This window comes from Micromonospora sp. IBHARD003 (assembly GCF_056106285.1).
In genome coordinates, this window is record NZ_JBWBBX010000001.1 from 6,307,879 (window position 1) to 6,365,549 (window position 57,671).

The window sequence follows — 57,671 nt, forward strand, 5'->3', positions numbered from 1 at the left end:
GCTGCTGAAGAAGTACGGGCCGGTCGCCGCCGCCTTCCTGTTCGGGTTCTCCCAGGGCTGGCTCCTGGGCAGGCGCCGATGACCGGGGGACTCTACGGTGCCGGCACCGACCGGACGTACACGAAGGCCGGCTTCGGCGCCCCGGTCCGGCGCGGGAGCCGCCCGGCGATCGTCGTGGTGGACCTGACGCGGGGCTTCACCGAGGACTCGTATCCCTCGGGAGCCGACCTGACCGAAGTCGTGGCCGCGACCACGTGCCTGATCGAGGCGGGACGCCCGGCCGACGTGCCGGTGATCTTCACCGCCATCGCCTACACCGAAGCCGAGGCATCCGGCGATTCGATCACCTGGCTGCGCAAGGCCCCGGGGCTCCGCGAACTCGTCGAGGGCAGCGACGCGGTGGCCGTCGACCCCCGGCTGCCCATGCGGCCCGGACACGACGTGCTGGTGGTGAAGAAGGGCGCTTCCGCGTTCTTCGGAACCCACCTCGCCGCCACCCTGACCGGACTCGGCTGCGACACCGTCGTGGTGTGCGGCGCCACCACCAGCGGCTGCGTACGGGCGACCGCCGTCGACGCCGTCCAGTCCGGCTTCTCGGTCCTGGTACCCCGGGCCTGTGTGGGTGACCGCGCCGAAGGACCGGCAGAGGCGGCGCTCTTCGACATCCAGGCCAAGTACGGCGACGTCATCAGCCTCGCCGACGCCGTCCGCTACCTCGGCAACCCGCCGGCGCCGACCGCCCCGCGTGCCGCCCAGCACGCCGCTCCGCGCACGCTCTCGAGGAGGAATTCCGTGCCCCCGCGATCGGTCCTGCAGACCGGGCTCGCCGACCTCGCCGATGTGCCCGCCACCAGCCGGTGGGTCCGCTCCGGCGGCCTACGGCTCCACGCCCTCGACTACGGCGGCGACCTGCCCCCGCTCGTCGTCCTCCCAGGCATCACCAGTCCCGCGATCACCATGGACTTCGTCGCCCGCGAACTGACCGATCTGGTCAGGCCCGTGGTGCTGGACGTCCGCGGCCGGGGACTGTCGGACGACGGCGAGGCCTATGGGCTGGAGGAGTACGTGGAGGACACCGAAGCCCTCGTCACGGGCCTGGGACTCGACCGGCCGTTGCTGCTCGGCCATTCCATGGGCGCGCGGATCGCGGCCGCCGTGGCGGTGCGGGCCAAGGTACCCCTCCAGGGGGCAGTGCTGGCCGATCCACCGCTGAGCGGTCCGGGCCGCGGACCGTACCCCACGGGTCGTGACGCCTTCCTGCGACAGCTGTCCGAGGCCCGGCGCGGCACGGACGCCGACGAGGTGGCCGTCTCCTGGCCCACCTGGCCGCGGCGTGAGCAGGAACTGCGGGCGCGCTGGCTGTCCAGCTGCGCGGCGGAGGCCATCGTTGCCACGCACCACGGCTTCGAGCACGAGGAATTCTTCGACTGGTGGCCGCAAGTCCCCGGGCCCGTACACCTGCTGTACGGCGCCGACAGCCCCGTCGTCACCGACGAGGGGGCGCGGGAGGTCGCCGAGAGCAACCCGGCGGCACCGCTGCACCGGATCCCCGGAGCCGGGCACATGATCTTCTGGGACGCCCCGGCGACCGCTCTCACCGCCCTGCGTACGGCCCTGAGCGCCATCCTTTCCCAGCCTCGCCCGCAGTAGCCCGTCCACGCCCCACGGCCGGCCACGTCCGGCGTCGGCCACCGTACATTCAACCGGAGAACCCACCCCATGACGGACCATCACATCGGCCTGATCGTGCCCAGCTCCAACCTGACGATGGAAACCGAACTGCCGCGGATGCTGAACGCCCGCGAGGCCGTCGAGCCCGACGACCGTTTCGTGTTCCACAGCAGCAGGATGCGGATGAAGCACGTCACCCCCGAGGAACTGCGCGGAATGAACGCGCAGACCGAGCGCGCCGCCCTCGAACTCGCCGACGCCCGGCCGGACGTCGTCGCCACCGCCTGCCTGGTCGCCATCATGGCCCAGGGGCCGGGCCATCACTGCGTGGCGGAGGCCGAGATCACCTCCGCGCTGCGTGCCGAAGGCGCCACGGCGCCGGTGGTCTCCAGCGCCGGTGCCCTGCTCAGCGGCATCAGTGCTCTCGGCGCCGGCCGAGTCGCCATCATCACGCCCTATATGAAGGACCTGACCGCCCGGGTCGTCGACTACATCGAGGACGCCGGCACCGAGGTGGTCGACGCGTTCAGCCTCGAAGTGCCCGACAACCTGGCGGTCGCCCGTCTCGACCCCGCCGATCTGCGTGAGCACTGGCGGCGCCTCGACCTGCGCCGGGCCGACGCCCTGGTGCTGTCGGCGTGCGTCCAGATGCCGTCCCTCGCATCGATCCAGCCGGTGGAGGACGCGGCGGGGCTGCCCGTGCTGTCGGCGGCCACCTCAACGGCGTTCCGCATCCTGACGGAGCTCGGTCTGCCGCCCGTCGTGCCCGACGCCGGAAGCCTGCTCAGCGGACGGGCGGCCGGCCCCGCGATCGGCTCAGGGCACGAGCAGTCCAGGATCCACCGGTACCGAGAGGAGTGACTCATGCGTGACGTTCTGGATCCGCTGCTGTCCTGGTGGGCCGAAGGCAGGGCGTCGGCGCTGGCCACCGTTGTGGCGACACATCACTCCGCTCCCCGTCCGCCGGGGGCAGCGATGCTGATCGGCCCCGGCGGCGAGCCGGTCGGCAGCGTTTCGGGCGGCTGCGTCGAAAGCGCGGTCTACGACCTGGGCCAGGAGGTGCTCTCGGGGGCGCGTCCGGAGCTCCAGCGCTATGGGGTGTCCGACGCGGATGCCTTCACGGTCGGGCTGACCTGCGGCGGCACGCTCGACGTCTTCGTGGAGAGGATCGACCTGAAGACGTTCCCGCAGCTGGGGGAGGTGGCAGAGACCGTGCGGGCCGGAACACCGGTCGCCGTCGCAACCGTGATCACCGGCCCTCCGGAACGCCTCGGCCGCCGTCTGGTCGTGTGGCCGGAACGGGTGGCGGGCGGGACCGGCTCGAACCGGCTGGACAGCCTTCTGAGCCAGGACGCCCGTGGTCTGCTCGACGCCGGCCGGACCGCTGTACTGCGCTACGGCGCGGACGGGCCGTGCCGTAACGAGGGTGGCGAAGCCCCGGAGGTGTCGGCCGACGGGTCGGACGTGTTCGTCGAGACCTTCGCACCGCCACCCCGGATGATCATCTTCGGTGCGATCGACTTCGCGGCCGCTCTGGCTCGCACGGGCTCGTTCCTCGGCTATCGGGTCACGGTGTGCGATGCGCGCCCGGTATTCGCCACCGCCGCGCGGTTGCCCGGCGCGGACGAGATCGTCGTGGAGTGGCCGCACCGCTACCTGAAGGCCGAGGCGGGTGCCGGGAGGATCGACGGACGCACCGTCATCTGCGTCCTCACTCACGACCACAAGTTCGACGTACCCCTCCTGCGGGTCGCGTTGCGCCTGCCCGATGTCGGCTACATCGGCGCGATGGGCTCCCGGCGCACCCACCAGGACCGGTGCAACAGACTGGTCGAGGCGGGGGTGACCGAGCCCGAGCTGAAACGGCTGTCCAGCCCGATCGGCCTGGACCTGGGCGCCCGGACCCCGGAGGAGACCGCCGTGTCCATCGCGGCCGAGATCATCGCTCTGAAGGGTGTGGGCAGCGGGCTCCGGCTGGCCGACCGGACGGGGCCGATCCACCCCGGGTCCGGTTTCTGACCGGGCAGCCATGCCCGGCGCAGGCCGTGCGTGTTTAAGTAGGCCCATGACCGACAGGACCCCGCCAGCCGAGACCATGCCGGAGATACCCGCTGCTCTGATCGCCGCTCCCGGCTATCAAGTACGCCGTCTCTACCAGGCGTATCTCGCTGTGTGGGCGCGCGAGGTGGATCCGGTGCTGACCGGTCCCCAGTTCGCGGTACTGCAGGCGGTCGAAGCCAATCCGGGTCGCGACCAGCGCTCCATGGCCGCAGTCGTGTCCCTGGACACGTCCACCATGGCGGACGTGGCCCGCAGGCTGGAGAACCGCGGCCTGCTCGCCCGCCGTCCCGATGCCGCAGACGGCCGCCGCAAACTGCTTCACCTCACGGACGCGGGCAGTGAGGCTCTGCGGGAGGCCAATGACCGCGCCCGGATGCTCGACAAGGTCCTCCTGGAGTCCTTGGACGAGGCCGAGCGTGCACCGTTCAAGGCCATGCTGCAGGGGCTCGCCGATCGCTGGGAGAGGCTGGCGAAGGGCTCGTAGCCGCTCATATGCCGGCCGTCGGGTGCGAGCCGCTGTGTTCAGGGCCGCTCGCTCCAGCCTCCCGGCAACAGGTCGTCCCAGGGGTGGGCACATGCTTCCCACCGGGTTTCCGACAGCGCCGATTTCGTCGCCATTCCCCGAACGCGACGTCGATAAACCAGGCGCTCCTCATGAGTCGCACGAGCGCATTCTGACTTATTTCATGGGACACCTACTGGGCTGGGGACAACAAGGCCCAGGGATCCCCAGTGCTTGATTTCGGTCATGTCATGCAGCTGCCGCACAGCCATGGTTCCGATGACCTCGAACTATGGGCGAACGCTAAAGGATCACTGGCCAGAAGCGAGTCCGGTGGGCTGAAACATCCATCTTCCGGGCCGGCACCGTGGCCGAGCGAGACCGCCGCAGGTTGGCTCATTACGAGTAAGGGGGATTCCAGCCTGTTGCTGTTGATTGAAGATCCATCTAGAGTCTCGTCTCGGCCGTGATCCGGTGGCGTTCGGACCCATGGATTTCGGTCACGCGAAATAAGCCACCAGTGGTGGCTGGCAGAACGGACCGGAGTGCAAAATGCATGAGCATATCGAGCAGGTCGGCACCAAACTCGTTTACTCGGATGACCGCGTCAGGGTGTGGGTCCTGGAGTTGGATCCGGGGGAGCAGACGATTATCCACCAGCATCCCTGTGATTACGTCTATGTCGCCACGGAAAGCGGCCGGGCGGAGACCGTGAATCAGGACGGCACCAGTTACGTCGGAAACGACAAAATCGGTGACGCCGTTTACCACGAAGCCGGGCAGCCGCACTTGCTGCGGAATATCGGGGACGCCCACTACTCGAACATCATCGTAGAGCTACTGGCCACCACCAAATGAGGCTTCCCCATGTCGGTTGTCGCGGCGTACGAGGCCCTCGTCGAGTCTGGCGTGGAGATCGTTTACGCGGTGCCTGACTCGCTCCTGGCACCACTGTGCCGGGAGGCGGCGTCGCGGCGCGAGATCCGCTACGTTCAAGTAAACGACGAGGCCACGGCGGTCGGCCTGGCGGCCGGCGCCCGACTGGCCGGCGCTCGCTCGTTGGTGGTGATGGAGAACTCGGGGCTGCGCCGGGCGTGCGAGACCCTGGCGCGCCTGACCATGAGCCATCGGCTGCACACCGCACTGCTGATATCCCGGCGCGGAGCCTTCGGCGAACCGAACTGGTGGGGCATACCGCATGAGGAAACGATGCACCAGCACACGGCGATGCTGTCCCTCGTAACCGCGGAAGTCAATTCTTGCGGCGAGCTGGCTGAATACCTCCACAAGGCTTATGCGACGCTCGATACAGGACAGCGGAGCGTGGCACTGGTGGCCAACGCAGGCTTGACGGCAGAATTGAGGAGTGCGCAATAGAAACCGCCGAGTTCCTCGAAGCCCTGTATGCCAGACTCCCTGCGGACTCGGTGTCGGTTGCACCACTCGGTCGGACAAGCGAGGTCATGTATGCGCTTCGTCCCACCGATACCCTCTTCACCGACACCATGGGTGATGTCACCGCGATCTCCTTGGGAATGGCCATGGCGGCGGCCCCACTATCGGTGGTCGGCGTTGACACGGACGGCAGTTTCCTCATGAATCTGTCAGTGCTCACCGCATTGGGTGACCAATTACCAAAACTCGACAACTACACTCTGGCCATCATCGACAATCGCCTCTACGAGTCCGGTGGTGGTTTGCCCAGCCGTGAGGCGGCTTTGGACTGGAATTCACTCTTCGGCGCCGTCGGATTGAAGTCGGTCCTCATCGAAGCGCCGCACCAGATACCGGATGTGCTACCGCTTTCCGGCACGGTCCTCATCGCATCGGTCAACAATTCGGCACCCGCGCCGGATGCGCTGAAAACGATCGACGGTGTCGAGTCCTCGTATCAGGTGGAGAGAGTGCTGGCCGAACGTATCGGTAGAACGCCGAGACGGCCCGCGCTCAAACCGTGAACCTTGCCCGATCGAGTCGATGGAGCACCCGGTGGAGTATCCCCTGCGCAGCAATGACGCGGCCTGCCACTGCTCGGACTCCGCCGGCTCTCCGACCCGGGTCTTCCACTGCTCGACCGCAGGGTCGTGCGACGTGCTCACCGACCCGGTCGTATCGGTCCACCAGCACCGTTCGTTGCTCGGCGCCGCGGTGCCGACCGCGCCCGATCCCGCAGCGGAGGCCGATCCGACGGTGCCCGAAGCCCTGGCATCCGATGCGACGACGGTCGCCGGCATTCCCCATCGGGGGCTCGGTTTCGGAGTTGACGACGCACTGTCGCAGCGCTTCAGGTCTCCCGTGGCGGTGAACTTCGCAGGCACTGACAGAGGAGCATCCCGACCGCTCGATATCCCGTACAAACGTGGGGAGTTCGCCGAGTGTCCGCTGTTGGTGTTCGGGGACCGTATCGGCACGGGGCGACGGTGGAGATCACTGGCTACCCGGTGCTGACCCCGGGGTCCCGGCAGGGCGTAACGCGTTTACGGCATTTCTTCGCCGACCCAGTGAAAAGAGGTGACCGGTTCAGCGCAGCCGTCGTGTCTCCCGAGGCACTATTCGAACTGCCCGACCGCACAAGGCTCGGACTGGCGTTGCCTCAGCTGCCCTTTGACTTCCTGAGGTCCCACCCAGTGGTCGACGCCGGATTTCGAACAGTGCCCAGACCGCGGGGACGGCCTCTTCGAAAAGTGCGCCCTCAACGACGGAGGCGTGTGGGCCCGTACACCCGGCGGGCACCGACCGTTCCCGAGCGAGCCGTTGCGCGCCCGGCACGTGGAGAGCCGCCCCGCTGAGAAAGGCCGGCGGCTGGTCCCCGCCTCCCCCCACAAGAAGACTTCGCCGGAGCTGACCCGGCGGCGCCGGCGAACGAGTTCGCTGGAGAGACGAGAACGGAGAACACATGACGATCGCCGAGTGGCTTCGGGACAACATCACCACGGACAAGCGGGCCCTGGACTGGTACACCGAACCCGAGTGCGAGCCTCGCATCGTCCGTGCCTACCAGCAGTTGCTGAGCGGCTACGAGATCGACACATCCAAGATCCTCAAGACGACCGTCGAGGTCAAGGGCGAACACCAGGGCGTCGTCCGCGTACACGACATCAACTACTACTCGATCTGCGCCCACCACTTCCTGCCCTTCTACGGCAAGGTCGACATCACCTACGTCCCCGGGGACCGCATTCTGGGGCTCGGCAAGTTCCCGCGCTTGGTACAGGCCTTCAGCAAGCGGTTCCAGATCCAGGAGCACCTGGTGAAGGACATAGCCGAGGAGATCATGTCCTCGGGCGGGGCTCGCGCCGTACGCGTGGAGTCGAGTGGACGGCACATGTGCATGTGCAGCCGCGGCCCGTCCGACCAGACCGCCGTCACCGACACGACGTATGTGACCGGCGATGTCGAACTGCTGACGACCTACGGTCGGCAGCACTGACGCGCCGTGGGGTGGGAGGGGGCCGTCTCCCCCTCCCACCCCACGACCGGTGCCGTACTCCATCCATCGGCACGAAAGGCCGGAATGAACATCGAGACGCTATGCCCGGCCCCGGACACCTATGCGGAGTACTGCGTGTTGTGCCGGGGCGGCCCCGTCGAATGGACCATGGCCGGGGGCAGGAGGCAGGTCCGCTGCGGCAACTGCGGTGAGCGCAGTGCCCGGGCCATCGTCATCGATCCCGGTATCTCCTGGTGGTCTGCCGACGACGGCGAGTACTGGCACGAGACCGCAGCGGTCTTCGTGCGCGATGCGGCGGACGGATTCCTGCTCTTCCAACGCGTCGCGTTTCCCTACGCGTTGACGGTGCCGGCCGGTCATGTGGAGCGGGATGAGGACCCCGCCCACGCCGCGGCTCGCGAGCTGAGTGAGGAAGTCGGCCTGACCGCCGGTGACCGGCTCCGGTTCATCGCCAGGCTTCCGATCCCCGGCGACTCCTGCCGACGCGGATCCGACGCACACGTCTGGCACGTGTACCTGCTGACGGAGCCGGACAGGGGCAGCATCACCGTCAACGAGGAGGGCAATGCCCCCCGTTGGCTGACGCTGGACGAAGCCCTGTCCGCCGACCTGACCTACGCCGTGCGGCAGGTCATCACCACCTACACGAAAGAACTGCTGGACGACTGAGAGTCGGCGGGGCTGTGTCCTCCTGGACCGGCTGGAGTACAGGAGGACCGGCCCATGGCGGCGGTCATCGGCGAAGTGGCGTGGGTCCACACCGAGAGATCGAACGCCCTCTCAGAACACCAACGGCATTTCCTTGAGCCCGGTCATGCTCAGGCTGGGAAGGAACCGAGGCGGCCTGTCCGGATCGCTCCGCAGGTTCGGGAAGCGGTCCAGCAGGATGTTCAGCGCCACCCTGCCTTCCAGCCTTGCCAGCGGCGCGCCGATGCAGAAGTGTGCCCCACGGCCGAATGCCAGATGCGGGTTCGGGTCCCGTGTCGGGTCGAAGGTGTGCGGATCGGTGAAGTGCTTCGGATCCCGGTTCGCCACGCCGAGAAAGGTCACCACCAGGGAATCGGCGGGGATGCGTTCGCCGCCGAGTTCGGTCTCGGTCGTGGTGGCCCGCGCCGTCCCCGCGAACGGGCTGTAGTACCGCAGTGCTTCCTCGATCGCCGCGGGGATCAGGCTCCGGTCCTCGCGGACCCTGGCGAACCACTCCGGATGGGTGTCCAGGCACAGGATCGAGTTGCCCAGCAGCATCGTGGTGGTGATGTGGCCGGCGATCAGCAGTACGTTGGAGAAGTTCACCACTTCGTTGTCGCTGAGGTGTTCACCGTCCACTTCGGCCTGAACCAGCTTGGTGATCAGGTCCTCGCGGGGATTCCTCCTGCGGTCCTCCACGTGTTCGCGCAGGTAGTCGCCGAGCTTCGAGACCTGCTGCATCGCGTCCTGGAGTTGCTTCCGCTGCGCTTCGGTCCGGTCGACGAAGGAGAACTCCTGGGTGCTCTCCATCAGCGCGCTTCCCCAGTCCCGGAACTTGTCCCGGTCCGAGCTCGGGACTCCGAGGAGTTCGGCGATGACGATGACGGGGAGCGGGTAGGCCAGGTCGTTGACCAGCTCCATCCGGTTGCCGTCGGGCACCGCGTCGAGCAACTCGTGGGTCAGCTCGGCGATGCGTGGTTCCAGATCGGCCACCACCTTCGGGGTGAAGGCATTGCTGATCAGCCCGCGGAGCTTCTTGTGCTCCAGCGCGTCCATCTGAATGAGGTTGCCCTCGCTGAACTCCTCCGCGCCCTCCATCATCTCCTTGGGTATGACGCGCTGGGTATTCGAGGAGAACGTCGCGGTGTTGGCCAGGACGTGCTGGACCTCCTGATAGCCGTAGACGCACCAGATCCCGGCCTCCGCGTCATAGCGCACCGGGGCTTCCGGCGCCTGGCCGCGAAGCCAGAACTGCGCCTCGTGGATTCCCCAGGTGTCGGCCATGGATGTCATGTTTCGTCATCCTTTGCTAGATCGTGGATATGGATCCGCTTGCGGAAGCGCGGAAGCAATCGCGAATATCGCGCTGATCTCCTGCGAAGCCATCCGCAGGGCTCTGTTGCGGAGGGCTTCGGCTTGGGCCCGGAAATCACCTGCAGAGCCGATCGCGCGCAAGCGGATCCTCAGCGCTGTGCGGCCGTTACGCGTCGGGCTTGCGCGCGACGACCCGCTCGACGATCCCCGCCTTGAGCCGCTTCTGGTACTCGATGACGAATCCGGCCTGCTTGACCAGCGGGAGCGGCCTACGGGTCTGGTGGTCCCCACACTGTCGCACCATGGACTTCTCAAGCAGGCGCTGCCCGAAAAAGATCACCTTGTGGTGACTGCCCACATGGTCGAGCAGCAGCAACCGTCCCCCAGGCCGCAGCACGCGGTGCATCTCGGCGATCACCACCCGCTCATCCGGCACGCTGCACAGCCCGAGGGTGCAGACGACCGTGTCGAACGAGCCGTCGTCAAACGGCAGTGCGTGGGCCTGTCCTTCCCGCAATTCGACCTCACGGCCCAAGGCGGCGGCACGGTCCCGGGCCTGGTCCAGCATGGCCGGGCTCAAGTCGAGTCCGGTCACCGATACCCCGGCCGGATAGAATTCCAGATTCCGGCCGGTGCCAATGGCGACTTCGAGGACTTTTCCGCTGGCCTGGCCGGAGACCCAGGCACGCCCGTCATCGAGCAGCATGCGTTCGAGAAGCCCGATGTCACGGTCGTAGCGGGGCGCGTATTCCTGCCACAATAAGCGGAGCCGCTCGTTCTCCTTGGTCATGTCGGTCACGTCGTTCTCCCTTGTCAATCTGCCCCGAGCCGACTCGGGCAGGAACTTACTCGCCGCAGCGAACTTTGCGCACCGGACGCGGCATGGGGGCAGCGAACTCGACTGATCCACTTCGTGCCAGCAGACTGTGCCAGAAAGCGTTGCCATTCGCTACGTTCTTATGTCCAATTCACGACGACTCCACAGTGAGCGGCTCCCTTCGACCGCCTTTTCGCCTGCAGTGGACCGGTCGCGGTTCATCGAAAGCCTTTCCGGCGATCTGTCGCCTGGTACAGCTGCCCGATAAGGGTTCGTCGTTGATCGGAAGGTCCCGGTCCGAATGTGAGTCCACCGGTACGCGGTACGCGTGCGTACCGGTGATTCCAAGCCACTTCGCACGCGGGAGCACGTCAACATGCCCCGCGGCCCCGGCAAGCCATGCACGCAGACCCGCATCCGCAGGCCGGAGGTTCACCCGTCCGCATCGGTGACCGGCCCGCGCCGGCACTTCTTCCGGTTCCGCCGGCCGCAGCACCAGGCGTCGGGCCGCGCATCGTCTTGCGCGACCAGCACAATGCCACACCGCACCCGGGGTTGCGAACCCCACGTTTTCTGACAGTGCGTCAGTTCACTGTCGATTCGCTACCGTCTGAAAACCGCTCTGACCAGCAGGAATGGCAGTATGCAACTGCGATGGGCGACAGCAACTTGCTTGACAGCCCGGATCTCCATCGGTAACGATCAATGCACGGCGATGAGCCGTCATGAGTCTGGGATTCTCAACGGGGGAGAGCCTGTGGACGTCAGTACGCCTGAGTTACGCCAATTAGCATCTTTGGCCTCTCCATACGGCCTCGTGGCCCGCACCGCGGCCCTGCCGGTCGCCGACGGTGATCCGGACTTCGCCATCCGCGCTTCCAGCATCGGTGACCCATCGAAGGTCCTGCACAGCCTGAAGGGCTGGAGCAACGACGGTGACCTGGGGAACGTCGACGGTGTCGGCAGCGCGCTCTCCGGCGAGCGGGCCAGACTGGTCTCGATCGCCGAAGCTCTCGAGCGGTACTCCACCTGCTCCTGGCACGACGACGACTTCCTCGTCGCGGCCGAGGACGAACTCACCGAGGAGTTCGTCTCGCCCACACGGTGGCCCCAGTGTTCTGCGCGCGAGTTCGCTCGTGACGACTGCGGTCTGGTCCCGTACGACCCGGCCATCCCGATCAGATGGGTTCGGGCCTGGTCGCTCACCCGGCGGTGCACGGTCCTCGTGCCGGCCATCGCGGTGTACCTCCACATGGCACCGCAATCACCGTCGGAACGCTTCACCCGGGGAATCACCACGGGGGCGGCCGTTCATTCCGATATCCACAGCGCGGTTCTCGGCGGGTTGCTCGAGGTCGTGGAGCGGGACGCGCTCTCGCTCGCGTGGTTACAGCGCCTGCGGCTGCCGAAGCTGACGGTCGATCCGGAGCTTCTGGAACCGCTCGTGCGCGCCTACCACGCGACCGGGACCGCACGTCACCTCGACGTCCGGCTCTTCGACGCGACGACCGACTTCGGTATCCCCGTGGTCTATGCCGTACAGCTTTCGCCCAACGAGGACCAGCTGGCGCAGATCGTCTGCGCGACGTGCGACGTCGATCCGCAGCGGGCACTGGGCAAGATCTACCGTGAGCTCGCCTCCGTGCGTGTGGCGCTGCGTCACCGCGTGGGCGGCCAGGCGGTACAACGACCCGGCGACGGGACGGTCAGTGTGGTCGGCTCGGCGGCGTACAACGCTTCGGTCGAGCGACGGGACGCCTTCCGGCACCTGCTGGAAGGGGAGCGGGACGTACGGCGTCTCGAAGAGCTGCCCGACCTGTCCGCTGACGCGGACCCACTCGCGACCGCGGTTTCCCAAGTGGCCGCGCGGGGGGCCGAGGTACTCGTAGCCGACATCACCACGGACGAGGCGCGGCAAGTCGGCATGCACGCCGTCAAGGTGCTGGTGCCAGAGGCCATCCCTCTGTCGTTCATTCACAGCGAGCGTTACCTCGGGACGGCCAGGCTCTACACCGCGCCGACGGCGATGGGCCACGAAAGCCACGGCGAAGAGTCGCTGAATCCCGAACCGCAGCCTTCCGCGTAGGTCCCGGAGCTGTTGTAGCAGTCCGCGTAGACGCCGGAACTGCACCTTCCGTGTAGGCGCCTGAACCGCAGCCGTCCGCGTAGAGAGTCAGATGGGGGATAAAGCACGTGCTGTTTGAGCATTCGGTGGATTGCCTGTACCTGGTGAGGGACGCGTTCGGAGAGCGGTACGCCGACGCATACCAGACGGCGGCATCGAGCCGGGTGACCGGCAGTGAACTTCCCGACGATGCCCGGCTGTCCCGCGCCGCGATGATCGTGGCCGTGCATTCCGGGCGGGACGAGGTACTGCGTGACGCGCTTGACCGACTCGGGTTCGAGCGGGGCGTCCCGACGGTGGGGGTCGAAGTACTGCCGACGCGGATCGTGTGCGGTCCGGCCGTGGTCCCCGGGGCCACGGCCTGCTACTCCTGCCATCTGCGACGCGTCGAGCAGCACCAGGATCCCGCGCGGACCGACCACGGGGAGGCGACCCGGGACCTGCCGGAGGGCTTCGGCCCCATGCACCTCGCGATCGCGCACGGTCTGCTGACGCTGGCCACGGCCGAGCTGCGCACGGGCCCAGTGGGGCTCGGCGGCACGGTAAGGACGTTCGACCTGGTCGCCGGGACGCTGTCGACCGCGTCGACGGTCGCGGTGGATCGCTGTCCGCGGTGCGGTGCCCGATGGAGCGAGCAGCGGACCCGTGTCGGCGCGGTGGCCGGTCTCCTGTGAGGTCTTCGCTGTGGATGAGGAGTGCAACTGATGGGTGTTGAGCTGAGGGCAGAGACCCTCGGACGGGTCGCGCACCGGGACAAGCAGATCGCTGTCCCCGTCCGCCCCGCTCTCCGCAAGGGCGTCCGACTGCGCCAGTCCGGCGACGCCGTGACGCTCGACGGCGCGGACAAACGGCAGGTTTTCACCGGGAAGTTCGCGCGCGACCATCTCGGCCGGCTGGCTGCCGCATGTGACGGTACCGCCACGCATGCCGATCTCGCCGCCGCGGTGGGACTCGACGAGGCGGTCGTCCACAAGGCATTGGCCCTGTTGTGGGCGTCAGGGGCCTTGGAGGAGGGCACCCGGATCGGCGAACACCCGGCGTTACCGCCCGAGCTCGCCTGCCTGTTGTCACGGCTCGGCAACTCCACCGGAGTGAACCTGTCCTGGACCGACGCCGCGGCGAGGCTCGGTCGCGCCGCCGTCCATGTGGCCGGACACCGCCCCCTGGTGGAGGCCACGACGAGCTGCCTGAGCGGGGTATGCGAGGTGGTCGACGACATCGATCGGCTGCCGGTCGCCGACGACGCCTTCGTCGTCTTCTTCGAGACCCGGCAGTCTCAGCCGGAGCTCATCGAACTGCAGCGCCGATGTTGGCTGGAGAAGCGGTCCCTGTTGCGTGTCCGGGCCGACAGCACCTCGATGACCATGGGGCCGTTCGTGGACCCCGCGTTCACCCCGTGCCTGGAGTGCGGCGTGTCGGGCGAGGGCGACCTGCCGGACGAACCGCCGCAGCACGCGTACGACCTCATCGCCGGCCTCGTCGCACACCACGTGCTCGCGCTCTTCTCGCGGTCGATCCGGACCTATCTGCCGCTCGACGCGGGCATCATCGACCTGACCACCCTGTCGACGCGCTACCGCCCGAGTGCGACCCGCCCCGGCTGTCCCACGTGCTCGTTCAGCGAGGGCACGACGGCGCCCGTGCCGCCGTCCAGCGCGACATACGAGGCGGCGGTGGCATTGCCACTCCGCAGGTTTCTGGATCCCAAAGGGCATCTGGCCCATTTCCAGTCCTCGAACATCAAGCTGCAGTGGGATTTCCGGAGCTGGCCCAGCTGCCCGCGGGTGGCGCTGCCCGAGGCGGACGTGTCGAGGTTGGCCGGAGCGCCGGCCGGAGACCGGGCGGACCTTGGCCGGCCCGATGTCGCCCTCCTGCTCGCGATGGCGTTCGGCATCCGCGAGCAGACCGACGGGTGGGTACAACGATGGACCGCGGCCGGCGGGAACATCGGCTCGGCGACGGCCTATGTGGTGAGCCGTGACGAGGCCGTACTGCCCGTGGGCGGGTACGCGTACCGCGACCAGGACCACTCCCTCGCACAACTCACCACCGACGAGCTGCCGGGCGACCGGCCGCTGCTGCTGGTCGTCACCTCCAACCTCAAGAAGATCGCCGCCAAATACGGCACGTTCGGGCTCCGGCTCTCGCTCTGCGACGCGGGCGTCGGACTGTCCACCGCCCGGAGGGTCACCGACCACCTGAACCTGGACTATTCACTCGTCACGGATTGGGACGACCACCTGCTGAGTGAGTACCTGGGCCTCTCCCCGACCGAAGAACCCATCGCCGCAGTCATGGAAGTGGGCTGAATCAATGCGATCCGACTCGTCCATGATGCAACCGCTGCTCGACAACTTCGCCGCTCGTGCCCGTACGAGCGACGGTCTCGCGGCACACCGGTCACCGACGCCGTTCGCGGATGCCACGCCCGTCGCCATCGATGAGCGGGAGGCGGCCCCCGGTCACCCCCGAGATCTGTCCGCCACACTGCGGACACGCAAGTCGTCCTTGCAGTACGCGGACGCCCCGGTGCGCACGGACCTGGTCCTGAGCCTGTTGCAGAACGCGTTGCGGCGTGATTCCGACGGCTGGAAGCTCGATGACGACACCGGCCCGCTCGAGGCATTCGTCTTCGCACTGCGCAGCGAGGGCAAGCCGGCCGGGGTCTACCGGGTCACCGCGCAGGAGTTGTCGTTCATCGCCCCTGCCTCGGCCGTCGGCGATCCCGAACTCCTGGGCGTCCAGCGCGAGTTCGCCGACGCGGGCGGGATCGTCAGCGTCTACGCCAACATCGACCGCGCGGACTCGTGGGCGGGATCGCACGGCTACCGTCTCTGCGCGGTGCGTGCCTCCATGGCCCTCTACGACTTCCACCTGAGATGCCAGTCGCACGGTCTCGTCGGCACCATGTTCGGCGGGTTCATCGGCTCGGCCGTCAGGAACCTGATCCAGAGCGACGGTGTGACCCGGCACCCCTTGCTCGCCGCAACCTATGCCCACCCGGCGCCGTGACCACCGGCGTCAGGCCGCGTTCGTTCCCCACCCCGTCGACGGTCAGCCGGCGACGCGACATGCCGCGCGACGAAAGTGAGTGAGTTGATGTCCTACGAGGGTGCGTCGCACGCGGCTGGTGTCGTCCTCGCCCGCCCGGACGTGTCCGCGCTGCGGACGAAGCAGGGAGCATGGATCGGCGTCGGCTCCGCGTCCTTCACGATCAAGGGTGAGGCCGCCTTCGGCGTGGTCTCGACGCTGCTGGGCCGGTCGGACGGCAGTCGCACCGGCCATGACCTGGTCGGTGCATTCCCGGCCGGGGCGCGCGGGGCGGTGTCGCGCGTGCTCGACGCGTTGGTGGCCCATCGGTGCGTGACTGTCCTCGACGCGCCGATCGCCCATCAGGTCACCGTCAAAGGCCCCGCGGCGGAGTGGCTGATTCCCTTCTTCTCACAGCTGACGGATGAACCGGTGCGCGCGCTGGACCGTGTGCTTGCCACCACCCTTCACCTGTACGGCGGCGCCGACTGGCTCGGGCGCCTGCGCCAACTGCTGGTCACGTCACCGTTGTTCGGGCTGCGGACCGAGTACCACACCGTCTCGGACGAGGACCCGGTACCGCAGTGGGAGGACGCGGGCCTGGTCGTCATCGACGCGGACAGCCTCCCGTACGAACGCACCGTGCGACTGCAGGACGCCCTGCTCGACCGCGGCGTACCGCACGGCATCGTGGGCGAGGCGGGCCGGCGCCGCTGGATCCTCTGGTCCGACGACAAGTCGACCGGTTGCTGGGCCTGCTTGTGCCAATACGGTCGCACGGAACAGCCCGATGCTCCGGCCGGCACCGTGTCATTGGCACCGGACGACTTCACTGCGGCAGCCGTGATCCACGCGATCTACCAGCGCACCGCCGGGCTCGGTGAGCACACGGCAGCAGCGGTGGCCATGCCCCTCGATTCGAGCCTGCCGACGGTGAAACCGCATCCCGCGTGGTCGGCAGCGGGCTGTCGATGCCACCGGGCGGTGGTGTTACCCGCCACCGGTGACCAGCGCGACGACGCAGAAGAGGCCCTGGTCCGCCGGAACATCGTCAGTCCCGACGACGACAGTCGGCTGGACGACGACCACGAGCACATCATCGACGTCCTGGCCGGCTGGACGGACGAATTCGTCGGCCCCTTCCGGTACCTGGACGGGGGCGACCTGCCCCAAGTCCCGTTCGGGCAAGCGCGGGCCACCCTCCTCGTCGGACCTGCCGAGGCGCACGAGATCACCGCCGCTACGTTGTCGTCCCGGGAGGCCCTGTATCAGGCAGCGCTCAACGGCTTCGAACTCTTCGCTGCGCAGCAGGACGGGCCGCGGCCGAACCTCAGCGCCGGATGGACTCTGGACGAGGCGATCTACCGTGCCCTGCTGAGGCAGTCGATGCTGACGCCGGCAGACGACGCCGAGTTGGTGCCGGTGTCCGACGACGACCTGGGGCACGACGAATGTGCCGCATTCAGCCGGTACATCCAGCGGGGTGTCGAGCGCACCCGTGGCTGCGAGGCGCCGCAGTGGTTCGGCACCCGCCTGCCGAACGGCATCTACCGGGTCCTGGGGCGCGCCACCGGAAAGGCAGTCACGCAGGGCGCGGGTGCCTGTTACGCGGAAGCGGTGTCGACGGCGTTGCTCCGGCTCGTCAACGACGACAGCGCCCTGGTTCCGCTCAACCCCCACTTCGCTACCTGGACTGAGGTATGGCGGCACATCGCACGGCCGCAGTGTACGGAGGTGACCGCGCAGACGGTTCCCTTCGCGCGGCAACAGGTCCGACTGGTGGAGATGGCATGAGTACGGAAACGCACGTTCCACCTGCTGCGGACCTGATCTCCGCTCTGTTGGCCGATGCCGGCGCAGCCGCGCCCGCGGAGGTACTCCTGGGCCCGCTGACCGACCCCACACGGATCCACGCCGACGAAGGCGGGTCGGGGCGGAGCATAGCCGTGTTGTTCTGGTGCGGCAGCGTCTACGTCCTGGCCTACGATCCGGCGGACGAGGGTGCCGGCGGATGCCCGCGGTGCCTGGCATGGTCCCTCACCAGGCACATGGACTCTGCCGACATGCCGTTCGAGGAGGCGTCCGACAGCGAGTCTGCGGCAGGCGCGCGCAGCCACGCGCTCTGGCGGCAGGCCGGTCCCGCGGTGCGCACGGTCGTCACCCGGGCCGCGGCACTCTTCCTGCGGGAGAACTCGCCTGCCGGCACGCTCGCCATGGTGGACCGGGCCGGCGGCGCGGTGCGACAAGGACTCGTACCGCCGAGGACGGAATGCCCGGCATGCCAGTCGGCGACGACCACGACCACGGTCGCCTTCGGCTCCGCGCCCGAGCTGCTCGAGAAGTCCGACGGTGCGCTCCGGGCCAGCCGCCCGCTGCCGCCGACACTGACGTCCGACTACCTGGGACCGCACGCGCTGTTCAGGGAACCGCTCGCCGATCTGGACGGCGCCCTCCCCACGGCGCAGGTGGGCCTGCCGCTGGGCAACGGCGTGCTGGAGCCCGGGGTCGGGCGCTCCCGGAGCTTCGCCAAGAGCCGGACGACCGCGGTGCTGGAGGGCCTGGAGCGTCTCGCAGGCTTCTGCTACCAGCCGGTCGACGGCACCGTGGAGGCCTCGCTCTCGGAGCTGGGGACACGGGCCATCGATCCGCGCACCCTCGGCTATCACTCCGCCGACCAGTACGCGCGCGAGGACTTTCCCTGGTCGCCGCTGGACGCGGCCGAAACGGTGGAATGGGTCCCGGTCACGCCGCTCGGCGAAGGACCCGCCCGGTACCTTCCGGAGGTCGCGCTGTCGTGGGTGCGCCGCCCGGAGACACGGCAGCCGTTCTTCTACGACACGTCGAACGGCTTCGCGCTGGGCCAGAGCCACGAGGAAGCGACCCTGCACGGGCTCTTCGAGATCGTGGAACGGGACGCGTTCCTGCTCACGTGGTACCGCAAACTGCTCCTCCCCGAACTCACCCTGGGACCGGCCGACAGCGACATCAGGGACCTGATGGAGCGCGTCGAAGTGGTCACCGGATTCCGGGTCCGTCTGTACTGGGCGACATTGGACATCGAGGTACCGGTCGTGCTGGCACTCGCCCAGCGCGACGCGGACTCGGGTCCCTGCACGCTCGTGTCGACCGCGGCCAGCCTGTATCCGCGGGCAGCGGCCGAGTCGGCCATCTTCGAGGTGGCCGCGCGCGTGGCGTCCCTGAGGTACGTGTACGACGACGACCCGGAGCACCGGCAGCGGCTCGCGGCGGACTTCCACTCGCTGGTCAGCATGGACGACCACAGCCTGCTCGGTGCGCTGCCCACCTCCCGGGAGTGGTTCGCGTTCCTGACGACGCAGGACCGGCCCGAGATCAGTCTCAGCGCGGCGGCCGCGGCGGCCCCGGAGTTCGGCACCCTCAAGGGGGACCTCGACTACGTGCGCACGCAGATCGAGGCCGTCGGCAGTCACGTCTACGCGGCCGATGTCACCACGCCGGAGCTGCGCTGGCGCGGGCTGGTGTGCACGCGCAGCTTCGTACCCGGATGCCTGCCAATGACATTCGGGCACGGCACACGGCGTCTGGAGGGGCTGCCACGCCTGCACGGCGGACGGCTCCCCTATGCCTCCCTGCTGCCCGACGACCAGACCCCGGCGGACGTCCCGCCGCACCCCTTTGCGTAGCCCGCAGGTAAGAGAAGGAGAGCCCTTTCGTGCGATCGGATGAGCATGCGGAGCCGCCGGCTGAGTCCACCGCCAAGGTCAGCCCGTACGTCCTCTTCCGGCGTAGTCGGCTGCCGGTGACCGAACTGGCGGACCTCCGGTTCGACGGGACCTGGGCGCGGATCGAGGAGAGCCGCCGTCTCCGGGCGGAATGCGCGCGGCGGGCGGAAGAGGTGTCCGACCGTCTGGGCGGGGTCGTCCCGCACGTGGACGAGTCGGTGCGTGCCGATCTCGTCCGGCTGCGCCGTGACGTCTACAACCAGCGTGCCGAACCGGCGGCGCGGCGGATCGACGTCGTGGCACCGCATCTGGAAGAGGACACGGTCGCCGGGCTGCGGGAGTGGTTCGACCTCGTTCAGCGGACCCGGCGCTGCGAGGACGATGCACAGTCGCTGTTCGAGGCGAGGATGCAGTCGGCACGCGCCGGTTTCGCCCGGCTCTTCGAGCACGACTCGATGGCGAGGAGCATCCAGCTCTCGGGCGACCAGCTCTACGAGAGCCTGCGCCGGTACACCTCGGGCGAGATGGGGTCGGTCAAGCCGAGCCGGCTGCGTGTCCTTGAGTCCACGCTGGTGAACTTCGCCTATCGCGCCGCGCTGAAGCCGTCGCCCTTCGGCCGGTTCACCGAGGTCGGAGCCTTTCCCACGGATCTTCCCGAGACCGGGCACGCCGTGTCCGAGCCCCGGACGTACTCGAAGTCGACACTGAACCGGGTGCTGGTGAACTGGCTGGTCGCCGGACTGCGACGGGTCGACGGTGGCATCGACCTCTGCCAGGTGCTGCTGAACTCGTCGCTGCGCGCGGACGACAAGACGATCGAGTTCATCGGGACCGTCCCCGACGCCGGCGGGGAAAGCCTCTCGGAGACGGTCGTCAGGCTCAAGCGCGACAGGGTCGTCAACCGCATCCTGGACGTCCTGGCCACAGGCTCGGCGTCGGTGCCCGAGGTGCTCCGGGCACTGACCGAGTTGACCGGCAAAGAGGAGGCCAGCAGGAAGGCCCTGCGGGCGATGCTGCGGCTCGAGCTGCTGTACGTCAGCCCCGGCTTCGACGAACAGGACCCGGGATACTCCGAGAAGCTGGCGGGGTTCCTGAGCGCCGGTACGACCCCGCCCGTATCCGCGATGAGCGGTCATCTCGACACCCTCGTGGAACTGGAAACGGCGCTTTCCGACGCGCCCACGGAGCAGCGCAGGCCGCTGCTGAGCGCCGCGGACAAGGCCCTCACCGGCATCGCCGAGGTCTGCGGGCTGGAAGCGCCCCCCGCTGAGATCTCCCGGGCGCCGGTGTACGAGGACCTCTGGACGCCCGACCGTCCCGCCACCTGGAACCGGGAATCCGTGGCCGAGAGCGTCCCCGCGCTGGAGAGCCTGTGGCGGCTGTCGTCGGTGCTCGACTACGGCCACACGAAGCGGCTCGGGGTGTACGCCTTCGCGGCGGCCACGTTCGGCGACCGCGAGACCGTGCCCTTCCTGACGTTCTTCGAGAAGCTCGTACAGCTCTCGGACGCCGAGCAGGACGCGGTGTTCTGGGGGCGTCACTCCCAGGCGGCGGAGACGTTCATCGCGCAGCGCGACCAGGCCCTGCGTGACATCGGCGGGCAGCTCGTACCCGAGGACGGCGTCGTCCGGATGACCCCCGAGGCCCTCAAGGACGCGTGCGCGGGCGTGGAGGACTGCGTCGACCCCGACTCGATCACCTTCCGGGTCCAGTTGGCGGGCGGCACCCCGTCGCCCGACGTCGTGGTGAACGGCGTCCTGACGGGATACGGCGTCTACTTCTCGCGCTTCAGCTCGTTCATCGAGGGCTCGGCCGCCGAGGGCTGGACGCTCCGGTCGGCCGTCCGGGAACACCTCAGGGAGGCGTTCCCCGGGCAGACGGACCTCAACATGGTCGCCGGGCTCAACTTCAACCTGCACCCGCCGCTCACCGACCGGGTGCTGAACTATCCCGGCACCTGGCCCACCTCGCCGGAGATGAAGGCCTACAGCCTCGACAAGCTGATGATCCGGATCGACCACGCCCGGCGCGGGCTGCTCCTCTGGGACCCCGAGCGCGACGAGCGCGTCCATCTGACCCCCATGAACTTCCTGCTCCCCATCGTGGTGCCGGTCCTCTACAACCTCATCGAGGTCCTGAGCCCGACCATCCGGTACAACTACGCGCCGATGGACGACATCGGGCGGGCGATGGGTCACCGCGGGTACCCGGGCTCGTCCCCCCGGCTGATGGTCGGCGACGTCGTCGCCAGCCGCAGGACCTGGACGGTGCCCGCGCGCGAGATCCCCGAACTGTCCGAGCTGAGCAAGGACTCGTACCCGGCGCTGCTGCGCTTCGACCAGTGGCGCATCGAACAGGGCCTGCCCCAGCACGCGTTCGTGCTGACTCAGCGCCTGGACGAGTACAACCTGCTGTCCGGGCTGGTCGAGGAGATCCCACGGGACTGGACCGACTTCAGCCACCTGCACAGGGCCAGTGTCCACAAGCCCATGTACGTCGACTTCCGCAATCCGTATCTGGTGCGCAGCTTCGCCAAGACCGCGCTGACGCGGGACGACGTCCACGTGTCCATTCGAGAGTGCATGCCGGCGACCGACGAGTACGGCGGCTCAGGACCGGCAGCGGCAGAGGAGTTTTTCGTTGAGCTCTACCGGAACTGAACGTGACGCCGAGTGGCGGCCACTCCATGTCTATCTGCCGATGTCCCTCCAGCCCACCTTCCTGCGGGACGTGATCCATCCGGTCGTGCGGGACGCCGGGATGCGGGACCGCTTCTGGTACTTGCGGTACTGGCAGGGCGGTCCGCACATCCGGCTCAGGCTCCACCGGGCGTCGGACGAGACCGTCGAGTCGGTGCGCGGCATGCTGGCCGAGGCGATGCCCACGCTCAACGCCGAGCAGGCCGCCGAGTACGAGGAGCAGTCCTCCCGCCAGCCGGGCCTGGCGGATCTCGAAGGGGCGAAGCCCGAGGAGGTCAGGGCGCCGGGCACCGTCGAACCCACCCCCTACTCGCCCGAGTACGCGAAGTACGGCGGGACCACGGGACTCCGCATCGCCGAAGAGCTCTTCCGCTCCACTTCGGCCGCGGTGCTGGATCTCCTCGCCGACCGGTCGGACCGTGAACTCGAGGCGTCGCCGGCGGGTCTGGCCATGCGCATCATGGCCATGTCCCTCAAAGGCTCCGGGCTGGACGTGGAGCAGAGCCAGGATTTCCTCAGCGCTTACGAGGAGGACTGGCGCAGGTGGGTGCCGCCCGGTTATGAGCAGAAATGGGCGGCCGTGTACGAGAAGACGCGGAGCAGGGTGACGAACCTGTGCGGCGCGGTCTGGCGCGACGGAGCCACCGACGTCTTCCACGACATCTATGCCACTGCGCTGAATTCCACACTCTCGGTGCAGGAAAAGCCGACGGGGAGTCACTTCGCGGAGCTCGCACTCGAAGGAACCCCGTATGTCGGCTGCCTGGCCAACTACATACACACGACCAATAACCGCCTGGGGATTCTTCCGGCTGCGGAGGCATTCCTGGCGTATGTCATCCGGAGTTCTCTGACCGAACTGCGGGTGCCGCACAGGGCTTGACCGGAGTGCAGGAATCCGATCGTGACTTTTTGGATTCCTTGGCTCTTGTCACCACAACTACCGCTATATGGCGGTAAGATGGAATGGTACCGAAACAGAAAAGGAGATGATTCAAGTGGATGCTGTAGAGCAGCTCGACCTGAACGCGCTGGAGATCTCGGATCTGATTGAGGACTCGAGCTACAGCGACGAGACGCTGTCGCAGGTCATGGCGGCCTCGTGCACGACGACCGGCTGCACGACGAGCTCCTCGTCGTCCTCGTCGTCCTGACCTGACTGCTCAACATGTCGCTGCCGCCGGGCACCATTCACGCAATGCGTGCCCGGCGACAGGGGCTCACCCTCCTCTCTCATTTCGCGAAGGGAGGTAACTCACATGGAATTCGCCGAAGAGCTCGACCTGAACGCGCTGGAGATCTCGGATCTGATTGACGATCTGAGCCACAGTGACGAGACGCTGTCGCAGGTCATGGCAGCGTCCTGCGTCGCCACCGCCTGCGCGACATCATCGTCGTCTTCTTGATAAGGCGGCGAGGATAGTTGCTGTCGCCGGGCGCCATTCACCGAATGCGTGCCCGGCGGCAGCGACGTACCCGGAGGTACGTATAGTGCATGTCTTTGTGACCATCCCCCTCGACGGGGGCGACAGAACGCTGCCGCAGGTGGTCCGCGGTTTCCTCACGGACCTGTTCGGGCCGGCCCGGCCCGCCTGGCCGGGCGACTTCTACTTCGTGCGCACGTGGGACGAGACGACCGGACGCGAGTGTCTGCAGATCAGCCTCGGGTCCGATACGGCCACTGCGGTCGAGGCGCGGGACCGGGTCCAACGCGCGGCGGACCGCCATGGCTTGCGTCCGGCCACGGCGGAGGTCCCTTTCGAGGAGATCCCCTCCCCGCTGTGGAACTCCGGGATCGGCGGGGACGGGTTCGACGCCGCGGCGAAGCGGCTCTACCGCGCCGTGGCGCCGGTCCTCGTCCGCAGCGTGTCGGAGATCGGCGGCGACACGGCCAAGGCCTACCTGCTCGCGCTGCGCCTGATGGTCGCGAATTCGGGCGCCACCCTGCTGGAGTCCGAGCAGCGGCAGATGTCGTCCCGCGACTTCGGCGAACTGCTCAGCCTCCGTATGCTCAGCTACCGCTCACACTACGAAGGCGCCAAGACCACGCAGGCCAAGGACCCCGATGCCTTTGAGCGTCGTTGTGCCGCCTATTACGATAAATTCGGCTCGGCTGCCCGGGAATTCATCGGCGACTGTGCGTCAGCCCCGTTGCCCGCCGCCGACGACCAGCCGGCTCGCGCCTGGGTGGACGTCGTCCGGCAGAACTTCGGCACCCTGCGCGACGAATGCCGCGCCGGACTCATCGCCCACGACGGGCCCACGCTCGACGACTTGCACCAAACCCCCGGCGTCGGGTTGTCGCGCAGCAGCTTCCACTCGAAGGAACTGTCGCGCGAGATGTCGGACCTGCTGCACCGGAACCCGGATTTTCTCGCGTACCGGATCCAGACGAGCATGCTGTACAGCTGTCTCTACACCATGGGATTCAACCTGGCTGAGCGGTTCCTCTTCTGCTACCTCCTCGCTCGCGCCAACGAGGAGCTGGCAGGAAAGTCGACCCAGCAACTGGCGGACGGACTTGACGCCGTCGCCAAGGAACTCGCGACTCAATAGCCCTGTCACCGGAATCCGTCTGGATCTGGCTCCGCACGCCTCCAGCTACGCAATGGTCCGGCCGAAATTGACCTCAACGGAGGAGAATCATGCACATTGTGCTCGCTAATGTGCCGTGGAGTCCGATCGGGTTTCCATCCCTGGCACTCGGACTGCTCAAGAGCCTTACGCACAAGGAATTTCCCGACGCCCAGGTCGACGTGGTGTACGGAAACCTCGACTTCGTGGACTGGATCACCGAGCGCCGCCCCGATTTCAACTACGAGGACTACAGGTACTACGACCTCGAAAGCTGCTACATCGGCACCGGCGACTGGGTCTTCTCCTCGGCCCTCTACCACGACCCGAAGTGGAAGGTACCGGAGTTCCTCGAGAAGTTCGGCCCCCAGGCGGCGGTCGAACCCGGGCAGGACCTCGCCCACGGAACGACCGTGGACAGCCGGACGCAGAAAACGCTGTGGCTCCACGAACACGTCGAGGAGTTCACCAACGAGCTCGCCGAGCGCATCGCCTCAGGCGAACCCGACGTCGTCGGCTTCACCACCACGTTCCAGACCCTCACCGCGTCCCTCGCGGTCGCGCGGCGCCTCAAGGAGCTGTCGCCCCGCACGGTGACCGTGTTCGGCGGCGCCAACTGCGAAGGGCCGATGGGGGAGGCGCTGCACCGCAACTTCGGCTTCATCGACTACGTGGTGCGCGGCGAGGGCGAGCTGGCCTGGCCTGGTCTGCTGCGCTCCCTGCGCGTGGACGAGCCGGCCTTCGACGCTGTCCCGGGCCTGTGCTGGCGGGATGAGAGCGGCACGTCGGTCTTCAACGCGGTGAGCACCAAGCCGCTGCCGCCGGCCGCGATGGTCCTGCCCCACTACGACGAGTACTTCGAGCAGTTCGCCACGTCGCACGCCCGGTTCTGGCTGGAGCCTCGGCTGGTCATCGAGAGTTCCCGCGGCTGCTGGTGGGGCGAGAAGCACCACTGCACCTTCTGCGGGCTGAACGGCGCCAGCATGATGTTCCGCAGCAAGCGGCCGGACCAGTTCATCGACGACCTCGTGACCCTCGCCAAGCGCCACAGGATCCTCGACGTGATGATCGTCGACAACATCCTGGACATGGCCTACCTGGACTCGCTCCTGCCGCATCTCGCCGAGGCGGGGATCGACCTGCGGCTGATGTACGAGATCAAGGCCAACCTGCGCTACGAGCAACTCGAGATCATCTCGAAGGGCGGCGTGGTCTGCATTCAGCCCGGGGTCGAGAGCCTGAGCAGCAAGGTGCTGAAGCTCATGGACAAGGGCGTCTCCGGCTGTCTGAACGTGCGCATGCTGCGGGACGCCGAGTCACTGGGCCTGACCGTCATCTGGGCCTACCTCTACGGTTTCCCCGGCGAGACGGACGAGGACTACACCAAGATCATCGAGCAGTTCCCGAAGCTGCATCACCTGGGCCCGGCCGGCGGGGACGACCGGCTCGCGGTCCAGCGCTTCGCCCCGTACTTCGAGAACCCCTCGCTCGGCTTCCACGAGCGGTGGGCGGCCACTCAGTACGGACTCACCTACGACCTTCCCGAGAAGGAACTGTTCGACATCGCGTACATCTTCGACGCGACGCACAAGGGCATCGGGAACGACATGGCGTACAAGCTGCGCGCCGGGCTGGACGAGTGGCGCAACCAGCACTGGCGCAGCCAGCTGTCCTACTTCGAGACCGACGAGGGCATCACGCTCACCAACACCCGGCCGGGCTTCGACTGGGACGTCGTCCAGCTCACCACCGACGTCGAGAAGACGCTCTTCCAACTCCTCGACCAGCCGAGGTCCATGGAGTACCTGGGGCGCGAGTGCGCGAAGCGGTTCGGGCACACGGACGTCGGCGCCGTGATCGACCGGTTCATGGCTCTGGGCCTGCTCTTCACGGACGCCGGTCGCATGATCCACGTCGTCACGAAGGACCGCAACCAGAGGTTTATGCAGATCCAGGTGGGCCGGGGACTGTCGGCGTCTGATCGCCCGTCTCCGGCGCCGGTGGCAGTGTGAGGGTGGGAGTGAAAATGCCGGCGATGAATGAGGTCGCGACCCTTCCCGGGAGCGGGTTCGACGTCCGGTTCAGCCTGTGGCGCCACGGTGACGCGGCGGTACGGGTGATGCCGAACATGCACCTCGGCGACCGCGTACTCGGCGCGGACGTCGTGGAGGAGGCTCGCCAGATCTATGAGTCCGGCGCGCGGTTCGTGTCGATCGAACCCGTTGTCGACCTCAGTGGGCGGCCCGGGACGGAGCACATGATCCCCGTGCTCTCCTTCATCCGCGAACTCACCAGCTACGGCCTGGAAGTGGACTGGCGGGGGCGTCTGGTGCACGACGGTCCCGAGTGGTGGGTGTTCAGCCACCTCTTCCCTCCGTCGGTCCTGGAGAACCCGCGTGGTGATGAGGTGCTGGCCGTCTGGAGGGCGAGATACCACATCGGGCGGTGCTTCCTGCGCCGGGGACCCGGATTCGTGCAGATCCGGGACCGGCGCCACGCCGGTTTGCGCCGGCTCACGATCTCGGAGGGCCCCTTTGTTTCCGCGATCGAGTCGTTGCTGGCCGACCGCGGAGCGGACTCCGTGCCGGACCAGGCGATGTCGGCGTTCGAGAAGCAGCGCCTGGTGGTCCGGATCGGCGGCGGCGTCTGGTGGGCGCCATACCGGCTGAGGCGCTGGGCCTTGCCGGCCTGGGAGGTATGAGCGCGGAGGCGAAGGCCCGACGGGACATACAACGGTTGGCAGGACTGGGGCGTTCGGAGGCACAGCATGTACATCAGCATCGTCATATGGAACTTGGAGAAGTCGGACGCCACGGTGGAAAGCCTTCGCGAGTATCTCCGTGACTACGCGGTCGAGGCGTTCTCCACGCTCAAGGGGATGCGGATGAAGACCTGGTTCGGGGACGCCGAGAAGGGCTACTGGGGGGCGGTGTACCTCTGGGACGGTGCGAAGGTGGGGAATCCGCTGTCGGTGAGCCGGGCGATCGACATCATCGGCTACCCGCCGACGTCCACAAGCGTGTTCGCAGTCGAGGCGATCGCGGAAGGCGTCAGCGTGATCGAGTCGTTCGCGGGCGTCGGCCGCGCGTTCGAGGAGGCTTCCGCCACGGACCTTGCCGGTGAATCGGCGTAAGCGGTTCTGACACTGCGGGTTCGACCTGGCGAAAACGGCCGTCGACCTCGATTCGTCAGTGGTGATCGCTGCCGTATGAGGAGATCACCACTGACAAACCGAGGTCGAGGACCGAGTGTCCAGGGAACGGAGGCGGTCAGCGCTTGGCCGTGAGATTTCTGTGAATCCGCTCGTGCAGCGCGATACCGAGCGAGACGGACACGTTGAGAGACTCGGTCGAGCTGATCATGGGAATCGAAACCGTGGCGGACGATGCCTTCTCGAACAGGTCGGAAGGCCCGCCCTTTTCGCTGCCGAACAACAAGGCCAGCCGATCGGGACTGTCCCCGAGGTCCTTCACGGAAATATCGCCGTCTGCGCTGAGCGTCATCATCCGCATCCCGCTGTCCTGAATGAAGGCGATGGCCTCTTCGCGACCGGAGAGGACGACGGGAAGCGAGAAGACATAACCTCGGCTGGCCCTTTGCAGGCGCCGGTCCGCGATGCTGGTGATGTCGCTGTCGACCAGGATGATCCCCGACGCTCCGAGCGCGAGCGACGTTCGTACGATCGCGCCGATGTTCCCGACGATCTTCACCCCGTCGAGAACGACGACGTCCCCGGTCCGGCTTGCGATGTCGCTGAACCTGGCCGGGCGGGGGACGCGGGCGATGCCGAACGTCTTGGGCTTCCTCTCCCCCTTGAACAGCTGATTGACGATCGACGAGTCGATGAGGCGGACCGGGATGTTCTGCCGCCTGCACAGGTCCAGCAACTCGGATGGAAAAGGAACGCTGTCGCTACCGTAAACCTCGATGAACTCCACTCCGGCCACGATGCTGTGCGTGAGGGGCTCGGCGTCCTCGATCAACGTTGTCTTTATGTTGGATCGCGAAGGCTTGGTGACATCGATGATCCGCTGCACCGCGGGATCGGATGCATTTGCGATGGTGTCCAACTCAGTCATGGTCGTCCTACCGGCTGCTGTGTTCAGTGACGCGATTCCCGGGGTGCGACGCCCTGTGTGACAACGGCCTGCAGATGGCTGCGTCGACCGGGCACCACAATCGCAAGGGGAGGTTGTCGCTATGTGGCAAAACTCCCCGCTTTTCCCCGTCCGAGGTTCGCGCGGTCTATTTCCGCACACGAACTATTTCGCCCAGATTATACATTCCTGGGCTGCGTCCAGCCAGCCCGGTTCACGGTAGCAAGGTCTCGTTCGCCCCGTGCGTCGACCTGGCGCGCCCCCGGTCCCAGCCGTCGCCTGCCGCGCGTTTCCGGCGTGACCGCCGACCGGGACCGCCTTCGCTCCGGCGCGGGACGCGCCTATGTGCAACAAGGCCCTACGGGCGCCAGTCCGCCTGAAGGTCGTGGGAGCCGGTCTTGGTGATCTGGGTCAGTCCGGTGCCGTCGGCCCGTACCAGGTAAAGGTGTTCGGGGTCGGCGTCGTCGGTGCCGCCTCCGGTGAAGACCACGCGGCTGCCGTCCGGGGACCACGAGGGGTTCTTGTCGTTGCGGTGGGCCGAGGTGATGCGGTGCACTCCGGTGCCGTCGGGACGCATGACGTAGAGGTGGGCGAAGCCCGAGGAGTCCAGACGGCTGAAGGCGATCCGGTTGCCGTGTGACCAGTCGGGTGTCCAGTCGTGGGAGCCGGACCCCGTGAGCGCGGTCTGGGTCAGGGTGGACAGCCGGATCCGCATCACCCGGCTGTGTCCGGCCGCGTCCGCGCGGTTGAACGCCAGGTACTTGCCGCTCGGGGACCAGGTGGGATGGAGGTCGTCCGCCGCGTTGTGGGTGAGCCGGGTGGCCGGGGTGCCGTCGATGTCGGCCACGTAGATCTCGCGTTGGGTGCCGACCGGCTTGGCGTAGGCGATCCGCTTGCCGTCCGGGGACCACGCCGGGTCGGGAGGCACCCTTGGTGCCGGGGATGGCCTTCAGGCCGCCGCCCGTGGCTTTCATCGTCCAGAGGCCGTCGATGGCGCCACCGGATCCGTAGCGGACGAAGGCAACTCGCTTGCCGTCCGGGGACCACGTGGGCATCACGTCGCTGACGGTGGGGGTGTGGGTGAGCTTGACGGGTGTGCCGCCGCTGGGGGAGATCGCGTAGAGGTCTTCGACGGGCGCGGCCGCGGTGTAGCGGGCTAAGACGATCGGGTGGTCTCCCGCTGCCCCCGCGTCGCCTGCGGTGCCGAGCGTCAGGGGCACGGCCAGGGCGAGCGCCGTGGCGGTCACCGCTGCCCGGCGGCGCCGCGCTGTGCCGGTCCTGACGGTTCTCCGGGACTCTGCGGTCGTTCTGTCGTTGCCGGTGTGGTGCTGTTGGCGTGTCAAAGTGATCCCCCGATCCTCCCCGCGTCCCGCTGTGGGCCGCTTCGTCCGGTGAACATCCCACCTGATGACTCTCTGGGGAAGCGGTGGCACCCGGCGATGCGAGCCCTGTGACATGTTCCGTACATCGCTGTCAGATGCGGTGCGATGCGGTCGAAGTGGTCCGGACGCGCGGCTGCCGTGGGGCAGGGGCGCCGGAAGTCCCAGTGCGGCCGGGATCGAATCGGACATCACCACGATGGCGGCGGGCACGTCGCAGAGGCGGCCGCGCGACCGCCCGGGGCGAAGCCATCAGCACTCGCGCCAACGCATACCGCCCCGGTGCCCAGCCGGATCGGGGAGAATGGGACGGTGCTGTCGGTCCCCCTCATAGAGTGGGGCGTGATTCATCCTTCGCGGCCGCTTGTTGTCCCCGGACGCCGACTCCGTCGCTCTTCGGGCGGCAGATGTGACCGAACCGGGCGGGCCGTGGTCGGGGGTACGGCGGTCGGGCTCGACCGCCTGACGCAGAGACGACAGGGGGAAAGGCGACCGGCATGCGCAGGGTTCCACCGGACATGTTCCGGTTCACCTCGGTGGAGAGGTCCGACCTGTACGGGGCTGTCCTGGAAGCGTTCGGAGTGGCCGGCGAGCACCTGGAGACGGCGCTGGGGCTCGACGCGGTGCGCGAGCGGCTGCGCGGGGTCGGATGGGCGGCTGCGGTCGACGACGACGACCTGTACGAGACGTTGAGGAAACTCGTGCAGTGGGAGCTGCTGGACGTGGTGCACAACCATGCGGAGAACTATCGCACTGCCGAGGAATACGAACGCCGCAACCTCCAGTACTCGCTGACCCGCCAGGGGGAGGCCGCACTCGCCGGGGTGCGGCACGCGCTCGAGGCACTGGCCTCCACGGGGGCGCTGCAGACCGCCGTACTGGAGGCGATTGCCGACCGGCTGGACGAGCTGTGCCTGCTGGCGGACGAACCCGCCTCGGCCGATCGCCGGGTCTTCAGCACGCTGCGGGAGCTGGAAGGGCACTTGGAAGCCCTGGTGGAGAACACCAAGGCGTTCAACGGCGAACTGCAGCGGCTCCTGCGCGCCGAGGGCGCGGACCTGGAGGTGTTCCGCGAGGTCAAGGCCGCCACCGTCGCGTATCTGCAGGAGTTCCTGGTCAACCTGGACCGGCGTGGACAGGCTGTCGCCGGCGCTGTGGCCCGGGTGGAGGAACGCGGGATCGCCGTACTGCGCGAGCGGGCCCTGCGCGGAGCTGAACTGCCACCGGTGGCCGGTGAGGATCCCGCCGCCGGCTGGCTGGAGAGCAGGCGGGCGCGCTGGGCGGGCCTGCGGGCGTGGTTCGTGCCCGACGACGGTGCGCGGGCGCGGATCGAGCAGCTGCACGACATCGCCCGGCGGGCCATCGTCTCGCTCCTTCAGGTTCTGGAGCGGATCAACGAGTCCCGGCGCCGCTCCTCCAGCGCCGTACAGGATTTCCGGGAGCTGGCACGCTGGTTCGCCGCCGCCCCGGCGGACGAGGATCTGCACCGGCTGTGGTCGGCGGCCTTCGGGCTCGGTCCGGCGCGCCACGCTCATCTCGCCCACGCCGACCCGGAGTTGATCCCCTCATCCGAGTCCTGGTCCGAAGCCGCGCCCGTCAAGGTGTCGGCGCTGCTGCGCACCAGCGGACGGACGGAGCGCTTCACCCGTACGGCCAGAGTGCGGGACGTCGCGGGAGTCAGGGCGGAGCGCGCCGAGAGGGCCTGCTTGGAGCGAGCTGAACTCACGCGCGCCTGGGGGGTGCTGGAGACGGAGGGGCCCGTGCGTCTGTCCTCCTTCGGGGCACTGGATCCCGCCGTCTTCGACCGGCTGCTCGACCTGCTGGGCCGGGCCCTGTCCACCCGGCCCGGCGCGGGCGGGGTGCGGCGCGCCACGACGGGGGACGGGCGGGTGGAGATCGCGTTGTCGCCCCCTCCCGACGAGCGCACCGCCGTACTGCGCACCACGAAAGGAGCGCTGGCCGGACCGGACTACGTCGTCCACATCACGACGGCCGGCGGAGCGATCGCCTTCCCGGCACTCCGCGCCGCACGGCAGGAGGCGGTGGGATGAGCACACTCGCCAACCAACTGGCCGCGGCGGAACGGGAGGAGGTCGCCCGCGCCATCCGGCTCCTTCTGGCCCGCCCTCTGCTGACCGAGGCCGCCGACCCGGTGGGCTTTGAACTGGTACGCCGCCGTCGCGAGCCGCTGGCCCAGTGGTTCGACTACACCTGCGGCTGGAGCCTGGTGGTGGAGCCCCGCCGCGGTTACGCCCGCCTCACCAAGATCCGTCTCGCCCCGGACGGCTCACGGCCCGCCCGCAGGGTCCGTTCCGGCCGGGCTCCGTTCGACAGGCGGCGTTATGTGCTGCTGTGCGTGACCGCGGCCGAGCTGCTGTCGATGCCGATGACGACGATCGGCATGCTCGCCGACCGTGTCGTGCAGGCCACGGCGGCCGACCGGGCCCTGACCGCGTTCGACCCGGTCCACCGTCCGGAGCGGATGGCGTTCGTCGACGTCCTGAAGCTCCTGGAGTCGTACGACGTGCTGCGCGCGGTGGACGGGGCGACCGAAGCGTACGTCCGGTCCGCGGAGGCAAAGGTCCTTTACCGCGTCGACACCACCTTGCTGATGCGGCTGCCCGCCGCGCCAGTCGGCGCCTCCCGGCTCGCCGTACCCCCGGACGACGTACCCGCGCGGTTCGCGGAACTCCTCACGGGACTGGTGCGGGAACGCCGCTACGGCGGCGTGGTCGTCGGGGGGACGGGGGGAGAGACGCACGGAGAGGCCGCCGCCACGGACGCGCAGCGCAATCTGCGGCTGCGCCACTCGGTGCTGCGCCGCCTCTTCGACGACCCCGTGCTGTACCGGGCCGACCTCACCGAGGACGAGCTGGCGTACGTCACATCCCTGACCGGACGACAGATCCTGCGCCGCTCGGCGGAGCAGGCCGGTTTCCACCTGGAGGAACGAGCCGAAGGTTTCCTACTCGTGGACCCGGACGGGATCGCCACCGACGTCCGCTTCCCGGACGACACGTCCACTGCCCGTGTTGCCGCGCTGCTCCTCCTGGAGCCACTGTGCGCCGCGCCTGCCGGGATGCTCCCCGAACAGCTCGCCGAGGTCGGAGCCGACCTGCTGCGTCGCTTCCCCCGCTGGGCTAAGGCGTATCAGTCCGAGGACGGCGCGGCCCGGCTGGCCGACGACGCCATACGCGTACTGCGTGATGTCGGACTGACTCGCCGGGCCGGGGGACGCGTCGTCGCGTGCCCGGCCGCGTACCGCTACCGGCTGACGGAGACGACGAGTTCGGATCGGCAGGACAAGACCGGAACGGAGTGGGACGGGGGCCCGTGTGAGACGGCCGGCGCAACGGCTTCCGGTGATCCCGCCGCAGAAGGAGATCAGCAGTGAGCGTGACGGAGCTTCCCCATCCGCGGCGGCCGGAGCCCGCCGAGCCGACCGGGGCACCGGCACCAGCCGCGGACGCCACCCGCAGCCGCTGGCAGCCGCGCCGCGCGGGCATCCTCAACGTCTGGCGGTACTACGACGAGACCTTCACCTTCCACCAGGGCCGCCTGCTGCTGCGCGGCCAGAACGGTTCGGGCAAGTCAAAGGCCCTCGAGCTGCTGCTGCCCTTCCTGTTCGACGCCAGCCTCCGCCCCAACCGCCTGTCCACGTTCGGCGGTTCGGAACGCACCATGCACTGGAACCTGCTCGGGGAAGGGGCCTCCGGAAAGACCCGCGTCGGGTACGTGTGGATGGAGTTCCGCCGTGTCGGCGACGAGGGCACCGAGCACTGGTTCGGCTGCGGGGCGCGGCTTCAGGCGAGCGTGCACACCAGCGGGGTGCACGCCGACTACTTCACCACCGGCGCCAGGATCGCCCACCCCGACGGTGTGCTCCTCGTCAACGAGGCGGGACAGCCACTGACCCGCGCCGCACTCGCCGAGTCCCTACGTGACCGCGGCCACGTGCACGCCTCGGCAACCGACTACCGCACGGCCGTACGACGTGAGCTCTTCGCCGGCATGGGGGAGCAGCGCTACGAGTCATTGCTGTCGGCCTTGCTCCAGCTGCGCCAGCCCAAACTGTCCGAACGGCTCGACCCGTCTCTGCTCTCCACCCTGCTCTCCCGCGCCCTGCCCCCATTGGGCGAGGGAGAGATCGCCGAACTCGCCGAGGGCTTCGAGCGGCTGGATCGCCAGCGTGAACATCTCAAGCGGCTCGACGACGAGGTGACGGCGGCCGAGACCGTCGCGTCCCGGCAGCGCGCCTACGCGCGACGGGTATTGCGCGCCGGTTCCGCCGCGCTGATCTCGGCGACCACCGAGATGGACAACCTCACCCGCGTTGCCCGCCAGAGCGCCGAGGAGCTCGAACAAGCACTGGTACAACGGGAGCTGGCCCATGTCCAGCGCGAGGAACTGGAGCTGCGCGCGCATGCCCTGGAGGAGACCGTCGAAGGCCTGCGCGAGAGTGACGCCTACAAGCAGGGTGAGGAACTCGACCGGCTCCACCGCCGCGCGGAAGACACTTCGGCAGCCGCGGAGCGGCAGCGCGCTGCCGCCCAGCGCCATCGGGCCAGGGCGGAGGAGGACGAGCGGCACGCCGGCGAGGCAACGGCGCAGGCTCGCACACTCGACGAGCACGCGCGCGAAGCCGCCGAGGAAGCACGCCGGTCGGCTCGCGCAGCGGGTATGGAGTCCATCCATCACGAGGTCGGGTCAGTCATCGACGCGGCCCTTGTCGTGACCCACCCCGACAGCATGGGGCGTGAGACGGCGGGCGGCCGCCGGCCCGAGGGCTCCCGCGTCACGGGTGCGGTGGGCGAGAGCGGGGCCCGACAGGCACGTCAGATGCTGCGCGGCGCGGTCACCGCCCGACGACAGCAGGTCGCGCTCACCACCGAGGCGATCGACGAGCACGATCGTGCGGTACGCGACCGGGGCGCCGCCGAGGGTCTGCTCGACGAGGCCCGTACCCGACTCGCGGAGGCGATCGCCCGGCGGGACGAGACCTCCCGCGCCTGGGACGACGCGCTCGCCGCACAGGCGGATCGGCTGCTCGCCTGGGCCGAAGGCTGCACGGAACTGCATATCGCCGATCCGGCTGAACTGATGGCCAGAGCTGGGGCCGAGGCCGAGGTGACGGCCCTGGTCGAAGCCGCCGCGCGCCCGCTGGAGCAAGAGATCGGCGCGGCGGAGGCCGCCGCCCGAGCCACACGACAGGGCCTGCGGGACGAGCGGAGCCGCCTTGACGAGGAGGTACGACGGCTCGGCGGCGAGACCGAACTCCCGCCTCCCTCTCCACCCACCCGAACGACCGTCCGCACTGCGACGGCGGGAGCACCCCTTTGGCGGCTGGTCGCCTTCCGCGAAGGTGTCCCGCTCCCTGTTCAGGCCGCGGTGGAAGCGGCACTGGAGGCGTCGGGCCTCCTGGACGCCTGGGTCAGCCCCTACGACGGGATGACGCTGCCGGGTCACGACACCCGCGCCGAGGAGGCACTGGCCGTGCTCGCCCCGGGGCCCAGTCTGCTGGATGTGCTGATGCCCGAGGAGCACATCCCCGTCCCGGCCGATGTCGTGACCCGCATCCTCGCCGGTGTCGCGTACGGCACAACTCTGCCCAGCGGTCACCCTGCGGCCGTCTCCGCCGACGGTGCCTGGCGTCTCGCACTGGCCACCGGGACCTGGGGCAAGCCGGAACCGGCGTACATCGGCGCTCTCGCGCGACAACGGGCCCGGCAGCGCCGGATTGGTGAACTGATCGAGCTCGTCGGCGAGACGAACGCCGCCCTTGCCGCGCTCGACGACAAACTGCGCGGCCTCGACGCCCGCCGCGCCCGGCTGGACGCCGACCGTGCCGTCCGCCCCGACCACCGGGAACTCGACGCCCGGCGGCGCGACTGGGACCGAGCCGAAGAGAAGGTGGCTGCCCGGGATGACGCGGTGCGCGACGCCGCCGGACATCTGGCGCGGTGCGAGGGCGAGGTGGCAGGTGCTCTGCGCATGCTCAGCCGGCGGGCCGCGGAGCACGGACTGCCCACCGACCGCGACCGGTTGCGTGAACTCTCCGCTGATATCGACAGGTTCCGGGACGCCGCCGACAGCTGGGTGGACGCCCGCCTCACCGCGACCGCCGCCGCCGACCGAGCCCGTCAGACGGCCGCGCAGGCAGACCGTTCGCGCCGGGCCGCCGAGGAACAGGCAGAGGACGCGGCTGCCGCCGACGCAGTTGCGGCGGGGCTGAAGGCGCGCCTGGAGGCGGTGGAAGCCACCGTCGGGGAGGACTACCGGCAGATCGTCGCACGTGTCGCCGATGCACGCGCCGAACTGCGACGCTGCCGTGAGGAGGCCGACCGGACAGCCGATCTCCTGCTGCGTCTGGAAGGGCGCGTCGGAGGACTGCGTGCCACCAGTGGTCAGGACGCCGAACGACGGGAGCAGGCCGTCGCGACCCGGGACGGTGCGGCGTACCGGTTCCGTCACCTGTGCCTGGTCGGGCTGGCCGAGGACGCCGGCATCACACCGGAACTCGACGCCGGGGACGGCACCAAGGCCACCCTGGAGGCCGCCCGTGCCACGGCGGCGAAGTGGCCCGGCATCCCGCACGCCCCACGCAACCTGGGCGACGCCGCGACCCGCCTCTCCGAAGCGGTCCATGAGGCCCGCCGGCACCTCGGTGCCCGTGCCGACCTGGATCTGGAACCGGACGACGACGTCCAGCTCTTCAGCGCCACCCTGGACGGCCTACGCGTGGGGGCGACGGGCCTGCTCACGACGCTCTCCGAGGAGCGCGACCGCAGCCGTGACGACATCACCGCCGCCGAGCAGCGCCTCTTCGACCAGATCCTCACCGGTGACATCCGCCGCCATCTCGCGGCGCGCATCCGTCAGGCCGGCGAACTCGTCGACCGTATGAACGGGCACCTGGAGCAGGTCCGTACCGCGTCCAACGTCGCCGTCCAACTCGTCTGGGACGTCCGTCCGGACCTGCCGGACAGCACACGCACCGCCCGCCAACTGCTGCTCAAGGACCCCGGCCGGGTCACCGAGACCGACCGGGAGGCCCTGCACGCCTTCTTCCGGGCCCGTATCGAGGAAGCCAAGGGCAGTGACACGGCAGCGAGTTGGGAGGAACAGCTCGGCGAGGTACTCGACTACACCGCCTGGCACCGCTTCACGGTCCGCCTCGACCGGGCGAACGGGACCGGCTGGCAACCACTGACCAAGAAACTGCACGGCGCGCTCTCCGGCGGAGAGAAGGCCATCGCCCTGCACCTGCCGCTGTTCGCAGCCGTGGCCGCCCACTACGAGGCCGTGCCGCTGGCACCCCGGCCGATCCTGCTGGACGAGGTCTTCGTCGGTGTCGACACCGTCAACCGCGGACAGGTCTTCGCGCTGCTCACCGCGCTCGACCTGGACCTCGTGGTCACCTCCGATCACGAGTGGTGCACTTACGGCGAACTGCCCGGCATCGCCGTCCACCAGCTCCTCACCGACGGGGACGACGACGCGGTCACCAGCGCACGCTTCGTCTGGAACGGCACCGACCTGGAGGTGGGATGACCCGCCCGGAACAGGCACCCGGCGAACGCACCCTGCGTCGCCCTGAACTCCGCCCGCTCTGGCGCACGGTCCACAGCCGCCTCTCCTCCGGCCGCCTCGTCGCACGGGTGCGACTCGGACCGCTCGACGACGCCCAGCGTGAGGCCCTCGCCGATCTCCTCGGCCTGGACCGTCTGCCGGATCCTCGCCCCTCCGTCTCCCTGGCCCGGCTGGAAGAGGCCGTCACCGAGATGTCCGGGCGTACGGTGCGCGAAGCCGTCACCGAACTCGTCGGCCCTCTCGACGACCGCGCGAGCGAACGACGCCGTCACAATGGCGAACGTGCCGGACTGTGGACATGGCTGGACGGCCACGACACCGTGCGTGCCCAGCCGGCGCTTGCCGACTGGGCCTCCTCCTGCCGAGCCGCCGGCCTGGTCGACGGCTCGCCGGAACGCACCCGGTACCTGCTGACCGACGCGCTGACCGTGCTTGCGGAGCTCCCCGGCCGGGGGGAACCGCTGCCCGTGTTCGCCGCCCGGGTTCTGAAAGGCGATTCCCACGCGCTTGACGACGGTACCCGCCTGTCCACCCTCGTCCTGCGTGCCCTTGCCGCTCTCCACAACACCGCCCCGCCGCAGTCCGCAGCGGACCGGCGCGCCCTGTGGACGCGTGCGGGTGTTGCCGACGACGACCTGTCCGCCACCGTTCTCGTCGGCGGACTGCGCCCGTCGGGCGACGGCCCGCTCGCCCGTGTGACCCGTGTGTGTGCCGAGAACGGACTGGCCGCCAGCCTGACTCTCGCCCAATTGCGAAAGCCGGGCGAGTTCACCCTCACCGAGGAGCCCGCACTCGTGGTCCACGCGGTGGAGAACCCCAGCATCCTCGCCCTCGCTGTGCGCCGCTTCGGGGCGGGCTGTCCGCCTCTCGTGTGCACGTCCGGCTGGCCCAACAGCGCGGCCGTCCACCTCCTCCGCCTCCTCGCGGACCAAGGCGCCACCATCCGTTACCACGGCGATTTCGACGGGGAAGGCATCCGCATCGCCGCCTATCTCCTGGACAAGACGCCGGCACGCCCCTGGCGCATGTCGGCGGTGGACTACCGCGCCGCGGTCGCCCGCACACCGCACGGCCCTCAGCCCGGCATCCTCACCGAGGCGCCTTGGGACGCTGAACTGACCCGGGCGATGACCGAGCATGGCACTGCCGTGGTCGAGGAGTTGGTGGCTGATGTCCTGCTGGCTGACCTGGCTGAAGAGATTCGGTAGGGATGTGGTTTGTCGTTGGTCGTTTACGCCTGTTTGACGCTCCGAGTGCCAAGGGCTTTTCGGTGCAGCCGTAATCGGCTCTGACCTATGACCACTGCAGGCCGTTCCTCCGGTGGCCCGAAGAGCAGAGCTCGCCGAGGCGTACTTTGATGACGACCGCCCACACACAGTGATCCTCACACTACGATGTGACCGGGGGGACTCGGCGTGCGCGCCGGTGGACGGAAAGTCAGCATGTCGTGTGAGCTCCTCCGACGACCGACGTATTCGCAGCCGCCAGGAGCGCAACGTGCCGTACACGGCCGAGATCAGCCGCAGCAATCCGACGAGCATCATCTTCCTCGTCGACCAGTCGACCTCCATGAGTGACCCCATCGGCGGTGAATTACCCCAGCAGAAGGCCGACGTCGTTGCCGATGCCATCAACCGTCTCCTGACCGAGCTTTCGGTCAAGTGCGCGAAGGAAGAAGGCGTACGGGACTACTTCCACGTCGCGGTTGTCGGATACGGCGCCACTGTGGGCTCGGCGTTCGCGGGCTCGCTCGCCGGCCGCGACATCGTCCCGCTCAGCGAGGTGGCGGACAATCCGGCCCGAGTCGACGAGCGCAGCAAGAAGGTGCCCGACGGCGCCGGTGGTCTGGTGGAGACCATGGTCAACTTCCCGCTGTGGATGGACCCGGTCGCCCATGGGGGTACGCCGATGAACCGGGCTCTTCAGTACGCCGAGAGCCTTGTCGCCGCCTGGACGGAGCGCTACCCGGCCGGCTTCCCGCCCATTGTCATCAATCTGACGGACGGCGAGTCGACCGACGGCGACCCCACCGCGGCCGCTGAGGCCATCACCTCGCACGCCACCGCCGATGGTGCGGCGCTGCTGTTCAACCTGCATGTCTCCGCCGCGGGCGGAACCCCCACCGCCTTCCCCGACAGTGCCGACGGTCTTCCCGACAGCTACGCCCGCACACTCTTCTCCATGTCGAGCCCGCTGCCCAGTCACATGCGCTCGTACGCGGCCTCTCAGGGCCAGCGGGTCAGCGAGACCACCCGCGGCTTCGTCTACAACGCGGACATCACCACGGTCGTGCAGTTCCTCGACATCGGCACCCGAGCCACCGAACTGCGGTGACGACTCCTCTCTCCTGCGTGTATGTCACGCACCTCGTCGCTCCCAAGCACGGGAGTACCGAGGACGAATGCGAGGATGCGGTAGCCGTGCTCCCGAACCGCTCGCACGACGACATGCTGCGCGAACCCGTCACAGCGGGCGTCTGCGACGGCGCGACGGAGAGTGCTCTGGCCAAGGACTGGGCCCGGCTGCTGTCCCGTGCGGCGGCCGAACACGCGTTGGCGCGGCCGGAGCTACTGGCCGGCGGAACGGCCTTCGAGGAGTTCGCCTCGTCGGCGGTGGCGCAGTGGGATCCCTGGCTCGCGCAGTACACACAGGCGCGCGTCGCCGAAGGGCGACCGTTGAAGTGGTACGAGCACACCAAGCTCGCAGACGGTGCCTACGCGACCCTGCTCACGGTGCGCGTCGACCCGGACTCCGGTTCCCACCACAGCACAACCGAACCAGTGTGGCGGTGGAAGGCTGCCGCCCTGGGGGACAGCTGTCTGTTCCACCTGCACGACGACCGGTTGGCACAGGCCTTCCCGGTGGCTGCCGTCGAGGAGTTCGGCACAACGCCCGACCTCTTCGGTAGTCGCAACCACGATGCGGCGCTGCTGGCCTGCCGTACACGGTTTGCCGAAGGCTGGTGCCGGCCCGGCGACCGGCTGCTCCTGATGACCGACGCTCTGGCCGCGTGGTTCCTGTCGGCACCGGACCAGGACAGCGCGGTACGCCAGTTACTGGAATTCTCCGGGCCGGACGACCTGGACGGGTTCAAGGCGTGGCTGAACGGTCTGCGGCGCGTCGGACATCTGCGTAACGACGACGTGGCGGTCGTACGGATCGATTTCGAAGGGCGGTGAACGTGGGTTCGCCCACCGGTCCGCAGCGGAAGTTCCCCAGCGGTGCCGACTACGCGGAGGCACTCCAGCACACGCACCTGTGCTTCCAGCACCCCGAACTCAAGGGCGCACGGCCCGAACTGACCAAGCTGGGTCTGCCCCGCGCCATCTCCGGCGCCTTCGCGAGCGTGTTCTCGCTGACCTCGGCCGCATCGGGTCAGCGGTACGCGGTCAAGTGCTTCACTCGCCACGTTCCCGACCAGGAACGCCGCTACCAGGCCATCAGCTCACGGCTCGCCCAGCTGGACCCGGCCGAGCTCTCCCAGCCGTGGAATCTGGGCTTCGAGTACCTCACTGACGCGATCAACGTCGGGCAGAAGCGCTATCCGGTCCTGAAGATGGAGTGGACCGAAGCCGTCACCATGTCCAGCTGGCTTGACGACAACCACGCCGACCGGTTCGCCGTCGACCGTCTGGCCGACCGGTTCGAGGCATTGATCAGGGACCTTTCGGCCCATCAGATAGCCCACGGTGACCTCCAGCACGGCAACCTGCTCGTCGCAAGTGACGACACCCTGCGCCTGGTCGACTACGACGGCATGTATGTACCGGCACTGGAAGGCCTGGGCGGCACCGAGCGGGGGCACCGCAACTACCAGTCGCCCCTGCGAGGGAACGACGACTTCGGGCTGACGCTGGACCGGTTCTCCGCCTGGGTCATCTTCCTGTCGCTCAAGGTGATCGCCGCCGATCCCGCACTCTGGAGCCGGCTGCATGCGCCGAGTGGTGAGTTTCTGCTCCTCACCGAGGACGACTTCAAGAGTCCCAGCGGCTCCACGGGTCTACAGACCCTGCTGGCTCACCCCGACAGGTCGGTGAGCGGCCTCGCCGACCACGTGAGATCCCTGGCCTTCCAGCCCCTGGACCTGCTCCCTCCGCTCGCCCAGCCCGTCCCCCGGCAGCGGACCGCCGCGTCGACCCCCTCGGCGACAGCTCGCCCCGCGGCCGCTGCTGCCGCCACTGCGTCCGGTACAGGCGGACTGCCTGACTGGATGACCGGGCACGTACCCCCGCAGACCACCTCGCCGCCACCGACCGTGCAGCCCGTCACCTCACCGGACCGCTTCCGCACCCGGACGCTGCTGGACGTCGTCACGGCGGTGCTCTGGCCGCTCATGGTGGCAACGAGCACTTTCATGCTGGTGACGGGATTCTGGACGCCCCTGATCGGGCCGCTCGTGCCCGTCGTCGCCGCCGTCGCGTTCACCGCCTACGCCCGGAGTCGCCGTATGGAGCGGGCACAGTCACGAGCCGCCCTCGCCAAGCTGACCCAGGAACTGGACAAGCTGGACGACCCGGTCAAGGCGGCCGAGAAGCTGCGCAAGGACCGGGCGAAGTTCGACGCGGCGGAAGCGAAGCGGACCGCCGACTACCCGCGAGCCCAGGACAAGCTCACCGCTCAGTACCACGCCGAGCTCAAGGAGGCCGAGAAGCGCAAGGCCCGCAAGCAGCGCGATGTCGACAAGAAGATCGACGGGCTCGCGGAGGAACTCAGCAAGACCCTGGGCAAGGCACTCGCCGACAAGCAGTCCGCGCATGTGCGGGAACAGCTCAGCCGACAGCTGATCGCCCAGTCCCGGCCGCCCGGCATCGGGCCGAAACTCGCTGCTCGTCTGGCGGCACAGGGCATCCGGACGGCGGCTGACTTCAAGGGCTACCGCACCGTGCAGAACACCCACTACAACAGCACCGGCGCCGTACTCGTGCTGAGCAACGGCCGGGTCGTCGATGTCCACGGCATCGGCGAGGCCAAGGCCGCCGCTCTTGATGCCTGGCGTAGAAGCCTGCTCACGTCCGCCCAAGCCCGGCAGCCGACCGCGCTCAGCGCTTCGGAGCGGCGGTCGATCGAGCAGGGCATCAGCCAGCGCCGTGCCCAGCTCACCGCTCAGCGTAAGGCTGTGGAGTCCGAGACCGATGATCTGCGGGCGAAGGCGCGCAAGCGGCTGGAGGACGGTCAGGAACGGCTCACCCGAGAGAACACTCTCGCGGGTGACCGAGCCCGGCAGCAGCGGCAGGAGTTCGGCCGGCGGACCGTCGTGCTCCAGCAGAACAGCGTGATCCACGGGACACTGAGCGCCTCGGTCGACGCCGCCAGGCTCCGGCAGCGCGGGCTGTCACACGCCCGCTACGTGCGCTTCCTCTACACCGGTCGCTGAGGTCGCCTTCGGTCGCCGGGCGGTGGCGCGAGCTGGTCGGAATGCGGCACGGCGCGTTGCGGTCACGACAGCCGTGCTCCACTCGGCTTGGCGCCCACCGAGAGTCGAACGAGACCCGGGAACCGGTCGGACATGCTCGCGAGCGTGTCATCCAGGGGGCTCGGCAGCGAGGCCAGCGGCGACGAGTAGCGTGCGGCGGCGCATCGGGTCCTCCTCGGCACAGCGTGGGCGTTCTGGCGCAACTCCATGGGCTTGCTGGCTGGTTGATCCGAGCGACGGAGCTGGGACATTTGTCGGCACGCCCACCTCTTTGGCAGCGTGACGGGTCAGGTCCAGGTCGGCGCGTCTGCCGTGCTGTTCCAGCTCCTCATGCGTGACTGCCCCTTCGACGAGGTGATGGCGACCCGGCTGTTCGGCGCGGCCATCTCCTACCTGATCACCGCCATGGAGAAGTGGGGCCAGGGCCTGGAGATGTGCTCTGGCCGGACCGTCGACATCGCGGTCCACGTCTTCATCCTCGACACCAAGAACTACCGGGACTTCTGTTACCAGCACTTCGACGGGAAGTTCCTGGGTAGCCAGCTCCACTGGCCTCACCGTGCACCCGAGGAGCTTTATGCCCCGCGCGCCCCGGGCCGCGGAGAGCGGCGAGGACACCGTCTTCGCGACCAAGCCGGAACTGGCCCGCACCATGATCGAACGCTTCCTGGACGCCGGACACTACGTGGACTGGGTGCCCGGTGACCCGACGGACCCGGGCCTGCCGGTGACGTGTTCGGCGCGGTGGTGGACGCCACGCCGTGAGCAACGAGACCCGCGGCGAGGTGCCGGGCAGCACCACGTCACCCCGGCGGCCCGAGCAGCGGCGCATGTCGCTCGGCGCGGACGGCTCGCTTGGCATCGCCGAGTACGTCATCGTGGCGCGCATCACAAATCTTCCCGAGGCTGAGTGTCTGGAAAGAGCGGTACGTATATACGGTCGTCCAGCGGATCTCCAGCCGGGCGTGGGGGCGGCGAGCACTTCGACAAGCGGACGGTGTACTCGCGGTCCACACCGCAAAGCTCGGCAAGGTCGAGACCCACATCAGATACGGAGAGGCAACGGTCAGCCTCTCTTCATTTCACGATGATCGAGAAAGGATTCAGTATGTCCCGCAAGAGGACCGCTACACGCAGGAAGAAGCTCGTCTTGCTGGCCGCCGGCGCCGGCGTGATCACCGCTGGTTTTGCCGCGGCGACCGGTGCCGGCTTCGCGTCCCAGAACGAGACGACGGCATTGCCGCCTGCGAACCCGTCTAACACAGCCTGCGCAAACGCCACCGCGGTCGCCGTTGTCTTGGACAACTTCGAGCGTGTGGAGAATGCCGCGAACAACCGTTCGTCCGATGGTCTCATTTCGCACGATGACCTGGTCACGGCCGGGCAGTTCTTGAACGGCCGTCCGCTCCAGGTTCAGAGCGCCGCCAATCACATCCTGCGAACCCCCGGGCTGGAAGCACGCGTTGCCAGCGCCGCGCTTGACGGTGCTTTCGACACCAACATCTCAAGGAGCGACCTGAGGAACGACGTGGTGCGAGAGATCCTAAATCAGGACGTAGACGACCTCCTCGACGAGATCGATGAAGTACTCGAGGCAAACGCCGAAGAATTCGTAAGGGAATACTGTCGGAACGGGGGGAATTAAGGCGTGGGCTACGGCACGCTCATGACGTTGCGCGCCATGCGCGACTGCGAGTCGTACACGTGGACCACCAGGCCGCTGTTCGAGGACGGGCGGCAGTTCATCCCCGCGCTGAGCGCGGCCATGGGCATCGGCTTCCCGGCGGACAAATCGTGTGAGCACAACGCCGCTCGCGGCGGCGGGTACGCCGAGCCACGACTCGAAGGCCGGCCCGCCGCTCTCACCCCGTAGGGCCCTCACACCGCTGATCGACCTCTGTGAGAGCGATCCTGCGCGTGGATATGGCGGTGGACACGACTGTCCGCCTCTTGGATACCGGCGTAGTGGGCCGTTTCCGGACCGGCCGCAACTTGGGTCGGTCCGGACGCGCTCCTGGCGGCCGCCAGGAGCTACCGGCGGGTGTTGCGGAGGTAAACCGAGCCGCCGAGGGCGGGTCACCGCACCGCCGATGGTGCCGACGGCGGTCGCCGCCTCGGTTGTTACTGGTTCCACCGCATTGACCCGTCCTCTTGGCGCAGTCCCTCGATGCGGCGCTCGACCTCACTACGCGTACGGGGTGCCTGGATGATCTTTCGGGCATTGGTGCTGATCCGGAACAGCGGCCTCGACGTCACCAGCGCCGATGTGGCCAGCGGACTTGCCGGACACATCAACTCCCAGCTGCAGCCCGGAGATGTGGTTCTGGTGAAGGGAGCGAACGCACTCGGCTTGGAAGCCGTCGCCCGTGAACTTGCCGGGATGACAAATCCAGCCTGATACACGCTCCTTACGGGGGCATGCGGATCGTGTCAGCGGTGGCAGGCGGTGGAGAGCGAACTGAGGTATCACAGGAGACAGCTACGCTCGAATGCGTGAGCGTCCCTGTAGAAGGGCTGCCCTTGGGGGCCGTCAGCGCCATTGTCGAGAGAAAAATCCTCACCAACAAGATCAGGGTTGAGCGAAAGGGCGAGCCAGTTTTCAACCTGAAACGGGACAGTGCGAGCCTGGGCCACCTGTGAAAGTTCATGAGGGACCCGGAGCCCTATTCTCAACCGGTGGGCCGTCGGTAGTACTTCACTTGGCAGGTCAGGCTTTCGTCTATGACACCCCGTCCCGTTACCGACTTCTGACCCCTCTCGCGGCGCCCGTTGCGTCGCGAGAGGACACCGTAAAGGTCGTTGAGTCCGAAGACGTATCAGCAATCGGACGTGCCTGGCGCGTCGTTGGCATCAGCGAGACCTCAACGCTGAGCATCGTACGAACGAAGACGCGGTCCACTGAGTTGCGCATCGGCCCTGACCCGCCAGTTCATCGGCTTCCGGGCGTGACACCTTCTCGATGACGCACCATGTGAGTGGCGATTCTGGAGCCGCTGAAATAGGGCTCCTGACCTGTGGGTCCTTGCGCGCTCCTTGGGAAATCGCCGTGACCGTGAGCCGAGGCGTCGCGGCCGCGCCATAGGACCCGACGCCCCGCCACGCGGTGGTCCCGAGGCGCTCACCCCATGGCGAGCGCCGTCCCTTCACACCGCCGCGGCAGGTGGGGCCGGCAGGTCCTCCGGCAGCAGCAGGCGCAGGTCCTCCAGGCCGGCTGAGGGCATCGTCCCGATCCGCCGGGCCTGGAGTGTCATCATCTCCTCGACCAGGCGGCGGCCGGTGCGGGCGTTGCCGAAGGACCGGTCGCGCGGCAGCGCGGCGACATAGGCGCGGACCGCCGCCTCCGTGTGGGGCGGGCAGTCGTAGCCGGAGTCGGCCGCCTGCGCGGTGATGATGCCGGTCAGTTCATCGGTGGTGTAGTCCGCGAACTCCACGGTGCGTGTGAACCGTGACGTCAGGCCGGGGTTCGAGTCGAGGAAGCGCCCCATCTCGGCCGTGTAGCCGGCGGCGATGACGACGATCTCGTCGCGGTGGTCCTCCATCAGCTTCAGCAGCGTCTCCACCGCCTCGCGTCCGAAGTCCGACGACGCCCCTTCCGGTGTCAGGGTGTACGCCTCGTCGATGAACAGCACGCCGCCCAGGGCCCGTTCGAAAACCTCCTTGGTCAACTGGGCGGTGTGGCCGACGTAGCGGCCCACCAGATCCGCACGGGCCACCTCCACGAGCTGCCCCTTGGGGAGGACGCCGAGCGAATGCAGCAGTTCGGCGTACAGCCGGGCCACGGTCGTCTTACCGGTGCCGGGCGGCCCCGAGAAGATCAGGTGCTGGCTGATCCTCGGCACGGGCAGCCCCGCCGCACGCCGCCGGCTCGCCGCGGCCAGCAGGTTGACGATGTCGGTCACCTCGCGCTTGACGGCCGCGAGCCCCACCATCGAGTCCAGCCTGGCCAGCAACTCCGTGGAATCGCCGCCTTCCGCCTCCGCGCCCCCGCCGTCGGTGGGGACGTCCGCGGGGAGCAGCAGTGTCAGATCGCGCTCGGCCGGGTCCGTCAACGACCCCAGCCGGGAGGCCTGCCGGTCCACCATCTCCTCGAACACCCGCCGTGCCGCACGGCCGTTGCCGAACGTGGCGCCGCGCTCCATCCGGCCGTAGTGCCGTGCGAGCGAGTCCAGCGTGCCGGGGTCCAGCTCGTAGTGGTGCCCCTCGCACATCCGCTCGGTGATCGTGACCAGCTCGTCCACCGTGTAGTTGGCGAACTCGATGGTTCGGGTGAAGCGCGACGCCAGCCCCGGGTTGGAGTTCAGGAAGCCCGCCATCTCGTCGGTGTAACCGGCGGCGATGACCGCGACGTCGTCGCGGTGGTCCTCCATCAGTTTCAGCAGGGTGTCGATGGCCTCGCGCCCGAAGTCGGCGCCGCCGCCCTTGCCGTCCGAGAGCAGTGTGTACGCCTCGTCGAGGAAGAGAACCCCACCGAGCGCCTCGTTGAACGCCTCCGTGGTCTTGATCGCCGTGCCGCCGATGACCTGCGCGACGAGGTCCGCCCGGGACACCTCGATCAGATGCCCCGAACGCAGCACGCCGAGCTCGGCCAGGATCCCGCCGTAGAGGCGGGCGACCGTCGTCTTGCCGGTGCCGGGAGGGCCGGAGAACACCAGGTGGCGGCTCATCGGCGGGACGGGCAGGCCGAGCCGTGCGCGCCGCTGGCCCAGCTGGTTGAGGCTGACCAGCGTCCGCACCTGGTCCTTGACGTCTGCCAGCCCGATCAGCGACTCCAGTTCCTCCAGCGGCCCCTGGGGCTGCCGGCTCGCGGCTCCGCCGCGCCCGGACTGCGCTCCCGGCGCCCCTGCCCCGGCCACCTCCGCGCCCCATGCGTCCGGCGCGCCGTTGCCCGAGCTGGACAGCTCCTCCACCGACAGCCGGTCGCCGGCCCGAGTCTGCTTCAGCCCCGCACCCCGGTTGTCCCGTACGGCGCAGCCGGTGACGGTGACTTCCTGCGAGCTGTCCACGCGGACCCCGTCGCCGAGGCTTCCCGTGACCGTGCAGTCCTCCAGGGAGAGCCGGCCGCCGTCGACGACCATGACGCCGTGGGCCCGGGAGCCGGTGATCTCCGTGCGCAGCACGGCCAGTTCACCGCCGCTGGCCACCATGACACCGGAAGCCCCCGCGTCGTGGACGCGGCAGTCCCGCACCGTACCCTGGCCTTCCGGCCCGATCTGGATCCCGGCGTCGGCGGTGCCGCGCACCGTGGTGTCCCGTATGTGCGGGTTGCCGCCCGCCGTGATGTTCACACCGCAGCCCTGGGCACCGTCGATCTCGCAGTTCTCCAGCCGACCGCGGCCCTCGCCCGTGACCTCGACGCCGTGCCCGCCCGCCGAGCCGACCCACACCCGCCGCAGCAGCGGATTGCCGCCGCCGCGGACGAGGACACCGGTGCCGGCCGCGTCCGCGATCCGGAGCCTGTCGAACTCGGCCGCCGAGTCCTCCTCCAGCACGACCGCGCCCGTCCGGTCGGCGCAGTCCCGCACTTCGGTGTCGGTCAGCGACGGCGCGCTGGAGCCGATGACGCGGATCGCCGGACCTGCCGCGGCGTCGAACCCGCACTCGCGGAACAGCCCACGCGAGCGCTCCGTGACGACGAGGCCACTGCCCTTCGTACGCGAGGTGCGGCAGCGCAGCAGCTCGGGGGCGGCACCCGAGGCGACCACGATGCCCGGTCCGGATGTGCCGGTGACCGTCACGTCCTCGAGAACCGGACGCGAGGCACTGGTCACGTAGACGCCCGTGACGGTGTCGCGGACGGTGGTGCGCCGCACCTGTGTGGTGCTGCTGCCTTCGAGGGCGATGGCCGGCTTCTCGGTGCCGGAGATCTCGCAGTCCTCGATCACGCCCTGCGATTCCCCCGCGGCCAGTACACCGTTGCCGCGGGCGTCGCGTATCCGGCAGCCGCGCACCGTGGTCCGGCCCTCGTCGGTGATGACCACACCGGAGGTGCCAAGGTTCTCGAGCACGGAGTCGGCGATCATCGTGCCGGTGGGAGCGGTGTCCACAACGCCCGCGCCGTCCGGGTTGCTCACCCGGCAACCGCGCATGGCGACGGAGCCGGACTCCCGCGCCAGCACCGCGGTCCACCCGGCCCCGACGACGGTGCAGCCTTCCAGGGCGACCTGGCCGCGCGCCGCGTCCACAACGGGTACGTCCCCCGAACCGCCGCGCAGGGTCAGGTCGGTGAGCATCACGGCGTCCGCGACGAGTGTGACGGCGGAACCCGAGCGGGGGCAGATCTCGACGCTGCCGGGTTCGCCCTCGGCGACGATGGTGACGCGGGTCCGGACGGTGAGGTTCTCGGGGTAGCGTCCGGGCCGTACCCGGACCACCGCACCACTGCGGGCCTGTGCCAGCGCCTCACCGATCGTCCGGTAACTGTCGGGCTGATCCGGGCAGACGGTGAGCAACTGCCGTGACACGCTTGATCCTCCTCGTTCCGGCCCGCATGCTGCCCAGTGGACGGCGGACGCGCTGGATGCAGGCTACGTGACGTGACGGCTCATCTTCCAGGGACTACGAAGCAGCCGGGGAGTGGCACATGACGGACGATCACACTGACGATGGGGCAACGGGTCCGGCACTGTTGGGTGTTGCATAGGATGCGCGCCATGCGAGGCCATACTCACCACGCCCGTACGACGGCCGCGGGGCTGTGCGCCGCCTTGGTGTGCCTCGCGGGAGCCGTACCCGCGGGCGCGGCACCGCGACCCGACACACCCATCGAACTTCCCTTCGTGAAAACGGAACTGGGGGACAAGGAGGACTGCGCGAAGGCGTCCACGAAGGTCGCGAGAGCCGAGCCGTGGGCCCTGCGGGCACTCAGCCTTCCGCGCGCCTGGTCCCAGTCGACGGGGGAAGGGGTGACCGTCGCGGTCGTCGACACCGGCGTCAGTGCGTCCGCACCGGGGCTCGCGGGACGCGTGGAGTCCGTGGGCGACGGCAGCGAGGACTGCGTGGGCCACGGCAGCTTCGCCGCCGGTCTCATCGCCGCGGCGAGGCAGCCGGACGTGGGTGCGGCAGGAGTGGCTCCCGGTGCGCGGATCCTGGCGTTGCGGGGGACCGACGAGAAGGGCAGGGCGACTGCCGACCGGCTCGCCGACGGGATCAGGTCCGCCGCCGACAAGGGCGCCAAGGTGATCTACGTCGGGCGGGCACTTGCGACGGGCAAGAAGGAGCTCACCGAGGCTGCGGAGTACGCCACCGCGCATGACGCCCTTGTGGTCGCCCCGTTCGCCCCGGACACACTGCCCTCCGGCAACTTCGGCAGGCAGGCCGTGCCCGCGCAGTGGTACTGGCCGGCCGCCGCGCCGGGGGTGCTGTCCGTCGCGGACTTCGGCCCGGACAGCAAGCGCCCCAAGGACGCTCCGACGGCGATCAGCAGCGCGGACCTCGCGGCGCCGGGAGACGCGGTGGTCGGGCCCGGCCCGAGCGGCTCGGGTCACTATCTGGGGTCCGGCTCGTCGCTGGCGGCCGCGGTCGTCGCGGGCGCGGCGGCGCTGGTCCGCTCGCGCCATCCGGAACTGACCGCTGCCGAGACGTCCCGCCGGCTCACGGACAGCGCGTATCCGGCCGCCCCGTCGCGACTTGACGCTTACGCGGCGCTGACGCTGGTGGCGAGCCGGTCCTCCGGCACCGTGGCGCGTCCGGCCGAAGCCCGGATGCCCGCACCGCCGCCGGAGGGACCGCGCAACCGGGCGCTGGTCGTCGCGGCGGTAGGAGGCGGCCTCGTTTTGCTCGTCGCCGCCGCGGCAGTGGTCATCCCCCGTGGCCGCGCCAGGCGCTGGCGCCCGGGGGACTGACATCCCGTCCGATGCACCGTCCGACGCGCCCGGTCCGATCGAACCGGGCGCATCGCTGACGGGTCGGCGGGCGCCGGCCGGGCCCGGGGTGTGCCCGCCGACCCGGCCCGCGCCGCCGCGTCGGTCAGTCCTCCCGTTCGCCCAGGAACGCCGTCTGGACCTGCTCCGTGCGCCGGCGGGCGATGCGGGTCGCGCGCCCCGGGGGCAGGAGCCGGCCCTTGATGTTGGCGATGACATAGCCCTCGGACGGTGGGCACGACAGCAGCAGCGTCGGGGTGTTGACCTCCTGGAGGCGGCGCATGAGGTGGTCGCTGCCCATCGCCCGTCCCGCGTTCGAGGAGGAACGGGCCACCACCATGTGCAGACCCACCTCCCAGCCGAGGGCCAGCGAATCGAGGAGCGGGTCGAAGGGCGCGTTCATCGGGCCCGAGCCCAGCATGTCGTGGTCGTCGACCAGAACGAACAGCCGCGGGCCGTTCCACCAGTCGGCGAGACGCATCCGGGCCGGTGTGATCTCCGGCCCCGGCGCCCGGGTCTTCACCGCCCGGGCCGCACCGTCGACGAGGTCACGCACGACGTCGATCGAGACGGCGTGGCCGAGGCGGTACTCGTCCGGTACTGCTTCGACGAGTTCACGCCGATAGTCCACGATCATGATCCGCGCCTCGGCGGGTGAGTAGCGGTCCATGATGGACTTCGCCGTGAGCCGCAGCAGATTGGTCTTGCCGCTCTCGGTATCGCCGATCACGATCATGTGCGGGTTCTCGCTGAAGTCGTGCCAGACCGTGGTGAGCCCCTCTTCCTCCAGGCCCAGCGGGACGCGGAAGTCTCCCTCGGGGGCCGGGAGCTCGGCCACCTGCAGCTCCGCCGGCAGCATACGCACCCGTGGCGCGGGGGCACCGGGCCAGCTCTCGGCCACCGCGGCGACCAGATCGGCGACGCCGTCGGTCAGGTCGTCGGACTGCTCGACGCCGTCGATGCGCGGCAGGGCCGTCAGGTAGTGCAGCTTTCCCTCCCTGGTCAGGCCGCGGCCCGGCACCCGGGGGACCGTGGCGGCGCGCCGGATGTCGATCTCCGAGTCCATAGCGTCGCCCATCCGCAGCTCCAGATGGGTGCCGGCCTGGTCGCGCACCGCCGAGGGCAGTTCGACCCAGCGTGCCGTGGTGACGATGAGGTGCACCCCGTAGTTCAGGCCGCGTGCGGCGATCGCGCTGAACGTCTGGATGTGTCGGTCGTAGTCCTGCCGCACGGTCGACCAGCCGTCGATGACGAGGAACACATCGCCGTGGGCCTCGTCGGGGAACTCGCCGGCCGCGCGCCGGCGCCGGAAGGTGGCCATCGAGTCGATGCCGTGCTCCAGGAAGAAGCGCTCACGGGCCGTGAGCAGGGTGCTCACTTCGGCGATCGTCCTGCTCACCCGCTCGCCGTCCAGCCGCGCCGCGACACCGCTCATATGGGGCAGCCCGTCGAGACCGGCGAGGGTGCCGCCGCCGAAGTCGAGGCAGTAGAACTGCACTTCGCGCGGTGTGTGGGTGAGGGCCAGCGACGCCAGGATCGTGCGGACCATGGTGCTCTTGCCGCTCTGCGGCCCGCCCGCGATCGCGACGTGCCCGCCGACGCCGGAGAGGTCGATGGTGAGCAGATCGCGGAGCTGGTCGAAGGGCCGGTCGACGATGCCGATCGGCACCTTCAGCCGCCCCCGGCCGGGTGAGCCCACGATGGTCAGACCCAGTTCCGGATGGGGGGTGAGGGGCGGCAGCGCCTGGTCGAGTGTGGTCGGCAGGTCCAGCGGCGGCAGCCACACCTGGTGGGCGGGCGGCCCCGCGCCGATCATCCGGTCCACGGCGACCGACAGCAGCGTCTCGTCCGTCTGCTCCTCGGCTTCCGGCTCGGGAGCGGGCGGATCGGGCACACTGCGCGGTACGACGTACCCGGAGCTCCACGGCACCGTCTGACTCGCCACCCGGGCCTGGTTCGCGCTGCCGCGCCGCTCCCGGTACGGGCCGGACACATACGCGGCGCGGAACCGGGTGAGAGCTTCCACGCCCGACTTCAGGAAACCGCTGCCGGGCGCCGACGGCAGCTCGTAGGCATCCGGCACACCGAGCACGCCGCGGGACTCCATCGCGGAGAAGGTGCGCAGACCGACGCGGTAGGACAGATGGCTCTCCAGCTGGTGCATCCGGCCCTCGTCCAGCCGCTGCGAGGCGAGCAGCAGATGCACCCCGAGGCTTCGTCCCAGCCGGCCGATCATCACGAAGAGTTCCATGAACTCGCGGTGCGCGGCCAGCAGTTCGCTGAACTCGTCCACCACGACGAAAAGGCTCGGCATCGGTGCCAGCGGTGTCCCCGCCGCCCGCGCCCGCTCGTACTCCAGGGCCGAGGTGTAGTTTCCGGCGGCCCTCAGCAGTTCCTGGCGCCGCATCAGCTCACCGTGCAGCGCGTCCTGCATACGGGAGACCAGGGCCGCTTCGCCCGCGAGGTTGGTGATCACGGCCGAGGTGTGCGGCAGGCCGTCCAGGCCGAGGAAGGTCGCGCCACCCTTGAAGTCGACCAGCACGAAGTTGAGTGTCTCCGAGGAGTTCGTCAGCGCCAGGCCCAGGACGAGGGTGCGCAGCAGCTCGCTCTTGCCGGAGCCGGTCGCGCCGATGAGCATCCCGTGCGGCCCGGTGCCGCCCTGTGCGGACTCCTTGATGTCGAGTTCCACGGGCGCGCCGTCCGCGCCCACCGCGATCGGGACCTTCAGCCTCGCGGTACCGGTGGCCTTCTGCCACAGTGTGGCCGGGTCGTGACGGTGCAGATCGCTGATCCCGAGCAGGGTGGTCAGTTCGATGTCCGTGGCCAGCGGCTCGGCGCTGTCGGGACCCATGCCCATGCGGTACGGCGAGAGCCGTTTGGCCAGTGTGGTCGCGCCCCGCGGGCCGAACGAGTCGGGACGGCCCAGGAAGCTCGTCTGCTCCTTGCGGTCCCGGTCGGTGCGCACCAGGCTGAACGCGTCGCCCGTCACGTCGAAGCGGAGAGTGCTGCGTCCCGGACGCCAGGTGAGCGCCCCGGACAGGTCGAGCACCACCGTGTTGCGCAGCCCCTGTCCGTCGATGCGGTGCCCACTGGGTACGGTGCCGCCGTCCACGATGACGACGACCATGGGCTCCTCCCGGCCCGGGACGGCATCAGGGTCGAACGGCGGCCGCTCCAGGAACTCCGCACCCAGCAGGTCCTCGAGCTCGTTGAACGCCGAACCCGCCATCCGTGCCTGCCCCGCGCCGTCGGTCTCCTGCGGATGCAGGTGGTGCGGGAGCCATTTGACCCACTCCCAGTCGGCTCGCCGCTCGTCGGACACACACAACGCGATCCACAGGTCGTCGGGGGAGTGGAAGGTGGCCAACTGGGCCACGATGGCGCGTGCCAGAGCACGGATCCGTTCCTCGTCGCCCCGGAACAGCACCCGCGCCCAGACCTTCAGATAGATGGCGATGGGCTGGTCCGGGACGGTGGCGTAGGCGCGGATGAAACTGCGCAACGCGTGTGCGGCGAGCGGCTCGAGGTCCTCGACGGGGCTGGTGGCCGACGGCGTCAGCCGCAGTCCGAGCTTCTGCTCCCCGACGGCGACGCGGACCTCCGCGAAGTCCTCGTCCTGCGGGCGGCGTTCCCACAGGCGCGTCGTACCGGTCAGCGACCACAGGGCCGACGGTTCCGGGTGGCGCCAGGCCAGCGCCTGCTGCTGGTCGACCACGGCGCCGCGGACCTTGCGCCGCGTCTGGGTGAGATACCGCAGATAGTCGCGGCGTTCGCCCTTCAGCCGCTGTTTGCGCTCGCTGTTACGGCGCATCACCTGGCCCAGCATCATGGCACCCGACGCGATCACCATCAGGCCGAGTGCCAGGTAGATGAACCCGCCGCCGCCCGCCCCCGGCCGGATGAACATCAGCATCATCGACACCGACATCAACGCCATGGGCAGATACGTCCACACCGCCGACGAGTCGGGCACCACCTCGGGGAGGGTCGGGGGCTCCTGGAGGGTCAGTTCCCCATCCGGCATCTCCGGGCCGCGCCTGCGCGCCGGCCTGCGGAACAGCACCACACTCACCGTACGGACTCCTTCACGAGCAGCTCGCCACCTGCGCGGCGGCCGCTCCAGTGGGGGAAACGGCGGACATAACGAGGGCGGCGTCGCCCTAGACAGGCCGTTGATACTACGATCACACAACCAACCTGGCCCTTCAAAGGGCAATCCCCCACGCGATCACGTTCGTTGGTTTCTGCCAACGGCTTCCGGAAGGCGTGAGTCCTACCGATGAGTGACCCCCAGGTGGCCGGGCTGTGCCGGCTGACCGTACGCGCACCGGCCCGCACCATCGACCTGGCCGTACCCGCTGACGTCCCGGTGGCCGACCTGCTCCCCGCCGTCCTCGGCTACGCCGGAGACGACTTGGAGGAAGCGGGACTCGACCACGACGGCTGGATTCTCCAACGCCTCGGCGGCGAGCCGATGGACGAGGAGCGCACGCTCGACTCGTACGAACTGCGCGACGGAGAAACCCTCCATCTGCGTCCCCGCACCGAGGCGCTGCCCGAGGTGCACCTCGACGACCTCGTCGACGGCATCGCCACCGCCCTCGGCCGGCAACCACACGGCTGGACTCCCGCCGCGGGACGTGCCCTGCTGCGCGGTCTGGCCGTCGCCACCCTGCTCGCGGGCTTCGTGGTGCTCGCCCTGCCGGGCGGCTCCGGTGGCAGCCGGGCCGTGTGCGCCGCCGCGGCCGCACTGCTGCTGCTCGCCGGGGCGGCCTCGGCCGGACGGGCCGTCGGCGACGGCGGCGCCGGAGCCGCCCTCGGCATGATGGTGGGCCCCTATCTCGCTCTCGCCGGCTGGCTGTTGCCCGGAGGCTCGCTCAGCGGAGCCCACGGCCAGGAGGCACTGGCCTCGCGCCTGCTCGCGGCCTCTGCCGCAGGAGCGGGCGGGGCCGTGCTGGCACTGGCCGCCGTGGCGTCCTACGCCGCGCTCTTCCTGGCGCCCGCCGTCGTCGCCGTCTTCGGCGCGCTGACCGCGAGCGTGATGATGATCTTCGATCTGCCACTGCAGGACGCGGCCGCCGTGGCCGCGCTCCTCGCGGTGCTGCTCGGTGCCTTCGTACCCTCGCTGTCGTTCCGCATGGCGGGCCTGCGGATGCCACCTCTGCCGTCCAACGCCCAGCAGCTCCAAGAGGGCATCGAACCCCATCCGACCCATGTGGTCACCAGCCGGTCCGTACTGGCCGACGGCTGGATGACCTCGTTGTACGGCGCCGTCGGCCTGGTCTGCGTCGCATGCCTCACCGCTCTCGGCAACGACCCCTCGCTCGCCGAGGTCTGCACGGCCGCCGTGCTGACGCTGCTGCTGCTCCTGCACGCACGGGGGCTCGGCAACGTGTGGCAACGCCTGTCCCTGGTCGTGCCGGCGGCCTGGGGCGTGGCCCTGCTGGTCTTCGGGGCGGCCCAGTCCTACAGCCCCTTCGGCCGGCTGCTGCTGGTGGCCGGACTGCTGGCCGTCACCGCCGCCCTCGCCATCGCCTCCTGGACCGTGCCCGGACGGCGCCTCGTGCCCTACTGGGGACGGGGCGCGGAGCTGCTGCACTCGGCGGCAGCCATCGCGCTGCTGCCGCTGGTGCTGTGGGTGCTGGGTGTCTACGGGGCCCTCCGGGGCCTCAACGGCTGATCAGGCAGAACCGGGAGAACACCGTGCACTCGAAGCGTGATCAGGTCCAAGCCCACATGTTCGTCATGGGGCGTCTGACGTCGGCGATGCTCCGCGGCGATCCGGACGCGCCGGAGAGCCCGCAGGGCCGTACCAACAGGGGCATCGCGATCAGTGTGGTGATCGCGGTACTGCTGTCAGCCGGAGCGTTCGTCTTCGGCCTGTTCAAGCCGGGCACCAAGGACTCGTGGCGCAAGCCGGGCACCCTCGTCGTGAACAAGGACACCGGTACGCGCTACCTGTATCTGGACGGACGCCTCCGTCCGGTGCGCAACTACGCCTCCGCCCGGCTGCTCGGGGGAGCGGACATGAAGGTCGTCTCCGTCGGGTCCGGCTCGCTCGCCGGCACCCCACACGGCTCACCGGTGGGTATCCCCGGCGCGCCTGACGCGCTGCCTGCCGGCGACGCACTCGACTCCGGCTCCTGGCAGGTGTGTTCGGGCGCCGACGGAGGCCCCACGGACACCCTCCTCGCCGTGGGGGCTTCGGCGAACGGGCCCGGACTGTCGACCACCCAGGCCCTGTTGGTGACGGGCCCGGACAAGAAGGACTACCTGGTGTGGCGCGGCAGCCGGTTGCGGCTGGACACAGCGCACCGGGCGGCCGAAGCCCTCGGCTACGACTCCCGGCCGCGCACACCGGTGTCCGCCGCCTTCCTGAACTCCCTGCCCGAGGGGCCCGACCTGACCCCGCCCCAGGTGCCGGACCGCGGTCAGGCGGGCCCGGCGCTCGGCGGCCGGGAGACCCGCTTCGGACAGGTCTTCCGCGTCACCGTGCCGGGCTCCGCGGCACGCTACTACCTCCTCCGCAAGGAGGGCCTGGCGCCTCTGACGGCCACCGGGGCCGCGCTCGTCCTGGGGGATCCGGAAACCAAGCGCACGGCGTACGCGGGGGCCACCCCGGCCGCGGTGGCGCTCGGCGCGGACGCCCTCGCCGGCCGGACCGCGCCGGCCCCGGACGGGGACCGGTCCGACCTGCCCGA

General features: G+C 69.0%; 46 protein-coding genes and 1 pseudogene (2 of these 47 only partly in view). 41 read left to right on the forward strand and 6 right to left on the reverse strand.

Annotated elements, in window-relative coordinates; translation table 11 throughout:
• From ACTWOL_RS28015 to ACTWOL_RS28065, 11 genes are all read left to right on the forward strand, one after another.
• A protein-coding gene (locus ACTWOL_RS28015) for an SRPBCC family protein (RefSeq protein ID WP_474299572.1) crosses the window boundary here: on the forward strand, nt 1–82 show its 3' portion. It extends 575 nt beyond the left edge of the window; the window shows 82 of its 657 coding nt (coding positions 576–657); its start codon lies beyond the left edge, outside the window; it ends in the stop codon at nt 80–82.
• Nucleotides 79–1,650 (forward strand): isochorismatase family protein, encoded by a 1,572-nt coding sequence (locus ACTWOL_RS28020; RefSeq protein WP_474299573.1) that lies wholly within the window; start codon nt 79–81, stop codon nt 1,648–1,650. Before ACTWOL_RS28015 ends, ACTWOL_RS28020 begins: the two co-directional genes overlap by 4 nt.
• Before the next feature lie 69 nt (nt 1,651–1,719).
• Nucleotides 1,720–2,532, forward strand: coding sequence for a maleate cis-trans isomerase family protein (locus ACTWOL_RS28025; RefSeq protein ID WP_474299574.1), 813 nt, complete (start codon nt 1,720–1,722; stop codon nt 2,530–2,532).
• A gap of 3 nt (nt 2,533–2,535) precedes the next feature.
• Nucleotides 2,536–3,690, forward strand: a complete 1,155-nt coding sequence (locus ACTWOL_RS28030) for an XdhC family protein (RefSeq protein WP_474299575.1) — start codon at nt 2,536–2,538, stop codon at nt 3,688–3,690.
• Between the two features lie 46 nt (nt 3,691–3,736).
• Nucleotides 3,737–4,216: a MarR family winged helix-turn-helix transcriptional regulator gene (locus ACTWOL_RS28035; RefSeq protein ID WP_474299576.1), complete on the forward strand. Its 480-nt coding sequence runs from the start codon at nt 3,737–3,739 to the stop codon at nt 4,214–4,216.
• Nucleotides 4,217–4,786: 570 nt separating this feature from the next.
• The gene (locus ACTWOL_RS28040) at nt 4,787–5,092 is read left to right on the forward strand and encodes a cupin domain-containing protein (protein WP_474299578.1); all 306 of its coding nucleotides are present in this window, start codon (nt 4,787–4,789) and stop codon (nt 5,090–5,092) included.
• Between the two features lie 9 nt (nt 5,093–5,101).
• Nucleotides 5,102–5,611: a thiamine pyrophosphate-binding protein gene (locus ACTWOL_RS28045; protein ID WP_474299579.1), complete on the forward strand. Its 510-nt coding sequence runs from the start codon at nt 5,102–5,104 to the stop codon at nt 5,609–5,611.
• Nucleotides 5,612–5,697: 86 nt separating this feature from the next.
• Complete coding sequence (locus ACTWOL_RS28050) at nt 5,698–6,192, forward strand: thiamine pyrophosphate-dependent enzyme (protein WP_474299580.1); 495 nt, start codon at nt 5,698–5,700, stop codon at nt 6,190–6,192.
• Nucleotides 6,193–6,325: 133 nt separating this feature from the next.
• Nucleotides 6,326–6,682, forward strand: a complete 357-nt coding sequence (locus tag ACTWOL_RS28055) for a hypothetical protein (protein ID WP_474299581.1) — start codon at nt 6,326–6,328, stop codon at nt 6,680–6,682.
• Between the two features lie 448 nt (nt 6,683–7,130).
• Nucleotides 7,131–7,664: a GTP cyclohydrolase I gene (gene folE, locus ACTWOL_RS28060; RefSeq protein ID WP_474299582.1), complete on the forward strand. Its 534-nt coding sequence runs from the start codon at nt 7,131–7,133 to the stop codon at nt 7,662–7,664.
• Between the two features lie 84 nt (nt 7,665–7,748).
• A complete protein-coding gene (locus ACTWOL_RS28065) occupies nt 7,749–8,354 on the forward strand; it encodes an NUDIX hydrolase (RefSeq protein WP_474299583.1) in 606 nt (201 codons plus the stop codon).
• A gap of 111 nt (nt 8,355–8,465) precedes the next feature.
• Here the strand turns inward: ACTWOL_RS28065 and ACTWOL_RS28070 are convergent, their stop codons facing one another.
• Nucleotides 8,466–9,665, reverse strand: coding sequence for a cytochrome P450 (locus ACTWOL_RS28070; RefSeq protein WP_474299585.1), 1,200 nt, complete (start codon nt 9,663–9,665; stop codon nt 8,466–8,468).
• Between the two features lie 187 nt (nt 9,666–9,852).
• Nucleotides 9,853–10,476: a class I SAM-dependent methyltransferase gene (locus ACTWOL_RS28075; protein ID WP_474301277.1), complete on the reverse strand. Its 624-nt coding sequence runs from the start codon at nt 10,474–10,476 to the stop codon at nt 9,853–9,855.
• Between the two features lie 844 nt (nt 10,477–11,320).
• On the opposite strand from ACTWOL_RS28075, the gene ACTWOL_RS28080 reads away from it, so the two are divergent.
• The 14 genes from ACTWOL_RS28080 to ACTWOL_RS28145 all read left to right on the forward strand — a co-directional run bounded on the left by ACTWOL_RS28080 (nt 11,321) and on the right by ACTWOL_RS28145 (nt 27,765).
• Nucleotides 11,321–12,589, forward strand: a complete 1,269-nt coding sequence (locus ACTWOL_RS28080; RefSeq protein ID WP_474299586.1) for a YcaO-like family protein — start codon at nt 11,321–11,323, stop codon at nt 12,587–12,589.
• A 107-nt stretch (nt 12,590–12,696) separates the two neighbouring features.
• The gene (locus ACTWOL_RS28085) at nt 12,697–13,302 is read left to right on the forward strand and encodes a cyclodehydratase (RefSeq protein WP_474299587.1); all 606 of its coding nucleotides are present in this window, start codon (nt 12,697–12,699) and stop codon (nt 13,300–13,302) included.
• A 30-nt stretch (nt 13,303–13,332) separates the two neighbouring features.
• Entirely contained in the window at nt 13,333–14,937 is a 1,605-nt protein-coding gene (locus ACTWOL_RS28090; RefSeq protein ID WP_474299588.1) for a tpaE, read from the forward strand.
• Nucleotides 14,938–14,941: 4 nt separating this feature from the next.
• The gene (locus ACTWOL_RS28095) at nt 14,942–15,640 is read left to right on the forward strand and encodes a nitroreductase family protein (protein ID WP_474299589.1); all 699 of its coding nucleotides are present in this window, start codon (nt 14,942–14,944) and stop codon (nt 15,638–15,640) included.
• An 87-nt stretch (nt 15,641–15,727) separates the two neighbouring features.
• On the forward strand, nt 15,728–17,452 hold the full coding sequence (locus ACTWOL_RS28100) for a hypothetical protein (protein ID WP_474299590.1): 1,725 nt from the start codon (nt 15,728–15,730) through the stop codon (nt 17,450–17,452).
• Complete coding sequence (locus ACTWOL_RS28105) at nt 17,449–19,320, forward strand: YcaO-like family protein (RefSeq protein WP_474299591.1); 1,872 nt, start codon at nt 17,449–17,451, stop codon at nt 19,318–19,320. The genes ACTWOL_RS28100 and ACTWOL_RS28105 overlap by 4 nt, the downstream gene beginning before the upstream one ends.
• Before the next feature lie 29 nt (nt 19,321–19,349).
• Nucleotides 19,350–22,019, forward strand: coding sequence for a lantibiotic dehydratase (locus ACTWOL_RS28110; RefSeq protein WP_474299592.1), 2,670 nt, complete (start codon nt 19,350–19,352; stop codon nt 22,017–22,019).
• The gene (locus ACTWOL_RS28115) at nt 22,000–22,941 is read left to right on the forward strand and encodes a thiopeptide-type bacteriocin biosynthesis protein (protein ID WP_474299593.1); all 942 of its coding nucleotides are present in this window, start codon (nt 22,000–22,002) and stop codon (nt 22,939–22,941) included. Before ACTWOL_RS28110 ends, ACTWOL_RS28115 begins: the two co-directional genes overlap by 20 nt.
• A 115-nt stretch (nt 22,942–23,056) precedes the next feature.
• Nucleotides 23,057–23,212: a thiocillin/thiostrepton family thiazolyl peptide gene (locus ACTWOL_RS28120; protein WP_474299594.1), complete on the forward strand. Its 156-nt coding sequence runs from the start codon at nt 23,057–23,059 to the stop codon at nt 23,210–23,212.
• A 105-nt stretch (nt 23,213–23,317) separates the two neighbouring features.
• A complete protein-coding gene (locus ACTWOL_RS28125) occupies nt 23,318–23,464 on the forward strand; it encodes a thiocillin/thiostrepton family thiazolyl peptide (protein WP_474299595.1) in 147 nt (48 codons plus the stop codon).
• Nucleotides 23,465–23,561: 97 nt separating this feature from the next.
• Nucleotides 23,562–24,614, forward strand: coding sequence for a hypothetical protein (locus tag ACTWOL_RS28130; protein WP_474299597.1), 1,053 nt, complete (start codon nt 23,562–23,564; stop codon nt 24,612–24,614).
• An 89-nt stretch (nt 24,615–24,703) separates the two neighbouring features.
• Entirely contained in the window at nt 24,704–26,644 is a 1,941-nt protein-coding gene (locus tag ACTWOL_RS28135; RefSeq protein WP_474299598.1) for a RiPP maturation radical SAM C-methyltransferase, read from the forward strand.
• A gap of 23 nt (nt 26,645–26,667) precedes the next feature.
• Nucleotides 26,668–27,333, forward strand: a complete 666-nt coding sequence (locus ACTWOL_RS28140; RefSeq protein WP_474299599.1) for a DUF5825 family protein — start codon at nt 26,668–26,670, stop codon at nt 27,331–27,333.
• A 66-nt stretch (nt 27,334–27,399) separates the two neighbouring features.
• Nucleotides 27,400–27,765 carry a hypothetical protein gene (locus ACTWOL_RS28145; protein WP_474299600.1) on the forward strand — a complete coding sequence of 122 codons (366 nt, stop codon included), beginning with the start codon at nt 27,400–27,402 and terminating at the stop codon, nt 27,763–27,765.
• A 136-nt stretch (nt 27,766–27,901) separates the two neighbouring features.
• On the opposite strand, the gene nshR is transcribed toward ACTWOL_RS28145, so the two are convergent.
• Nucleotides 27,902–28,711, reverse strand: coding sequence for an NshR/TsnR family 23S rRNA methyltransferase (gene nshR / locus ACTWOL_RS28150; protein WP_474299601.1), 810 nt, complete (start codon nt 28,709–28,711; stop codon nt 27,902–27,904).
• Nucleotides 28,712–29,087: 376 nt separating this feature from the next.
• The gene (locus ACTWOL_RS28155) at nt 29,088–29,657 is read right to left on the reverse strand and encodes a TolB family protein (protein ID WP_474299603.1); all 570 of its coding nucleotides are present in this window, start codon (nt 29,655–29,657) and stop codon (nt 29,088–29,090) included.
• A 948-nt stretch (nt 29,658–30,605) separates the two neighbouring features.
• Between ACTWOL_RS28155 and ACTWOL_RS28160 the strand changes: the two genes are divergently transcribed.
• The 13 genes and pseudogenes from ACTWOL_RS28160 (at nt 30,606) to ACTWOL_RS28220 (ending at nt 46,074) form a co-directional block, all read left to right on the forward strand.
• A complete protein-coding gene (locus ACTWOL_RS28160) occupies nt 30,606–32,159 on the forward strand; it encodes a TIGR02677 family protein (protein ID WP_474299604.1) in 1,554 nt (517 codons plus the stop codon).
• Complete coding sequence (locus tag ACTWOL_RS28165) at nt 32,156–33,502, forward strand: TIGR02678 family protein (protein WP_474299605.1); 1,347 nt, start codon at nt 32,156–32,158, stop codon at nt 33,500–33,502. Before ACTWOL_RS28160 ends, ACTWOL_RS28165 begins: the two co-directional genes overlap by 4 nt.
• Nucleotides 33,499–37,659, forward strand: coding sequence for a TIGR02680 family protein (locus ACTWOL_RS28170; protein ID WP_474299606.1), 4,161 nt, complete (start codon nt 33,499–33,501; stop codon nt 37,657–37,659). Before ACTWOL_RS28165 ends, ACTWOL_RS28170 begins: the two co-directional genes overlap by 4 nt.
• Complete coding sequence (locus ACTWOL_RS28175) at nt 37,656–38,906, forward strand: TIGR02679 family protein (RefSeq protein WP_474299607.1); 1,251 nt, start codon at nt 37,656–37,658, stop codon at nt 38,904–38,906. Before ACTWOL_RS28170 ends, ACTWOL_RS28175 begins: the two co-directional genes overlap by 4 nt.
• A 289-nt stretch (nt 38,907–39,195) precedes the next feature.
• The gene (locus tag ACTWOL_RS28180) at nt 39,196–40,032 is read left to right on the forward strand and encodes a vWA domain-containing protein (protein WP_474299608.1); all 837 of its coding nucleotides are present in this window, start codon (nt 39,196–39,198) and stop codon (nt 40,030–40,032) included.
• Nucleotides 40,029–40,877, forward strand: a complete 849-nt coding sequence (locus ACTWOL_RS28185; RefSeq protein ID WP_474299609.1) for a hypothetical protein — start codon at nt 40,029–40,031, stop codon at nt 40,875–40,877. Before ACTWOL_RS28180 ends, ACTWOL_RS28185 begins: the two co-directional genes overlap by 4 nt.
• Before the next feature lie 2 nt (nt 40,878–40,879).
• A complete protein-coding gene (locus tag ACTWOL_RS28190; protein ID WP_474299610.1) occupies nt 40,880–43,072 on the forward strand; it encodes a hypothetical protein in 2,193 nt (730 codons plus the stop codon).
• 318 nt (nt 43,073–43,390) lie between these two features.
• Nucleotides 43,391–43,816, forward strand: a complete 426-nt coding sequence (locus ACTWOL_RS28195) for a glycine-rich domain-containing protein (protein ID WP_474299611.1) — start codon at nt 43,391–43,393, stop codon at nt 43,814–43,816.
• A gap of 838 nt (nt 43,817–44,654) precedes the next feature.
• Nucleotides 44,655–44,756, forward strand: a pseudogene (locus ACTWOL_RS28200) (ubiquitin-like protein Pup); the annotation flags it as partial.
• 21 nt (nt 44,757–44,777) lie between these two features.
• Nucleotides 44,778–44,984 (forward strand): hypothetical protein, encoded by a 207-nt coding sequence (locus tag ACTWOL_RS28205; RefSeq protein WP_474299612.1) that lies wholly within the window; start codon nt 44,778–44,780, stop codon nt 44,982–44,984.
• 333 nt (nt 44,985–45,317) lie between these two features.
• Nucleotides 45,318–45,509 (forward strand): hypothetical protein, encoded by a 192-nt coding sequence (locus ACTWOL_RS28210; protein ID WP_474299613.1) that lies wholly within the window; start codon nt 45,318–45,320, stop codon nt 45,507–45,509.
• A gap of 95 nt (nt 45,510–45,604) precedes the next feature.
• Entirely contained in the window at nt 45,605–45,751 is a 147-nt protein-coding gene (locus tag ACTWOL_RS28215) for a hypothetical protein (RefSeq protein WP_474299614.1), read from the forward strand.
• Nucleotides 45,748–46,074 (forward strand): DUF6093 family protein, encoded by a 327-nt coding sequence (locus ACTWOL_RS28220; RefSeq protein WP_474299615.1) that lies wholly within the window; start codon nt 45,748–45,750, stop codon nt 46,072–46,074. Before ACTWOL_RS28215 ends, ACTWOL_RS28220 begins: the two co-directional genes overlap by 4 nt.
• Before the next feature lie 180 nt (nt 46,075–46,254).
• Here the strand turns inward: ACTWOL_RS28220 and ACTWOL_RS28225 are convergent, their stop codons facing one another.
• Entirely contained in the window at nt 46,255–49,572 is a 3,318-nt protein-coding gene (locus ACTWOL_RS28225; protein WP_474299616.1) for a right-handed parallel beta-helix repeat-containing protein, read from the reverse strand.
• 189 nt (nt 49,573–49,761) lie between these two features.
• On the opposite strand from ACTWOL_RS28225, the gene ACTWOL_RS28230 reads away from it, so the two are divergent.
• Nucleotides 49,762–50,952 (forward strand): S8 family serine peptidase, encoded by a 1,191-nt coding sequence (locus tag ACTWOL_RS28230; RefSeq protein WP_474299617.1) that lies wholly within the window; start codon nt 49,762–49,764, stop codon nt 50,950–50,952.
• 124 nt (nt 50,953–51,076) lie between these two features.
• On the opposite strand, the gene eccCa is transcribed toward ACTWOL_RS28230, so the two are convergent.
• Nucleotides 51,077–55,042: a type VII secretion protein EccCa gene (eccCa, locus tag ACTWOL_RS28235; protein WP_474299618.1), complete on the reverse strand. Its 3,966-nt coding sequence runs from the start codon at nt 55,040–55,042 to the stop codon at nt 51,077–51,079.
• A 207-nt stretch (nt 55,043–55,249) separates the two neighbouring features.
• Here eccCa and eccD point away from each other — a divergent pair, with 207 nt between their 5' ends.
• Both eccD and eccB read left to right on the forward strand, forming a co-directional pair.
• Nucleotides 55,250–56,650, forward strand: coding sequence for a type VII secretion integral membrane protein EccD (eccD, locus tag ACTWOL_RS28240; RefSeq protein ID WP_474299619.1), 1,401 nt, complete (start codon nt 55,250–55,252; stop codon nt 56,648–56,650).
• Between the two features lie 23 nt (nt 56,651–56,673).
• Nucleotides 56,674–57,671, forward strand: partial view of a type VII secretion protein EccB gene (gene eccB / locus ACTWOL_RS28245; protein ID WP_474299620.1) — the 5' portion only. The gene runs 484 nt beyond the window's last position; only the first 998 of its 1,482 coding nucleotides appear in the window; the start codon lies at nt 56,674–56,676; the stop codon falls past the right edge of the window.

Bases quoted from the DNA above. Each gene is read 5' to 3' on its own strand.
- eccD (WP_474299619.1), top strand. From the start codon at position 55,250: ATGAGTGACCCCCAGGTGGCCGGGCTGTGCCGGCTGACCGTACGCGCA.
- ACTWOL_RS28065 (WP_474299583.1), top strand. From the start codon at position 7,749: ATGAACATCGAGACGCTATGCCCGGCCCCGGACACCTATGCGGAGTAC.
- ACTWOL_RS28160 (WP_474299604.1), top strand. From the start codon at position 30,606: ATGCGCAGGGTTCCACCGGACATGTTCCGGTTCACCTCGGTGGAGAGG.
- ACTWOL_RS28050 (WP_474299580.1), top strand. From the start codon at position 5,698: ATGTATGCGCTTCGTCCCACCGATACCCTCTTCACCGACACCATGGGT.
- ACTWOL_RS28070 (WP_474299585.1), bottom strand. From the start codon at position 9,665: ATGACATCCATGGCCGACACCTGGGGAATCCACGAGGCGCAGTTCTGG.
- ACTWOL_RS28090 (WP_474299588.1), top strand. From the start codon at position 13,333: ATGGGTGTTGAGCTGAGGGCAGAGACCCTCGGACGGGTCGCGCACCGG.
- ACTWOL_RS28100 (WP_474299590.1), top strand. From the start codon at position 15,728: ATGTCCTACGAGGGTGCGTCGCACGCGGCTGGTGTCGTCCTCGCCCGC.
- ACTWOL_RS28140 (WP_474299599.1), top strand. From the start codon at position 26,668: ATGAATGAGGTCGCGACCCTTCCCGGGAGCGGGTTCGACGTCCGGTTC.
- nshR (WP_474299601.1), bottom strand. From the start codon at position 28,711: ATGACTGAGTTGGACACCATCGCAAATGCATCCGATCCCGCGGTGCAG.
- ACTWOL_RS28135 (WP_474299598.1), top strand. From the start codon at position 24,704: ATGCACATTGTGCTCGCTAATGTGCCGTGGAGTCCGATCGGGTTTCCA.
- ACTWOL_RS28095 (WP_474299589.1), top strand. From the start codon at position 14,942: ATGCGATCCGACTCGTCCATGATGCAACCGCTGCTCGACAACTTCGCC.
- ACTWOL_RS28075 (WP_474301277.1), bottom strand. From the start codon at position 10,476: ATGACCAAGGAGAACGAGCGGCTCCGCTTATTGTGGCAGGAATACGCG.
- ACTWOL_RS28030 (WP_474299575.1), top strand. From the start codon at position 2,536: ATGCGTGACGTTCTGGATCCGCTGCTGTCCTGGTGGGCCGAAGGCAGG.
- ACTWOL_RS28025 (WP_474299574.1), top strand. From the start codon at position 1,720: ATGACGGACCATCACATCGGCCTGATCGTGCCCAGCTCCAACCTGACG.
- ACTWOL_RS28125 (WP_474299595.1), top strand. From the start codon at position 23,318: ATGGAATTCGCCGAAGAGCTCGACCTGAACGCGCTGGAGATCTCGGAT.
- ACTWOL_RS28210 (WP_474299613.1), top strand. From the start codon at position 45,318: ATGATCTTTCGGGCATTGGTGCTGATCCGGAACAGCGGCCTCGACGTC.
- ACTWOL_RS28230 (WP_474299617.1), top strand. From the start codon at position 49,762: ATGCGAGGCCATACTCACCACGCCCGTACGACGGCCGCGGGGCTGTGC.
- folE (WP_474299582.1), top strand. From the start codon at position 7,131: ATGACGATCGCCGAGTGGCTTCGGGACAACATCACCACGGACAAGCGG.
- ACTWOL_RS28205 (WP_474299612.1), top strand. From the start codon at position 44,778: ATGACGTTGCGCGCCATGCGCGACTGCGAGTCGTACACGTGGACCACC.
- ACTWOL_RS28045 (WP_474299579.1), top strand. From the start codon at position 5,102: ATGTCGGTTGTCGCGGCGTACGAGGCCCTCGTCGAGTCTGGCGTGGAG.
- ACTWOL_RS28145 (WP_474299600.1), top strand. From the start codon at position 27,400: ATGTACATCAGCATCGTCATATGGAACTTGGAGAAGTCGGACGCCACG.
- ACTWOL_RS28165 (WP_474299605.1), top strand. From the start codon at position 32,156: ATGAGCACACTCGCCAACCAACTGGCCGCGGCGGAACGGGAGGAGGTC.
- ACTWOL_RS28035 (WP_474299576.1), top strand. From the start codon at position 3,737: ATGACCGACAGGACCCCGCCAGCCGAGACCATGCCGGAGATACCCGCT.
- ACTWOL_RS28020 (WP_474299573.1), top strand. From the start codon at position 79: ATGACCGGGGGACTCTACGGTGCCGGCACCGACCGGACGTACACGAAG.
- ACTWOL_RS28175 (WP_474299607.1), top strand. From the start codon at position 37,656: ATGACCCGCCCGGAACAGGCACCCGGCGAACGCACCCTGCGTCGCCCT.
- ACTWOL_RS28040 (WP_474299578.1), top strand. From the start codon at position 4,787: ATGCATGAGCATATCGAGCAGGTCGGCACCAAACTCGTTTACTCGGAT.
- ACTWOL_RS28105 (WP_474299591.1), top strand. From the start codon at position 17,449: ATGAGTACGGAAACGCACGTTCCACCTGCTGCGGACCTGATCTCCGCT.